The sequence below is a fragment of the Tsukamurella serpentis genome (genome assembly GCF_054780975.1).
In genome coordinates this window covers 115,343-172,182 of record NZ_BAAGVH010000002.1, presented here as the reverse complement: position 1 = coordinate 172,182, position 56,840 = coordinate 115,343, and the positions used below count along the sequence as shown (strand labels likewise).

The 56,840-nt window shown below is 69.9% G+C and carries 54 protein-coding genes and 1 riboswitch (2 of these 55 running past the window's edge); of the genes, 31 read left to right on the top strand and 23 right to left on the bottom strand.

Annotated features, from left to right (window positions below; all coding sequences use genetic code 11):
- On the top strand, nt 1–1,385 hold the 3' end of the coding sequence (locus tag ACYVHG_RS03210) for a bifunctional [glutamine synthetase] adenylyltransferase/[glutamine synthetase]-adenylyl-L-tyrosine phosphorylase (protein ID WP_461165998.1). 1,702 nt of this gene lie to the left of the window's left edge; 1,385 of the gene's 3,087 nt are visible here — the last part of the coding sequence; its start codon lies off the left edge, out of view; its stop codon occupies nt 1,383–1,385.
- Nucleotides 1,386–1,410: 25 nt separating this feature from the next.
- Nucleotides 1,411–2,349 carry an endonuclease/exonuclease/phosphatase family protein gene (locus ACYVHG_RS03205; protein WP_461165997.1) on the top strand — a complete coding sequence of 313 codons (939 nt, stop codon included), beginning with the start codon at nt 1,411–1,413 and terminating at the stop codon, nt 2,347–2,349.
- A gap of 81 nt (nt 2,350–2,430) precedes the next feature.
- Here ACYVHG_RS03205 and ACYVHG_RS03200 read toward each other — a convergent pair whose 3' ends face one another.
- The 3 genes from ACYVHG_RS03200 to glnA all read right to left on the bottom strand — a co-directional run bounded on the left by ACYVHG_RS03200 (nt 2,431) and on the right by glnA (nt 4,787).
- On the bottom strand, nt 2,431–2,979 hold the full coding sequence (locus tag ACYVHG_RS03200; RefSeq protein ID WP_461165996.1) for an FKBP-type peptidyl-prolyl cis-trans isomerase: 549 nt from the start codon (nt 2,977–2,979) through the stop codon (nt 2,431–2,433).
- Nucleotides 2,980–3,057: 78 nt separating this feature from the next.
- Entirely contained in the window at nt 3,058–3,246 is a 189-nt protein-coding gene (locus ACYVHG_RS03195; RefSeq protein ID WP_461165995.1) for a hypothetical protein, read from the bottom strand.
- A gap of 107 nt (nt 3,247–3,353) precedes the next feature.
- The gene (glnA, locus tag ACYVHG_RS03190; protein ID WP_461165994.1) at nt 3,354–4,787 is read right to left on the bottom strand and encodes a type I glutamate--ammonia ligase; all 1,434 of its coding nucleotides are present in this window, start codon (nt 4,785–4,787) and stop codon (nt 3,354–3,356) included.
- Between the two features lie 188 nt (nt 4,788–4,975).
- Between glnA and ACYVHG_RS03185 the strand changes: the two genes are divergently transcribed.
- Entirely contained in the window at nt 4,976–5,458 is a 483-nt protein-coding gene (locus tag ACYVHG_RS03185; protein WP_461165993.1) for an RDD family protein, read from the top strand.
- 12 nt (nt 5,459–5,470) lie between these two features.
- Here the strand turns inward: ACYVHG_RS03185 and ACYVHG_RS03180 are convergent, their stop codons facing one another.
- From ACYVHG_RS03180 to ACYVHG_RS03155, 6 genes are all read right to left on the bottom strand, one after another.
- The gene (locus ACYVHG_RS03180; protein WP_461165992.1) at nt 5,471–6,232 is read right to left on the bottom strand and encodes a DUF4191 domain-containing protein; all 762 of its coding nucleotides are present in this window, start codon (nt 6,230–6,232) and stop codon (nt 5,471–5,473) included.
- A 39-nt stretch (nt 6,233–6,271) separates the two neighbouring features.
- Complete coding sequence (gene lipA / locus ACYVHG_RS03175; RefSeq protein WP_461165991.1) at nt 6,272–7,300, bottom strand: lipoyl synthase; 1,029 nt, start codon at nt 7,298–7,300, stop codon at nt 6,272–6,274.
- A 21-nt stretch (nt 7,301–7,321) separates the two neighbouring features.
- The gene (gene lipB, locus ACYVHG_RS03170; RefSeq protein ID WP_461165990.1) at nt 7,322–8,020 is read right to left on the bottom strand and encodes a lipoyl(octanoyl) transferase LipB; all 699 of its coding nucleotides are present in this window, start codon (nt 8,018–8,020) and stop codon (nt 7,322–7,324) included.
- 10 nt (nt 8,021–8,030) lie between these two features.
- The gene (locus tag ACYVHG_RS03165; RefSeq protein ID WP_461165989.1) at nt 8,031–8,936 is read right to left on the bottom strand and encodes a TIGR01777 family oxidoreductase; all 906 of its coding nucleotides are present in this window, start codon (nt 8,934–8,936) and stop codon (nt 8,031–8,033) included.
- Nucleotides 8,937–8,954: 18 nt separating this feature from the next.
- Nucleotides 8,955–10,712, bottom strand: coding sequence for a 2-oxoglutarate dehydrogenase, E2 component, dihydrolipoamide succinyltransferase (gene sucB, locus ACYVHG_RS03160; protein WP_461165988.1), 1,758 nt, complete (start codon nt 10,710–10,712; stop codon nt 8,955–8,957).
- A 157-nt stretch (nt 10,713–10,869) separates the two neighbouring features.
- A complete protein-coding gene (locus tag ACYVHG_RS03155; RefSeq protein WP_461165987.1) occupies nt 10,870–12,384 on the bottom strand; it encodes a leucyl aminopeptidase in 1,515 nt (504 codons plus the stop codon).
- Between the two features lie 101 nt (nt 12,385–12,485).
- On the opposite strand from ACYVHG_RS03155, the gene ACYVHG_RS03150 reads away from it, so the two are divergent.
- The 7 genes from ACYVHG_RS03150 (at nt 12,486) to ACYVHG_RS03120 (ending at nt 21,611) form a co-directional block, all read left to right on the top strand.
- A complete protein-coding gene (locus ACYVHG_RS03150; protein WP_461165986.1) occupies nt 12,486–13,502 on the top strand; it encodes an AraC family transcriptional regulator in 1,017 nt (338 codons plus the stop codon).
- A gap of 79 nt (nt 13,503–13,581) precedes the next feature.
- Nucleotides 13,582–14,883, top strand: a complete 1,302-nt coding sequence (locus ACYVHG_RS03145) for an alanine racemase (protein WP_461165985.1) — start codon at nt 13,582–13,584, stop codon at nt 14,881–14,883.
- The gene (locus ACYVHG_RS03140; RefSeq protein WP_461165984.1) at nt 14,880–16,217 is read left to right on the top strand and encodes a D-arabinono-1,4-lactone oxidase; all 1,338 of its coding nucleotides are present in this window, start codon (nt 14,880–14,882) and stop codon (nt 16,215–16,217) included. The genes ACYVHG_RS03145 and ACYVHG_RS03140 overlap by 4 nt, the downstream gene beginning before the upstream one ends.
- Before the next feature lie 35 nt (nt 16,218–16,252).
- Nucleotides 16,253–17,959: a sphingomyelin phosphodiesterase gene (locus ACYVHG_RS03135; protein WP_461165983.1), complete on the top strand. Its 1,707-nt coding sequence runs from the start codon at nt 16,253–16,255 to the stop codon at nt 17,957–17,959.
- Between the two features lie 29 nt (nt 17,960–17,988).
- A complete protein-coding gene (locus tag ACYVHG_RS03130; protein ID WP_461165982.1) occupies nt 17,989–19,242 on the top strand; it encodes a uracil-xanthine permease family protein in 1,254 nt (417 codons plus the stop codon).
- A gap of 48 nt (nt 19,243–19,290) precedes the next feature.
- Nucleotides 19,291–20,400: a glycine cleavage system aminomethyltransferase GcvT gene (gene gcvT, locus ACYVHG_RS03125; protein ID WP_461165981.1), complete on the top strand. Its 1,110-nt coding sequence runs from the start codon at nt 19,291–19,293 to the stop codon at nt 20,398–20,400.
- Between the two features lie 107 nt (nt 20,401–20,507).
- Entirely contained in the window at nt 20,508–21,611 is a 1,104-nt protein-coding gene (locus ACYVHG_RS03120; protein WP_461165980.1) for a branched-chain amino acid aminotransferase, read from the top strand.
- Nucleotides 21,612–21,623: 12 nt separating this feature from the next.
- Here ACYVHG_RS03120 and ACYVHG_RS03115 read toward each other — a convergent pair whose 3' ends face one another.
- From ACYVHG_RS03115 to ACYVHG_RS03100, 4 genes are all read right to left on the bottom strand, one after another.
- Nucleotides 21,624–22,829, bottom strand: a complete 1,206-nt coding sequence (locus ACYVHG_RS03115; protein WP_461165979.1) for an oxygenase MpaB family protein — start codon at nt 22,827–22,829, stop codon at nt 21,624–21,626.
- Between the two features lie 82 nt (nt 22,830–22,911).
- On the bottom strand, nt 22,912–23,658 hold the full coding sequence (locus tag ACYVHG_RS03110; protein WP_461165978.1) for an adenosylcobinamide-GDP ribazoletransferase: 747 nt from the start codon (nt 23,656–23,658) through the stop codon (nt 22,912–22,914).
- On the bottom strand, nt 23,655–25,373 hold the full coding sequence (gene cobT / locus ACYVHG_RS03105) for a nicotinate-nucleotide--dimethylbenzimidazole phosphoribosyltransferase (RefSeq protein ID WP_461165977.1): 1,719 nt from the start codon (nt 25,371–25,373) through the stop codon (nt 23,655–23,657). The genes ACYVHG_RS03110 and cobT overlap by 4 nt, the downstream gene beginning before the upstream one ends.
- 3 nt (nt 25,374–25,376) lie before the next feature.
- A complete protein-coding gene (locus ACYVHG_RS03100) occupies nt 25,377–26,051 on the bottom strand; it encodes a DUF3043 domain-containing protein (protein WP_461165976.1) in 675 nt (224 codons plus the stop codon).
- Nucleotides 26,052–26,218: 167 nt separating this feature from the next.
- Between ACYVHG_RS03100 and ACYVHG_RS03095 the strand changes: the two genes are divergently transcribed.
- The 3 genes from ACYVHG_RS03095 (at nt 26,219) to trhA (ending at nt 28,349) form a co-directional block, all read left to right on the top strand.
- A complete protein-coding gene (locus ACYVHG_RS03095; protein WP_126197148.1) occupies nt 26,219–26,566 on the top strand; it encodes a HesB/IscA family protein in 348 nt (115 codons plus the stop codon).
- A 125-nt stretch (nt 26,567–26,691) separates the two neighbouring features.
- Complete coding sequence (locus tag ACYVHG_RS03090; RefSeq protein WP_461165975.1) at nt 26,692–27,681, top strand: carbohydrate kinase family protein; 990 nt, start codon at nt 26,692–26,694, stop codon at nt 27,679–27,681.
- 20 nt (nt 27,682–27,701) lie between these two features.
- Nucleotides 27,702–28,349, top strand: a complete 648-nt coding sequence (gene trhA, locus ACYVHG_RS03085) for a PAQR family membrane homeostasis protein TrhA (RefSeq protein WP_461165974.1) — start codon at nt 27,702–27,704, stop codon at nt 28,347–28,349.
- A gap of 1 nt (nt 28,350) precedes the next feature.
- Here the strand turns inward: trhA and asnB are convergent, their stop codons facing one another.
- Nucleotides 28,351–30,315 (bottom strand): asparagine synthase (glutamine-hydrolyzing), encoded by a 1,965-nt coding sequence (gene asnB, locus ACYVHG_RS03080; protein ID WP_461165973.1) that lies wholly within the window; start codon nt 30,313–30,315, stop codon nt 28,351–28,353.
- Nucleotides 30,316–30,559: 244 nt separating this feature from the next.
- Between asnB and ctaC the strand changes: the two genes are divergently transcribed.
- The 3 genes from ctaC (at nt 30,560) to ACYVHG_RS03065 (ending at nt 32,934) form a co-directional block, all read left to right on the top strand.
- Complete coding sequence (gene ctaC, locus ACYVHG_RS03075) at nt 30,560–31,654, top strand: aa3-type cytochrome oxidase subunit II (protein WP_461165972.1); 1,095 nt, start codon at nt 30,560–30,562, stop codon at nt 31,652–31,654.
- 3 nt (nt 31,655–31,657) lie between these two features.
- Nucleotides 31,658–32,089: a cytochrome c oxidase subunit 4 gene (locus tag ACYVHG_RS03070; protein ID WP_461165971.1), complete on the top strand. Its 432-nt coding sequence runs from the start codon at nt 31,658–31,660 to the stop codon at nt 32,087–32,089.
- Between the two features lie 119 nt (nt 32,090–32,208).
- Nucleotides 32,209–32,934, top strand: coding sequence for a hypothetical protein (locus ACYVHG_RS03065; RefSeq protein WP_461165970.1), 726 nt, complete (start codon nt 32,209–32,211; stop codon nt 32,932–32,934).
- A gap of 75 nt (nt 32,935–33,009) precedes the next feature.
- Here ACYVHG_RS03065 and qcrB read toward each other — a convergent pair whose 3' ends face one another.
- Genes qcrB through ctaE form a run of 4 tightly spaced genes read right to left on the bottom strand, consistent with a single transcriptional unit; the run spans nt 33,010 to nt 37,387 of the window.
- Nucleotides 33,010–34,635, bottom strand: coding sequence for a cytochrome bc1 complex cytochrome b subunit (gene qcrB, locus ACYVHG_RS03060; protein WP_461165969.1), 1,626 nt, complete (start codon nt 34,633–34,635; stop codon nt 33,010–33,012).
- On the bottom strand, nt 34,635–35,816 hold the full coding sequence (qcrA, locus tag ACYVHG_RS03055) for a cytochrome bc1 complex Rieske iron-sulfur subunit (protein ID WP_461165968.1): 1,182 nt from the start codon (nt 35,814–35,816) through the stop codon (nt 34,635–34,637). Before qcrA ends, qcrB begins: the two co-directional genes overlap by 1 nt.
- Nucleotides 35,813–36,733 carry a cytochrome bc1 complex diheme cytochrome c subunit gene (gene qcrC, locus ACYVHG_RS03050; protein ID WP_461165967.1) on the bottom strand — a complete coding sequence of 307 codons (921 nt, stop codon included), beginning with the start codon at nt 36,731–36,733 and terminating at the stop codon, nt 35,813–35,815. Before qcrC ends, qcrA begins: the two co-directional genes overlap by 4 nt.
- Nucleotides 36,734–36,772: 39 nt before the next feature.
- A complete protein-coding gene (gene ctaE, locus ACYVHG_RS03045) occupies nt 36,773–37,387 on the bottom strand; it encodes an aa3-type cytochrome oxidase subunit III (protein ID WP_461165966.1) in 615 nt (204 codons plus the stop codon).
- 147 nt (nt 37,388–37,534) lie between these two features.
- Here ctaE and ACYVHG_RS03040 point away from each other — a divergent pair, with 147 nt between their 5' ends.
- The 3 genes from ACYVHG_RS03040 to ACYVHG_RS03030 all read left to right on the top strand — a co-directional run bounded on the left by ACYVHG_RS03040 (nt 37,535) and on the right by ACYVHG_RS03030 (nt 40,023).
- Nucleotides 37,535–37,993, top strand: a complete 459-nt coding sequence (locus ACYVHG_RS03040; protein ID WP_461165965.1) for a hypothetical protein — start codon at nt 37,535–37,537, stop codon at nt 37,991–37,993.
- Between the two features lie 32 nt (nt 37,994–38,025).
- Entirely contained in the window at nt 38,026–39,072 is a 1,047-nt protein-coding gene (gene trpD / locus ACYVHG_RS03035) for an anthranilate phosphoribosyltransferase (RefSeq protein WP_461165964.1), read from the top strand.
- Nucleotides 39,073–39,171: 99 nt separating this feature from the next.
- Nucleotides 39,172–40,023, top strand: coding sequence for an HpcH/HpaI aldolase/citrate lyase family protein (locus ACYVHG_RS03030; protein WP_461165963.1), 852 nt, complete (start codon nt 39,172–39,174; stop codon nt 40,021–40,023).
- A gap of 41 nt (nt 40,024–40,064) precedes the next feature.
- On the opposite strand, the gene ACYVHG_RS03025 is transcribed toward ACYVHG_RS03030, so the two are convergent.
- Complete coding sequence (locus ACYVHG_RS03025; RefSeq protein ID WP_461165962.1) at nt 40,065–40,340, bottom strand: Lrp/AsnC family transcriptional regulator; 276 nt, start codon at nt 40,338–40,340, stop codon at nt 40,065–40,067.
- A gap of 32 nt (nt 40,341–40,372) precedes the next feature.
- Nucleotides 40,373–42,244 carry a DEDD exonuclease domain-containing protein gene (locus ACYVHG_RS03020; protein WP_461165961.1) on the bottom strand — a complete coding sequence of 624 codons (1,872 nt, stop codon included), beginning with the start codon at nt 42,242–42,244 and terminating at the stop codon, nt 40,373–40,375.
- Nucleotides 42,245–42,436: 192 nt separating this feature from the next.
- On the opposite strand from ACYVHG_RS03020, the gene ACYVHG_RS03015 reads away from it, so the two are divergent.
- The 4 genes from ACYVHG_RS03015 (at nt 42,437) to ACYVHG_RS03000 (ending at nt 45,978) form a co-directional block, all read left to right on the top strand.
- Entirely contained in the window at nt 42,437–42,712 is a 276-nt protein-coding gene (locus tag ACYVHG_RS03015) for a hypothetical protein (protein ID WP_461165960.1), read from the top strand.
- A gap of 120 nt (nt 42,713–42,832) precedes the next feature.
- Nucleotides 42,833–42,979, top strand: a riboswitch (cyclic di-AMP (ydaO/yuaA leader).
- Between the two features lie 15 nt (nt 42,980–42,994).
- Nucleotides 42,995–43,669, top strand: a complete 675-nt coding sequence (locus ACYVHG_RS03010) for a C40 family peptidase (protein ID WP_461165959.1) — start codon at nt 42,995–42,997, stop codon at nt 43,667–43,669.
- A 156-nt stretch (nt 43,670–43,825) separates the two neighbouring features.
- On the top strand, nt 43,826–44,803 hold the full coding sequence (locus tag ACYVHG_RS03005) for an NlpC/P60 family protein (protein ID WP_461165958.1): 978 nt from the start codon (nt 43,826–43,828) through the stop codon (nt 44,801–44,803).
- A 44-nt stretch (nt 44,804–44,847) separates the two neighbouring features.
- On the top strand, nt 44,848–45,978 hold the full coding sequence (locus ACYVHG_RS03000; RefSeq protein WP_461165957.1) for a glycosyltransferase family 4 protein: 1,131 nt from the start codon (nt 44,848–44,850) through the stop codon (nt 45,976–45,978).
- 25 nt (nt 45,979–46,003) lie between these two features.
- Here ACYVHG_RS03000 and ACYVHG_RS02995 read toward each other — a convergent pair whose 3' ends face one another.
- Nucleotides 46,004–47,806 carry an AMP-dependent synthetase/ligase gene (locus ACYVHG_RS02995; RefSeq protein WP_461165956.1) on the bottom strand — a complete coding sequence of 601 codons (1,803 nt, stop codon included), beginning with the start codon at nt 47,804–47,806 and terminating at the stop codon, nt 46,004–46,006.
- A 147-nt stretch (nt 47,807–47,953) separates the two neighbouring features.
- On the opposite strand from ACYVHG_RS02995, the gene ACYVHG_RS02990 reads away from it, so the two are divergent.
- Genes ACYVHG_RS02990 through ACYVHG_RS02955 form a run of 8 tightly spaced genes read left to right on the top strand, consistent with a single transcriptional unit; the run spans nt 47,954 to nt 54,120 of the window.
- Nucleotides 47,954–48,364 (top strand): hypothetical protein, encoded by a 411-nt coding sequence (locus tag ACYVHG_RS02990; protein ID WP_461165955.1) that lies wholly within the window; start codon nt 47,954–47,956, stop codon nt 48,362–48,364.
- Nucleotides 48,357–48,821, top strand: coding sequence for an SRPBCC family protein (locus tag ACYVHG_RS02985; protein ID WP_461165954.1), 465 nt, complete (start codon nt 48,357–48,359; stop codon nt 48,819–48,821). The genes ACYVHG_RS02990 and ACYVHG_RS02985 overlap by 8 nt, the downstream gene beginning before the upstream one ends.
- Entirely contained in the window at nt 48,821–50,050 is a 1,230-nt protein-coding gene (locus ACYVHG_RS02980) for an ArsA family ATPase (RefSeq protein WP_461165953.1), read from the top strand. The genes ACYVHG_RS02985 and ACYVHG_RS02980 overlap by 1 nt, the downstream gene beginning before the upstream one ends.
- Entirely contained in the window at nt 50,043–50,501 is a 459-nt protein-coding gene (locus ACYVHG_RS02975; RefSeq protein WP_461165952.1) for a hypothetical protein, read from the top strand. The genes ACYVHG_RS02980 and ACYVHG_RS02975 overlap by 8 nt, the downstream gene beginning before the upstream one ends.
- Nucleotides 50,498–51,457, top strand: a complete 960-nt coding sequence (locus ACYVHG_RS02970) for an ROK family protein (RefSeq protein WP_461165951.1) — start codon at nt 50,498–50,500, stop codon at nt 51,455–51,457. The genes ACYVHG_RS02975 and ACYVHG_RS02970 overlap by 4 nt, the downstream gene beginning before the upstream one ends.
- 39 nt (nt 51,458–51,496) lie before the next feature.
- Complete coding sequence (locus ACYVHG_RS02965; protein ID WP_461166900.1) at nt 51,497–52,207, top strand: lysophospholipid acyltransferase family protein; 711 nt, start codon at nt 51,497–51,499, stop codon at nt 52,205–52,207.
- Nucleotides 52,208–52,218: 11 nt separating this feature from the next.
- Nucleotides 52,219–52,692 (top strand): polyadenylate-specific 3'-exoribonuclease AS, encoded by a 474-nt coding sequence (locus tag ACYVHG_RS02960; RefSeq protein ID WP_461165950.1) that lies wholly within the window; start codon nt 52,219–52,221, stop codon nt 52,690–52,692.
- A gap of 30 nt (nt 52,693–52,722) precedes the next feature.
- On the top strand, nt 52,723–54,120 hold the full coding sequence (locus tag ACYVHG_RS02955; RefSeq protein WP_461166899.1) for a class II 3-deoxy-7-phosphoheptulonate synthase: 1,398 nt from the start codon (nt 52,723–52,725) through the stop codon (nt 54,118–54,120).
- A gap of 21 nt (nt 54,121–54,141) precedes the next feature.
- On the opposite strand, the gene ACYVHG_RS02950 is transcribed toward ACYVHG_RS02955, so the two are convergent.
- Complete coding sequence (locus ACYVHG_RS02950) at nt 54,142–55,002, bottom strand: PhzF family phenazine biosynthesis protein (protein WP_461166898.1); 861 nt, start codon at nt 55,000–55,002, stop codon at nt 54,142–54,144.
- A 53-nt stretch (nt 55,003–55,055) separates the two neighbouring features.
- Nucleotides 55,056–56,840, bottom strand: the 3' portion of a protein-coding gene (gene pknB / locus ACYVHG_RS02945) for a Stk1 family PASTA domain-containing Ser/Thr kinase (protein ID WP_461166897.1). 399 nt of this gene lie beyond the right edge of the window; 1,785 of the gene's 2,184 nt are visible here — the last part of the coding sequence; its start codon lies off the right edge, out of view; it ends in the stop codon at nt 55,056–55,058.

Sequence of the window (56,840 nt, the reverse complement as noted above, 5' to 3'; positions counted from 1 at the left end):
TCCTGCTGCCGACCCTGCTCGAATGGCTCAGCGAGACCCCGAATCCGGATGCCGGACTGCTGAACTACCGCAAGCTCTCCGAGGACCTGGGCGATGTCGACTGGTACCTGCGGATCCTGCGCGACGAATCGGTCGTCGCGCAGCGCCTGATGACGGTACTCGGTTCGTCGACCTTCGTGGCTGAGCTGCTGGGGCGGTCGCCGGAGGTGATCCGGCTGTTCTCCGACGGTGCCACCGGTCCCAAGCTGATCGAGACCTCCCCGCAGGAGGTGTACAACGGAATGCTCGCCGCGGTCAGTCGTGCCCACCACCGCGATCGAGCGATCGCGGTGGCGCGGGCGATGCGCCGCAGCGAGATCGCCCGCGTCGCCTCCGCGGACATCCTCGGCATGATGACGGTGCCGCAGGTCTGCGCGGCACTCTCCTCGGTGTGGGCGGCGGCGCTCGATGCAGCGCTGGTCTCGGAGGTCGCGACCTCGGTGGTCGAGCGGGAGTCCAGCACCAGTGCCTATCCGTCCGGTGTACCGGCCAGGATCGCGGTGATCGGTATGGGCAGGCTCGGCGGACACGAGATCGGTTACGGCTCGGACGCCGACGTGCTGTTCGTCTGCCAGCCGAACGACGGGTTCGACGAGACGGATGCGGTGCGTTGGGCGAACCAGGTGGCCGATGCGGTGCGCACCCGGCTGGGGGCGCCGTCGGTGGATCCGGGCTTGGAGGTGGACACGGGCCTGCGACCCGAGGGCCGTAACGGTCCCGTGGTGCGCACCCTGGCCGCGTACCGCGCCTACTACCGGCAGTGGGCACAGCCGTGGGAGGTACAGGCACTGCTGCGGGCCACCCACGTCGCCGGCGACGAATCGCTCGCCGTCGAGTTCCTGCATCTGGTGGACGAGATCCGCTACCCCGAGGGCGGCGTATCGCCGGACACCGTGAAGGAACTGCGGAGAGTCAAGGCCCGGGTCGATTCCGAGCGGCTGCCGCGCGGCGCGGACCCGGCCACGCACACCAAACTCGGCCGTGGCGGACTCTCCGATGTGGAGTGGACCGTGCAGCTCGAGCAGTTGCGCTACGCCAGTGAGGTTCCCGCGCTGCGCAATACCTCGACCTTGGAATCGTTGGACGCGATCGGGTCTCACGAGCTGTTGCCCGAGGCCGACGTCGAGCTGCTGCGTAACGCCTGGCTGACCGCCACCCGCGCCCGCAACGCCCTGTTCCTGGTGCGCGGCAAGCCCGTCGATCAGTTGCCGGGGCCGGGCGCGGTGCTCTCGAATGTGGCGTACGTGGCGGGCTGGCGCGGCGGCGCCCTCGACTACCTGGAGGACTACCTGCGCACCACCCGTCGGGCGCGGGCCGTCGTCGACCGCGTGTTCTGGGGGGAATGACGCACCACCGGGCACAATGACCGGTGTGAAGATCCTCGTGCGCCCGGTGGTGAGCATCCTCGGTACCGTGGCGCTGCTCGGTGCGGTACTGGTTCTGGCACTGCACTTCTGGCCCGGCGGGCAGGCCGTTCCCGTGGCCGCGGCCGCGTTCGTGCCGGTGCTGCTGGTGGCCGCACTGGCGCTGTCGGCGGTGTGCCTGCTGTACGTGCGGGCGCTGCTGCGCCTGGTCCTGGTCGTGGTGGTCGCCGCGGCCGGATTCTGGATGCAGTCGCCGTTGTGGCGCGGCGAAGCACCGCCCGCCGGGCCGACCCTGAATGTGCTCACCTCGAACCTGCAGATCGGTGAAGGTGATGCGGGGGAACTGGCGAAGCTGGTGCGGGAGAGCCGCATCGACGTGCTCGCGGTGCAGGAGATCACTCCGGAGGCCGCGCAGCAGGTGCGGCAGTCCACCATCGCCGCCGATCTGCCGTACGAGTTCGTCCGTGCGAAACCCGGCGCCGCGGGAACGGCGATCTACAGCCGGTTCCCGCTCTCGGGAACCGCCGCGGTGCCCGGGTTCGTGCTGGAGGGGCTCAGCGCCGTGGTCAGCGTTCCCGGCAGGGGAGAGGTGCAACTGTTCGCGCTGCACCCGCTGCCGCCGTTGGACGTCGACATCTGGGAACAGGAGTTGCGGCGGATCGAGGCGCTGCTGCAGGGGGTTCCGCAGGGCCGGCCGGTGATCGCGCTGGGTGACTACAACGCCACCTACGATCACGTCCAGTTCCGGCGCCTGTTGAGCGGCGGGTACCGCGACGCCGGCCAACTCGCGGGAGCCGGCTGGCTGCCCACCTACCCCACGGACAAGGCGTACCCGCCGCTGGTGGGTATCGATCACGTCCTGCTGCGCGGTCTGTCCGCCTCGTCGGTGTCCACCCACGAGATCCGTGGCGCCGACCATCTGGCGCTCGCGGCCGTCGTCGGCTGAGCGCCGAGTGCGCCGGCACCGACGAGGTGCGGGCCCGTTCGCCGCGCATCGGGGCGAACGGCGAATGCGCGGTTCTGCGGGCTACGAGACGGAGAGGATCTTGATCGCGAAGATCAGCGTGTCACCGGCCTGGATCCCGGCCGAGGGCTGTCCGGTGACGTAACCGTCCACCGGCGCGATCGCCACGCCCACCGACGTGCCGACCTTCTGCCCGGCGATCGCCTTCTTGAAGCCCGGGATCACACCGTTCAGCGAGAACGAAGCGGGCTTGCCGCGGTCGTACGTGCTGTCGAAGCGCTCGCCGGAGCGCCCGTTCACGCCCAGGTAGCAGACCGAGACCGTCGCCGTCTCGCCGACCACGGCACCTTCGCCGGGCGGGTTGAACGCCTGGACGTGGGTCTGCGCCACCGAGAAGGGCTTCTCGACGGTGATCTGCGGGGACGCCGCGTCAGTGGGGCCGGTGACCACGATCGACCCCGTCTGGCCCTGGTAGGTCCAGTCGGGGGAGTTCGCCGTGCCGGGCGCACCCGTCGGGCAGGCCGCGGAGGCCCCCGACGCGTTGCAGGCGGTGAGCGCCCCCGCCGCGAGGACGGCGGCGGCGACGGCGAGGGTCGAGCGGAAGACACGCATGGACTCGAACCTACCGCGTTGTCGGCGGTTCACAGCAAGATCCGGGCTCCGTCGGGTGAATACAGTGGTGGGTCAGCGCTACGACGGATCCGGGCGGGCGGAACTGCGGCCGAGGTTCTTGGCGTCGTGCTGCCGGCTCATGTCCGCGGTGGGAATGACGAGCACCTCGCCGTCGGGCAGCGTGGTGCTCACCTGAGGACGTGCCGGGCCCGAACCGGCGCCGGAACGGTCGACGACGTCGTTCCCCTTGAGTTTGGTCTCGAACATCTTCGCCTCCTGTTCCCCTCCGACGATAGCGCGTCGCGGTGGCCCCGGAACGGGCTCGGCCCCGCACCTGGAGCAGGTGCGGGGCCGAGCCGGTGCAACTCAGTCGATCACACGTCGTAGTAGAGCTGGAACTCGTACGGGTGCGGACGGAGGTTCACCGGAGCGATCTCGTTCTCACGCTTGTAGGCGATCCAGGTCTCGATCAGGTCCTCGGTGAACACGCCGCCGGCGGTGAGGTACTCGTGGTCCTCCTCCAGGCGGTCGATCACGGCGGCCAGCGAGGTGGGGGCCTGCGGGATTCCCTTGGCCTCCTCGGGCGGCAGCTCGTAGAGGTCCTTGTCGACCGGAGCGTGCGGCTCGATCTTGTTCTTGATGCCGTCCAGGCCGGCCATCATCATGGCCGCGAAGGCGAGGTACGGGTTGCCCGAGGAGTCGGGGCACCGGAACTCGATGCGCTTGGCCTTGGCGTTGTTGCCGGTGATCGGGATGCGCACGCAGGCACTGCGGTTGCGCTGGCTGTAGACCAGGTTGATCGGAGCCTCGTAGCCCGGCACCAGGCGCTTGTACGAGTTGATCGTCGGGTTGGTGAACGCCAGCAGCGACGGGGCGTGGTGCAGGATGCCGCCGATGTAGTACCGCGCCAGGTCCGACAGGCCACCGTAGCCGGCCTCGTCGTAGAACAGCGGCTTGCCGTCCTTCCACAGCGACTGGTGGGCGTGCATGCCCGAGCCGTTGTCACCGAACAGCGGCTTCGGCATGAAGGTGACCGACTTGCCCTCCTGCCACGCGGTGTTCTTGACGATGTACTTGAACAGCTGTACGTCGTCGGCCGCGTGCAGCAGCGTGTCGAACTTGTAGTTGATCTCGGCCTGTCCGGCGGTGCCGACCTCGTGGTGGCCGCGCTCGAGCGTGAAGCCGGCGCTCTGCAGGTTGGTGGAGATCTTGTCGCGCAGGTCCACGTAGTGGTCGTACGGTGCGACGGGGAAGTAGCCACCCTTGTTGCGCACCTTGTAGCCGAGGTTCGGCGAACCGTCCTCCTCGACCGCGCGACCGGTGTTCCAGGAACCGGAGATCGAGTCGATCTCGTAGAACGAGCCGTTGATCGTCGAGTCGTAGCTGATCGAGTCGAAGATGTAGAACTCGGCCTCGGCGCCGAAGAAGCAGGTGTCGGCGATGCCGGTGCTGGCCAGGTACTCCTCGGCCTTGCGCGCGATGTTGCGCGGGTCGCGGCTGTAGGCCTCACGGGTGAACGGATCGTGCACGAAGAACGAGACGTTCATGGTCTTCGCGGCGCGGAACGGATCGATGCGCGCGGTGGTGACGTCGGGGAGCAGCATCATGTCGGACTCGTCGATCGACTGGAAGCCACGGATCGACGAACCGTCGAAGGCCAGGCCCTCCTCGAAGACGCTCTCGTCGAACGCCGACGCCGGGATCGAGAAGTGCTGCATCGTGCCCGGCAGATCGCAGAAGCGGATGTCGACGTACTCGACGTTCTCGGTCTTGAGGTACTCGATCAGTTCCTCTTTGGTAGTGAACACCTGTTACTGACTCCTTCGTCGTCCGGCGCCGGCCGCGAGGTTGTACTCGCGCCCATCACCGAGGTTACGAGAACTGACGGTATGGACGCGGTGTTGCCCGTGAACTAACGGAATGTTTCAACGGTGTTACACATCCCTCGCGGCACGGCCCCGGGGTGCCCCACCGCCGTCCACGTATTCTTGGTGGCATGGGTCGAGAAACGGGATCATGGCTCTCCGGAGCATCGGCGGCGCTGCCCGAAGGGGCGCACGGCGACTACCGCGGGCAGGGCCTGGGCCTGCCGCGTGAGGGCGTCGGGTCGATCGCGCCGACGGGGCGCCGGGTCCTGGCACTCATGCTGGACTGGGTGCCGTCCGCGCTGATCGCCCTCGCCATCGCCGGACCGTCGAAGGTCTTCGGCGGTGAGCCGACCGCATTCGACACCACCGCACTGGGAATCTGGTTCGTGGTGGGCGTCCTCGCCGTGACCCTGTTCGGTTTCACGCCCGGCCAGTACTTCGCGGGCCTGCGGGTGGCGCGGATCGAGGATCCGGCGATGCGGGTGGGACTACTGCGGGCCCTGGGCCGCAGTGCGCTGATCGTCTTCCTGGTGCCGCCGCTCATCCAGGACGTGGACGGCCGCGGCATGCAGGACCGGGCCACCGGCACGATCGTGGTGCGGAGCCGGTAACCGGCGGCCGGGCTAGTTCGAGCCGCTCTTACGCCGGACGGTGCGCTGCACGCTGCGCATCTTGGCGCCTTGCGGCAGCGGGCCGCGGGGCATCTGAGCGCCGCCGGACCGGCTGGTCAGCGCGGCCAGGCGACCCTCGAGCTCATCGATCTTCTTACCGTTGATGTTCGTGGGCAGCTTGTTGAGGGTGCGTTGCAGCTTGCGCAGCGGCACCTGGCCCTCGTCGTTGCCGACCATGAACTCGTAGATCGGCGTCTGGCCGACCACGCGCGCCGTCTTCTTCTTCTCCTGCGCGAGCAGACCGCGGACGCGTCCCTCGTTGCCCTCGGCGACCAACACGATCCCGGGCCGGCCGATCACCCGGTGCACGGCATCGGCGTTGGTGGTGCGGGCGACCGCCTGGGTGACGCGCCAGGAGCCGCGCATGTTGTCCAGTGCCCAACCGGCGGCGCCGATCTGCCCCTCGTTCTTGGTGTACACGCTGCGCTCGAGGCGACGGGTGAACACGATGAACGCCACCAGCGCACCCAGCACCACGCCGAACAGCGCGAAGATCCACCAGCTGCCGACGAACAGGCCGATCACCACGGAGAGCGCGAGAACGCCCGCGAACACCGCGATCATGATCGGCAGCAGCGCCTTGTCCTCCTTGCGCTGCATCTGGAAGGCCTGCCACATCTGCTTGCGACGTTCCTTCGAGGCGGCCCTGCGGTTGCGCTTCGCCTCGGCCTTCGCCGCTTTGAGCTTGTCTGCGGCTGCCTTGTCCTTTGCCATGTCTCCCAGCTTAATCTGCGGTCTCGTCGACGATCGCGGCTACCGTGCGGCGGCGGCCATCCGGGTCAGCACCGAGGTGGCCTCCTGGGCGGCGTCACCTTCCGCCGTCAGGTGCGCCATCGCCTCCGGGATCGGGCGGCCGTGGTGCGCCATCGCCTTGGCGTAGAGCTTCCCGGCGCGGTACGACGAGCGCACCAACGGGCCGGCCATCACACCGGCGAAGCCCATCTCCTCCGCGGCGCGGGTGTGCTCGACGAACTCCTCGGGCTTGACCCACCGCTCGACCGGGTGGTGCCGCGGCGACGGACGCAGGTACTGGGTGATGGTGATGATGTCGCAGCCGGCCTCATGCAGGTCGCGCATGGCCTCGACGACCTCCTCGGGGGTCTCGCCCATACCGAGGATCAGGTTCGATTTGGTCACCAGCCCGAAATCACGGGCCTGCCGGATCACATCGAGTGAGCGCTCGTAGCGGAACGCCGGACGGATCCGCTTGAAGATGCGCGGCACCGTCTCCAGGTTGTGCGCGAGCACCTCGGGACGCGACTCGAAGACCTCGGCCAGCAGATCGGGTTTCGCGTGGAAGTCCGGGATCAGGTTCTCCACGCCGGTGTTCGGGTTCAGTGCGTGGATCTGACGCACCGTCTCGGCGTACAGCCACACTCCCTCGTCGGGCAGGTCGTCGCGGGCGACGCCGGTGATGGTGGAGTACCGCAGCCCCATCGCCTGGACCGACTCGGCCACCCGGCGCGGCTCGTCACGGTCGAGTTCGGCGGGCTTACCGGTGTCGATCTGGCAGAAGTCGCACCGGCGGGTGCACTGCTCACCGCCGATCAGGAACGTCGCCTCGCGGTCCTCCCAGCACTCGTAGATGTTGGGGCAGCCCGCCTCCTCGCACACCGTGTGCAGGCCCTCACGCTTGACCAGGCCCTTGAGCTCGGTGAATTCAGGGCCCATCTTCGCGCGCGTGCGGATCCAGTTCGGCTTGCGCTCGATCGGGGTCTGCGCGTTGCGGACCTCGAGGCGGAGTAGCTTTCGGGGGGTCTCCGGGGTACTCACCCCGTCCATGCTACGCGGCGGCGCCGGAGGTCAGTGCGCGGCGGCGGGCAGGGATTCGTCGGTCACCGGGAGCTCCCCGTCGATGGCGCGGGTGATCGCGTCCACCACGGCCTCCCGCACCTCACCGATGGTGACCGGCCGTCCCAGTTCGGCGCTGAGCGTGGTCACCCCGGCGTCGGGGATCCCGCACGGGATGATCGCGTCGAAACCGCCGAGCGTGTTGTCGCAGTTGAGTGCGAAACCGTGCAGTGTGACCCCGCGGGCCACTCGGATGCCGATCGCGGCGACCTTGCGTTCGGGGCGGGAACCGTCGGCGGGGAACCAGACCCCCGAGCGGCCCTCCACCCGCCCCGCGGTGAGGCCGAGCCCACGGCACACCTCGATCAGGGCCTGTTCGATCCGGCGCACGTAATCGACGACGTCCATCGCGGACCCGAGCTTGATGATCGGGTAGCCGACCAACTGGCCGGGGCCGTGCCACGTGATCTTGCCGCCTCGGTCCACGTCGATGACGGCGCTGCCGTCGGTGGGGCGGTCCTGTGGTTCGGTGCGCTTGCCCGCGGTGAACGTGGGCGGATGTTCCAGCAGCAGCAGACGGTCCTCGATGGTGCCGTCGGCGCGCCGGCCGGCCAGCTCGTGCTGCAGGTCGAAGGCCTCGGAGTAGTCGACGGTGCCGAGATCCTCGACGACGATCGGGGTGGAGTCGGCGCGGGCGGAACGGGCGGGCATGGTCTCGACGCTACGCCTCGTCGGTGGCCGCGACGGACAGAGCCGTGGTGACGGAGGTGTGGGCGAAGCGGAAGCCGCTGTCCCGGAGAGCCTGCGGAACCGCTCGCTGGGAGGCGAGCAGGCCTTCGTCGGCGATCTCGCCGACCGCCGCGCGCAGCGCCACCCGGGGCACGATCCAGCGGGCGGGCCGTCCCACCTCGCGGCCCAGGGCCTCGCTGAAGGCCTGCTGCCGGACCGGGGTGGGGGAACAGATGTTGACCGGCCCGTTGATCTCGCCGGCCAGAGCGCCGTCGAGGACGTGCAGCACGGCACGTGCTGCGTCCTCCCGGGTGATCCACGACATCCACTGGTGGCCGCTCCCGAGCCGCCCGCCCAGGCCGAACCGGTAGATCCGGCGCAGTACCGGCAGCATTCCGCCGGCCGCGGACAGGACGTGCCCGAACCGTAGGTTCGCGACGGTGACCCCGGCATCTCGGGCCGGATCGGCGGCGGCCTCCCACTCGGCGCACAGGTCCGCGAGGAAGCCCGATCCGGCGGGGGAGCCGTCGGCGCCGTCCCGGCACTCGGCCTCGCCCGCGTCCCCGTAGAAGCCGATCGCGCTCGCTCCGATGAAGACGGGTACCCCGCTACCGGCGGCGGCGCCGGCGAGCACGGCGGTGGGTTCGATCCGCGAGTCGCGCAACTGTTGTTTGACCGCGCCGCTCCACCGGTGATCGGCGATCGGGGCGCCGCCGAGCGTGAGAACAGCGTCGAAGCCGGTGAGATCGGGGACCTCACCGCGTCTCGGCGACCAGTGCAGGCCGTCGGACCGGTCCCGAACGAGCGGAACGACGGTGTCGCCCCGCCGGCGCAGGGCTCTCGACACCGCAGTGCCGATCAGCCCGGACGATCCGGCGATCGCGACCCGTCGTTCCATGTGCTCGGGCGCCGCTCGTTACAGGCCCAGATCGGCCTCGAACGCGCCCTCCTCGAGACGGTGCTTGACCGTGGTGAGGAAGCGGCCCGCGTCGGCACCGTCGATCAGGCGGTGATCGTAGGTGAGCGGCAGGAAGGCCATCGGGTGGATACCGATCGACTCGGTGCCCGCAGCGTCGGTCACCACGACCGGGCGCTTGACGATCGCACCGGTGCCGAGCATGCCCGCTTGCGGCGGGACCAGGATCGGGGTGTCGAACAGGGCGCCCTCGCTACCGATGTTGGTGATGGTGAAGGTGCCGCCGGAGAGCTCGTCGGGCTTGAGGCCGTTGCCCCGGGTGCGCTCGGCGAGGTCGGCGATCGCCCGGGCCAGGCCGGCCAGGGAGAGGTCGTCGGCGTTCTTGATCACCGGCGAGAGCAGACCCTGCGGGGTGTCGACCGCGATGCCCAGGTTCACCACACCGTGGTAGGTGATCTCCTTGGCGTCCTCGTTGATCGAGGCGTTGATGTTCGGGTGCACCTTGAGTGCCTCGATCACGGCCTTCGCGATGAACGGCAGGAAGGTGAGGTTGACGCCCTCGCTGGCCTGGAAGTCGGCCTTCGCCCGGGTGCGCAGTGCCACGATCTTACTGAAGTCGACCTCGAAGACCTGCGTGAGCTGCGCGGACTCCTGCAGCGATTCGCGGGTCTTCTTGGCCGTGATCTGCCGGATCCGGTTGACCTTCTGGGTGGTGCCGCGCAGCGCCGCCAGCTCGGGGCGTGCGGTCTGCGGGGCGGACGGTGCCGCGGGAGCGGCGGCGGCGGGAGCGGAATCCGCGGCGGGGGCCTTCGCGGCCTCGGCGGCGGCGAGCACGTCCTGCTTGCGGATGCGTCCGCCGACACCGGTGCCCTTGACGGTGTTCAGATCGACGTTGTTCTCGGTCGCCAGCTTGCGCACCAGCGGAGTGACGTAGGGCGTCGACTCCGACGTCGGAGCGGCGGCGGGCTCCGACGGCGCGGGCTCGGTGGTCTCGGCCTTCGGAGCGGCGGCAGCAGGTGCCGGCTCGGGCTTCGGGGTCTCGGCAGCCGGCGCGGCCTCGGGCTTCGGGGCCTCGGCCTCGGCAGCCGGCTCGGGCTCCGGGGTGGGAGCGGACGCCGCGGCGGGCGCACCGGAGCCGACGACGGCCAGCACGCCGCCGACCGCGACCACGTCGTCCTCGTTCGCCTTGATCTCCAGCAGGGTGCCGGCGACCGGCGACGGGATCTCGGTGTCGACCTTGTCGGTGGAGACCTCCAGCAGCGGCTCATCGACGGCGATCTCGTCGCCGACGCTCTTGAGCCAGCGGGTGACGGTGCCCTCGGTGACGGACTCGCCGAGCTCGGGCATCGTCACATCGGTGCCCGAGGCGCCGCCGGTGCTCGCCGGAGCGGACTGCGCTGCCGGAGCGGCCTGCTCGGCGGGTGCGGACTGCGTGGGTGCGGCCGGCTCGGCCGGTGCGGACTGCGCCGGTGCGGCCTGCTCGGCGGGAGCCGGGGCATCGGCGGCGGGAGCGGACTCACCGGCCTCGCCGATCGTGGCGAGCTCGCCGCCGACCTCGACGACGTCGTCCTCCTGGGCCAGGATCTTCAGCAGCACGCCCGATGCCGGTGCGGGGATCTCGGTGTCGACCTTGTCGGTCGAGACCTCGAGCAGCGGCTCATCGGCCGTGACGGTGTCACCCTCCTGCTTGAGCCACCGCGTGACGGTGCCCTCGGTGACGCTCTCGCCGAGCGCCGGCATCTGGACGGAGAAGGCCATGTCCTCTGACTCCTCAGTGTTGGTTCATCTGCTGTGATCTGTACTAGCTGAATGTGGGCATCGGCTGGTGGCCTCCGCCTAGTGGAAACCCTACCCTCAGCGCGGTTCCGTGCGCGGCGGTTGGGGGCTTACTGACCGGTAACCCACTGATCCGCGATCAGCCCTGCGCGGCGATGTCGCGGAGCACGGCCAGCAGGGTGCGCACCGGTACCCCCGTGCCGCCCTTGCCGGTGTAGCCCCACGGCGCGCCGGAGTTGAACGCGGGCCCGGCGACGTCGATGTGCGCCCACTGGACGCCATCGGCGACGAACTCCTTGAGGTACACACCCGCGGTGAGCATGCCGCCCCAGCGATGCGGGCCGACGTTCGCCAGGTCCGCGACCCGGGAGTCGATCTCGGCGCGCAGTTCCTCGGGGAAGGGCATCGCCCAGCCGTTCTCGCCGGCCGCCTGCGAGAGCGCCGCCACCCGGTCACGGAAGGCGTCGGTGCCCATGACCCCCGGCGTGCGGGTGCCCAGCGCCACCATCTGCGCTCCGGTCAGGGTGGCGGTGTCGATCAGGTAGTCCGGCCGGTCCTGGCAGGCGCGCACGAGGGCATCGGCCAGGATCAGCCGGCCCTCGGCGTCGGTGTTGATCACCTCGACCGTCGTACCGCCGAGCTGGGTGATCACATCACCCGGGCGCTGCGCGGTGGACGAGGGCATGTTCTCGGCCATCGGGACGGTCGCCGTCACGTCCACCGGAAGACCCAGTTGCGCCGCGAGGATCACGGTGGCGATCACCGCGGCGGCGCCGCCCATGTCCGAGGTCATGTTCTCCATGCCCGCCGCCGGCTTGATGGAGATGCCGCCGGTGTCGAAGGTGATGCCCTTGCCCACCAGGGCCACGTGCTTGGCGCCGTCGACCCCGCTGACGTGCTTGAGCCGCACCAGCCGAGGCGGGCGGGAGCTGCCCTGCCCGACCCCGACGATCCCGCCGTAACCGTTCTCGGCCAGGTACCGCTCGTCGAAGACCTCCACCTGCAGCCCCGCCTCGCTACCGATCCGCTGCGCCCGCTCGGCGAACTCCGCCGGGTACAACGCGTTCGGCGGGGTGTTGACCAGGTCGCGGGCCAGCGCCACCGCCGCGGCGGTCAGTCGCGCCTGCTCGACGGTGTCCCGGGCCTGCGCTTCGGTGCCCGCGTTCGCCGTGGGCGCGAGCAGTGCCATCGATCCCAGCGGCGGCTGCTTCGGAGCGGAACTGTTGCGGAACTCCGCGAACCGGTACCCACCGAGGAACGTGCCCTCCACGGTGGCAGCCAGGTCTTCCTCGGACAACGTGGTGGCCGCGGCGGCGACACCGTCCAGAGCCCGGGCCGCGACACCCGCGGCGCGGCGCACCGTCTCCGCCGGAACGCGGCCGTCGGCGGGCGCTGCGCCCAGTCCCACGCCCAGCACCGTCGCCGCACCGAGGCCGCTGAGCGACGGCGCCGGCACGCGCACCGCCTCGCCCGCCTTGCCGGTGGCTCCGACCAGGGTCAGCGCGTCGATCACTGGCCCCCGCGCACCGTCCGGGACACCGGCGTCGACGGTGATCGCGTCGTCACCGGAGAACACACCCACGACGAGGACGTCCACCGCCGCCGAGGTGTCCGGGATCAACGTGAATTCGGGGCCGGTGAACGCGGTGCTCAAAGGGGTGTCCTCTCGTGGGCGGGCGGGAACGGTCTTCTGCGGATGGTACGCCCGGGCGAGGGCTGCGGCGCTGAACGGACACAGGTGGCTACCGTGTGAAGGTGTCCTCCGCACCGGTGCCCGCGTCCGTCGTCGCGCATCTGATCGAATCCCTCGGCCGCGAGGGATATCCGGTTGCGGACTGGGCTTCCCGCGCCGGACTGGTGCCGCCCCGCGGCTCCGACGCCACCGTCGCGTTCGCCGCCGCCACCGCGTTCATCGCGCAGGTGGTGACGGCGATGCCGGACCGGCCGATCGGGCTCGAAGTGGGTGGGCGCCCGCTGCTCCAGTCGTTCGGGATGCTGGGTGTGGCCATGCAGACCGCGGACGACGTGGCCTCCGCGATCGACGCCGGACTGCACCTGCAGACGGCCGCCGGGAGCCTCGTCGACTTCCGTCTGGTGAGCGGCGAGGACACGGTCGTTCTGACGGTGACTCCCCGCACCGATGACCGGCAGATCCTGCCCTTCCTCTGTGAGGAGGCGTTGCTGAGCTGCGTGACCCTGCTGCGGTCGGCGCTGCACGACGAGGACGTGGCCCCGGTCGCGGTGGAACTGGCATACCCGGCCCCGTCGTACGCCGACCAGTACGCACCGCTACTGGGCTGCCCGGTGCGGTTCGGAGCGGACCGCTCGGCGCTGATCGTCCCGCGGTCGCTGCTCCGGCGCCGCCTGCCGCGCCGCGAGCCTGCGGTGCACGCCGCGGCGCTGGCGGTGTGCCGCAAGATCGCGGGGTCGGCACCGGATCAGCGGGAAGTGGATTTCAGGTGGTCGGTGGAGCAGCTGCTGCGCGCGGACCTGCGCCGGACGGTGACCATGGCGGGCCTGGCGCGCCAGCTCGGCACCACCGAGCGGACCTTGCGCCGGCGGCTGGCCGAGCAGGGGGAGACCTTCCGGCGACTGCACGCACGCGTCCGCCGGGAGCAGGCCGAGGACCTGCTCCAGCACACCGACCTCCCGGTCCGCGCGGTCGCCGCGGAGGTCGGGTTCGCCGACGTCCGGGACTTCCGGCGGGCCTTCGTACAGTGGACCGGCCGCAGCCCCGGCACCGCTCGCACCCGGGACGAACCCGGCCGTTGACGGTGGCGCGGCCGACCGAGGGGGGATCTTCGGCCACATCCCGGTACGCGCACCCCATCCGCACGTACCATCTGAGCCCATGAGTACGAACGGTTCCGACACCGTCGACCTGGACCTGAGTGCGCCGGACAGCCCTGCCGATCGGAGGTGGGACAACGACCCCGCCGGATACTGGGGAACCATCGACGCCGCCACCAACGGCCTCGACGCCCCGGTGCTGGCAGCCGATCTGGACGCACTCCGGCACAACACCGCCGACATGCTGCGCCGTGCCGCCGGCAAGCCGATCCGGGTGGCCTCGAAGTCACTGCGTTCGCGCCCGCTGCTGGACGCCCTGCTGCGGGTCCCGGGCTACGCGGGTGTGCTCGCCTACGACGTGGCCGAGGCGCACTGGCTGGCATCGGACGGTCCGGACCACCGTGGCGCGGACCGGACCGGCTGCCCCGACGTCCTGGTGGCCTACCCGAGCGCCGATCTGGGCGCGATCGCGGCGCTCGCCGCCGACGAGACCGCCGCGGCCCGGGTCACCCTGATGATCGACGACCCGGCCCAACTGGACCTGATCGACGTGGCCGCCCCACCGAGCCGGCGCTGCGAGTTGCGGGTGTGCCTGGACATCGACGCCTCGTTCCACGCCCCCGGCCTGGGGGTGATCGGTGCGCGCCGCTCCCCGGTGCGCGAGCGTGCCGAGGCCGCGGTCCTGGCGGCGACGGTGGCCGGGCGCAAGGGATTCCGTCTCGTCGGAGTGATGACCTACGACGCGCAGATCGCCGGAGTCGGCGACCTCAGCATCAACCGGCCCGGTGCCGGAACGCTGCTGCGCACCATGCAGCGCGCGTCCTGGGAGGAGTTGTCGGCCCGGCGCAGCGAGATCCTCACCGACCTGCGGCGGATCGCCGACCTGGAGTTCGTCAACGGTGGAGGCACCGGGTCGCTCGAACGTAATGCGCAGGACCCGAACATCACCGACATCGCGGCCGGGAGCGGTCTGTACGGCCCGCATCTGTTCGACGGTTACTCGCACTTCCGGCCCGCTCCCGCAGTGGGATTCGGGCTCGCGGTGGTTCGGCGGCCCGGCCCGGACACGGTGACCGTACACGGTGGCGGCTGGATCGCCTCCGGTCCCGCCGGGGCGGACAGGTCACCGGTGCCGGTGTGGCCGGCCGGGCTCTCACTGTTGGGCCGGGAGGGTGCCGGTGAGGTGCAGACACCGCTGCGCGGCGCCCGTACCGGACGGATCCTGCTGGGCGACCGGGTGTGGTTCCGGCACACCAAGGCCGGTGAACCGGCCGAGCACGTCGAAGAATTGGCGATCGTGGAGGACGGTGCCGTGCTGTGCACGGTGCCCACCTACCGTGGCGAGGGGAAGTGCTTTCTGTGAACAAGTGGATACCCGGACTGGACGAACTGACCGGCCGGCCCGGGCAGTGGCGGAACTGGGGGCGCACCGCGTCCGCGTTCCCGTCGTACGTCTCGCGGCCGGCGTCGATCGAGGCCGTGGTGCGCACCATCGAGCGGGCACGGGAGCGCGGCGGCACGGTCAAGGCCCTCGGTGCCGGACACTCGTTCACCGCGATCTCGCAGCCGCGCGACGTGGCGCTCGCCCCCGACCACCAGAGCGGTCTGGTCTCCGTGGACGTCGAGCGCAAACGGGTCACCCTGCGTGCGGGAACCCGGCTGCACGAACTGCCCGCCATCCTCGAACCCTACGGACTGGCGATGGAGAACCTCGGCGACATCGACCGCCAGACCATCGCCGGAGCCGTCTCCACCGGCACCCACGGCACCGGCCTGCGGTTCGGCGGAATCGCCACCCAGGTGGTCGGCGCGACCGTGGTGACGGGCACCGGCGCGGTGCTCACCGTCGACGAGCACGACCCGCGGTTGCAGGCCCTCGCACTGGGTCTCGGCGCGCTCGGTGTCCTGGTGGAGGTGACGCTGCAGTGCGTGGACCGGTTCGTTCTGGAACTCGTCGAGCGGCCGGTGCCGCTGGCGCGGACCCTCGACGAGTTCGGCGACACCGTGCGGGTACAGGACCACTACGAGTTCTTCTGGTTCCCCGGCACCGAGGTGACACTGACCAAGACCACCACCCGGCACCCGGGCGATCACCCGAGGAAGCCGCTCGGTGGTGCGCGCAGGTTCTTCGAGGACCGGCTGATCGGCAACGGAGCGCTGCTGGCGATGTGCGAGGTGAACCGGATCGCGCCCCCGCTGGCCGCGCGGATGGTGGACCTCGCCACCTCGTTGACAGGTGAGCGCACCGTGGTCGACTACTCCACCAACGTCTACACCACCGAGCGGTCGGTCCGATTCCGGGAGACCGAATGGGCTGTGCCGCTGGAGAACACGATGGCGGCTTTCGGTGAGGTCCGGGCTGCGATCGCGGCCTCCGACTGGGACGTGGCCTTCCCGGTGGAGGTTCGCACCGCCCGCGCCGACGACTTGATGGTCTCCACCGCGAGTGGCCGGGAGGTCGGGTACATCGCCGCGCACCAGTACGTGCGTGACGCCCCCTGTGATTACTTCGCCGAGTTCGAGCGGATCATGATCGATCACGGCGGACGACCGCACTGGGGGAAGATGCACACCCGCACCGCCGACTTCTTCGCCGCCGCCTATCCCAGGTTCGGTGAATTCCGGGCCCTGCGGGATGTGCTGGATCCGGATCGGGTGTTCGCCAACGACTATCTGGATGCCGTTCTGGGAAGGTGATATCCGAGCTTCGCCCGGATCGCTATGCTCTGCGCATGCGAGCACGAGTGACAGGCGCCGTCGCGGTCGCAGCGATGGCGGCGACGATGGCCATGGTCTCACCCACCGGATCCGGTTCGGCCGCCGCGGCGGCCCCCGGTCCCAAGCCGGAGGCGGTCACCGCGACCGCCCTCCCGAGGAATCAGGTGAAGGTCGAGGCGTGGAACCTCTACCAGCTACCGGACGTGCTCAACATCCTCGCCGGCGACCGCGCCGGGCCCGAGGCCCGCGCAGCCGCTGCGCTGGAGCGGCTCAAGAGCAGCGACGCCGACATCCTCACCCTCAGTGAGGTCAACGGCAGCAACGGCAAGAAGATCCTCGAGGAACTGCGCGAGAAGTACCCGTACCAGACGGTGCGCCTGGCCGACAGCTGCGTCGGCGTGTACGGCGCCTGCAGCGATGCCCCGTGGAGTGTGAACGGCGGCGTGGCGATCGTCAGCAAGTACCCGATCGTGGACACCCAGCAGTACGTGTATCGCAACTACAGCTCCCTCGCCCCGGATGCCTTCGCCAACAAGGGCGCCGTGCTGGCCCGGATCGACAAGGACGGCGAGCAGTTCTGGGTGGTCTCCACCCATACCCAGGCCGACGACACCATCGACGATGCCGCCGCCCGCACGCACGAACTGCGGAGGCGTCAAGCGCAGGAATTGCGGGCCTTCGTGGAGACCTTCGTCGCTCCGGGTGCGCCGGTGATCTACGGCGGCGACTTCAACGTCGAGTACTTCCGCGGCCAGGACAAGCGTGATGCCCAGGGCCGCAGTGAGTTCGAGCAGATCAAAGCCCTCTCCGGGATCAACCTGTTCGACCCGGGAAAGCTGCCGTTCACCTTCGACAGCGCGTTCAACCCGCTGGTGCGGCCGATCGGATACCGCGACACGCTCGACTACGTGGGCACCTCCGGTGCGGCGCAGATGGGCGGGGTCCGCGTGCCCGGCCTGGGCGCCGACCCGGCCTCCGACCACAACCCGGTCACCGGGACCGCGGTCCTGACCGGCTTCGACGGCAGCATCGTTCGTACCGGTGCCGACCCCAACCGTCTCAACGCCACCCCGCTCGAACGCGTCACCTACTTCGTCTACGACGCGGTGACCACCACCTACCGGATGGTGGTCATGGCGGTCGAGAAGGCGGTCGCCAAGGTGGGCTCCCTGTTCGACCGCGGAGTGGGACCGCATCCGGTGGCCGCGGACTCCGCGGGCGCGGCTCTCGCCTCCGCGGTGCTGCGGAGTGCGGCCGGCGACGTCGACCGTAACGGGTCCGTGCCCGAGCCGGCGGGCCGTGCCCGTACCGCGCGGTCCGTCGCGGACCGGCCGGAGGCGGAGTCCGTCACGGCGGTGGGCGGTTCCAGGGCCGATTCCGCGGCCGACTCGGCGACGGAATCCGTGACCGCTACCGGGTCGGAGGCGACGTCCGCGACCTCATCGGAGGTGCGGGCGACACCGGCGCCGAAGGAGACGGCGCAGCCCGCGCAGCCGGCGCGGACGACCCCGGACCGCACCGCCGCCCCCGCCTCGGAGGCCGCTTCGGAGGCCTCGACGGGGGCTGTGACGGAGACGGTGAAGGAGACCGCGAAGCAGGCCGCTCCGCCGGTGGCGTCGGTCGAGGAGACCGCCGCTACGGCATCGAAGGGCCGCTCGGAGGGCGCGTCGCAGAGCGCTGGGACGGCCGACGGGCCGGTGACCACCGACGCGGCCGAGTAGGTCCGCAACACACCTGCCAAGATCTCCGCATGGCGATTGCGCGTTTCGGATGGACTGAGGTCGACGGCACCGAGGTGGTGGGACCCGCGCAGCGGCTGACCTGGCCCAAGACGCTGGGCATCGGCGTGCAGCACGTGGTGGCCATGTTCGGATCCACCTTCCTGGTTCCGGTGCTCACCGGCTTCCCGCCGGCCACCACGCTGCTGTTCTCCGGTATCGGGACGCTGCTGTTCCTCGTCATCACCGGCAACCGGCTGCCCAGCTACCTCGGATCCAGCTTCGCGGTGATCGCCCCGATCACCGCGGCCGCCGCCGCCCAGGGCACCGGCAGCGCCCTGGGCGGCATCGTCGCCGTCGGCGCCCTGCTGATGCTGGTCGGCGCAGTCGTGCACCTGGTCGGCACCACCTGGATCGAGCGGCTGATGCCGCCGGTGGTGACCGGAGCCATCGTCGCGCTGATCGGACTGAACCTGGCGCCGGCGGCGAAGGCGAACTTCGAGAAGGCCGCCGTGACCGCCACCATCACGCTGGTGTGCCTGATCGCCTCGCTGGCACTGTTCAAGGGCATGCTGGGGCGGCTGGCGATCTTCACCTCGGTGCTGATCGGGTACGCGGTCGCATCGGTGCGCGGCGAAGTGGACACCTCGAAGGTCGCCGAGGCCGCGTGGGTCGGATTGCCTCAGCTGCAGGCACCGTCGTTCTCCTGGGCGGTGCTGCCGATGTTCCTGCCGGTGGTGCTGGTGCTGGTGGCCGAGAACGTCGGTCACGTGCGGTCGGTGGCACAGATGACCGGCACCGACTACGACCCGGTGATGGGACGGGCGCTCGCCGCGGACGGACTGGCCACGGTGCTCGCCGGTGCCGGCGGCGGCTCCGCCACCACCACCTACGCGGAGAACATCGGCGTGATGGCAGCGACCCGGGTGTACTCCACCGCCGCCTACTGGGTGGCCGGGATCTCGGCGATCCTGCTCGGCCTCTCCCCGAAGGTGGGTGCGGTGATCGCCTCGATCCCCGCGGGCGTCCTCGGCGGGGTCACCACCGCGCTGTACGGACTGGTCGGCATTCTGGGCGTGCGGATCTGGGTGCAGGCCCGGGTCGATTTCAGCCGGCCGATCAACCAGCTCACCGCCGCGGTACCGCTGATCATCGGTATCGCCGACTTCACCTGGTCGCTCGGCCAGGTGGTGTTCACCGGCATCGCCCTGGGGTCGGTGGCGGCGATCGTGATCTACCAGGGGATGCGGCTGCTGGGCCGCCGCGGGGGAGCGGTGCTGGGCTGAGTGCCCGGCCGGCCCGGCGTGAGTGCGTGCTGGGTTAGAGTTCCGGACATGAGTGACTCGCTGATCGAAGGCCCCCTGAACTCCGTGCACACCGAGCTGGGAGCGGCCTTCGCTCCGTTCGGCGGTTGGTCGATGCCGGTCAAGTACGCGGGCACCGTCGGCGAGCACACCGCGGTCCGCGAGGCCGTCGGCATCTTCGACGTCAGCCACCTCGGCAAGGCCACCGTCGCCGGACCGGGCGCCGCCGACTTCGTCAACCGCGTCCTCACTGCCGACCTCGGCAGGATCCGGCCCGGCAAGGCTCAATACACCCTGTGCACCAACGAATCCGGCGGTGTCGTCGACGACCTGATCGTCTACTACGTCTCCGACGACGAACTGTTCCTGGTGCCGAACGCCGCGAACACCGCCGCCGTGGTCGCGCATCTGCGCGAGCGTGCTCCCGAAGGAGTCACGGTGACCGATCAGCACCGCGACTACGCGGTGCTCGCGGTGCAGGGACCCAAGTCCGCGGAGGTGCTCGAAGCCGTGGGACTGCCGACGGACATGGAGTACATGGCTTACGCCGACGCCGTGCTCGCCGGCCCGGACGCGGTCGCCGTGCGCGTGTGCCGCACCGGCTACACCGGCGAGCACGGCTACGAACTGATCCCCGCGTGGGGTGACGCCGAGACCGTCTTCCGGGCGCTGCTGCCCGAGATCACCTCCCGCGGCGGCCAGCCGGCCGGGCTCGGTGCCCGCGACACCCTGCGCACCGAGATGGGCTACCCGCTGCACGGGCACGAGCTCACCGTCGACATCACCCCGGTGCAGGCGAGGGCCGGCTGGGCGGTGGGCTGGCGCAAGCCGGAGTTCGTCGGCCGCGAGGCTCTGCTCGCGGAGAAGGAGAACGGACCGGCCCGCCGGCTCTGGGGCCTCAAGGCCACCGGTAAGGGCGTGCTCCGTGCGGACCTCACGGTGCTCGACGCCGACGGTGCTCCGATCGGTACCACCACCTCGGGCACCTTCAGCCCCACGCTGAAGGTGGGTATCGCACTGGCGCTGATCGACTCCGGTGCCGGCGTGGAGAAGGGCACCGCGGTCAGCGTCGACGTGCGTGGCCGTGCCATCGAGTGCGAGGTGACCCTGCCGCCGTTCGTCGAGGCGAACACCAAGTAGCGCCTCCGATCGACGGGTGGCCGGGCAGTGGACTCCGGGAATACTCGGGGTTCCTACCGATTGGTACGGCCGTGGAGCACACGCCGAGGGTCGTAGAATCTCTACCCATGACGACTGGCACGACCTTCGCCCTCACCCGCAACGACCACCCACGCTCTGCGGCTGAGCGCTCCGAGATCCTGGCGAACCCGGGGTTCGGTAGGCACTTCACCGACCACATGGTCTCGCTCCGCTGGAGCGAGGACTCGGGCTGGCACGACGCCGAGGTGCTCCCGTACGGGCCGATCACCCTGCAGCCGTCGGCCTCGGTGCTGCACTACGCACAGGAGATCTTCGAGGGACTCAAGGCCTACCGCCAGCCCGACGGCACCGTCGCCACCTTCCGGCCGGAGGCGAACGCGGCCCGGTTCCAGCGCTCGGCCGAGCGGCTGGCGATCCCGCCGCTGCCCGAGGACGTCTTCGTCGAGGCGCTCGAGCAGTTGGTCGCTGTGGACGGCGAATGGGTGCCCGCGGCGGGCGGCGAGGAGGCTCTGTACTTCCGGCCGTTCATCTTCGCCGACGAGCAGACCCTGGGGGTCAAGCCCGCCAACAGTTACCGGTTCCTGGTGATCGCCTCGCCCGCCGGTGCCTACTTCGCCGGCGGGGTCAAGCCGGTGTCGGTGTGGCTCTCCCGGGAGTACGTGCGCGCGGTGCCCGGCGGCACCGGATTCGCCAAGTGCGGTGGGAATTACGCGGCCTCGCTGGTCGCTCAGGCCCAGGCGGCGCAGCAGGGCTGCGATCAGGTGGTCTGGTTGGACGCGATCGACCACGAGGCGATCGAGGAGATGGGCGGGATGAACCTGTTCTTCGTCCTCGGTTCCGGCTCGAACGCGACGATCGTCACCCCCGAGCTCACCGGCTCGCTCCTGCCGGGCGTGACCCGCGATTCGCTGCTCCAGCTGGCCCGGGATGCCGGGCTGGCGACCGAGGAGCGGCGGATCACCGTCACCGAACTCACCGAGGGCGTGGCCTCCGGAGCCATCACCGAGGTCTTCGCCTGCGGTACCGCCGCGGTGATCACTCCGGTCGGCCGGGTTCAGGGCGCGAAGGAGGACTTCCTCATCGGCGACGGCGAGCCGGGTGCGATCACCCTCGCGCTGCGCGAGAAGCTCACCGGTATCCAGCGCGGCACCGTGCCGGACACCCACGGCTGGATGCACACCCTGGGTTGACTCGGAGGCCGGCTACCCGGTTACGTGGTGGGCCGAGTGGCCGAGTGTGGCGTCCTCCCCGAGGATCCGCATGAACTTCGCCTGGCTGCGGTCGCCGCGCACGGCGGCCCGCTCGCGGCCGCCCGGTAGCTGATCGAACGCGGATTCCACCAGGTGCCACGGGATCCGGAGTGCGGGGTACCAGGGGAGCACGGCCGGCAGGCCCAGCTTCCGCACCGCCGAACGGCCCAGGAACGCGGTGGCGATCGACAGGTGCTGTGAGCGCGCGATCCGGCGCCGCACACCGGCGAAACGGGTGTAGTCCCAGTGCAGCGGATCGTCGGCCATCGGCTGGGCGAGGGCACGGCTGGTCTCGTCGGGTGTGGAGAGCGCGCGCGAGGTCTGCAGCAGGATCCGCAGACTGTCGCGGAAGCCGCGCGGCAGGAAGTCGTCGTGTACGCCCATGAGCGTGCCCACGTACCGGGTGAGGTGCGCGGCGGCCCGGTACTCGTCCGGCGCGGCGAGCATCCCGAGTCCGATGCCGCTGGTGACCGGGGCGATGAGAGCACCCACCAGGGTGGCGGCCATATCGGTCTGGTTGATCGGCAGCCCGAAACGCCGGTAGTCCCAGTCGGGCATCGCCATCACGTGGCGGCGGACCATCGCGTGGATGTACCGCACGTGCAGGGTGGAACGGTATCCCGCGCCCCCGGGGCGCAGTCCGTCGGGCGCGATGACGTCGAGCGCCCATTGCGAGGTCTCCGCGAAGCGCTTGTTCGATCCCTTCTCGAGTGCTCCGGTGCGCAGCAGCGTCTGGTTGAAGCCGGAGAACAGGTAGCCGCCCAGCAGGGACACGTCGCGAGCCACGGCGAAACCGTCGGCGCCGCCGCTGCGCAGCAGCCGGCCGCCCAGGAGGATCTGTTCCCAGTCCACCCACTCGGGTACCGTCTCGACGCTCTCGAAGAATGCGCGCAGCTCGTCCGGAGCATCGGGCACCGCCGCGATGCCATCGGTGAGGGCGCGATCGAACTGCGGCTTGCGCGCCGCCTTGTCCTGGTCGATCCACTCCACCAGGGAGTCCATCGGCTCGTCACCCACGGTGAGGTGTTCACCGAACCGCCGGAACTCCTCGTCGGTGGGCTCGCGCAGCAGGAGCAACCGGGCGACCAGCCTGATCCCGGGCGGCACCGGGCGCGGGCTCTGCGGGTGCCGGGTGGGAATCGGCGCCGTTGCCGTCATGTCCACCTCACCGCTCGACAACGTATGTTGTCAGGATATTCCTGCTGGTGCTCACCGTCAACCGCCGGGCGTAATGGGCTCCTCAGCCGACGCAGAGGCCGACGAGGGCGGCGGCCGTGGCGATCTCGATCCCCAAACCCAGCACGTCACCACTCATCCCGGCGAACCGGCGCACACAGTGCCGCATCGTCACCGCGGCGATCCCCAGCGCCAGCGCCACCGCCAGCGGTCCCTGCCAGGGCGCGGGCGCCGCCGGGGCCGCGGCCACGAGGGCGAGTACGCACCAGGCCAGTTGCACCGGAACCGCCTGGGTACCGGCCGTGAGCGATCCGAAGCCGGTCGGGTTCGACGGTGCCCACCCCCGCCGGCAGCCGATCACCGCGGCCACCCGGGCACCGCCCACCGCGACCGCGATGGCGAGCCACTGCCCGCGCGCGGCCAGCGCACCCACCGCCGCGGCCTCACAGACCAACAGCAGCACCAGCGCCGCCGCGCCGAACGGTCCGACCGTTCCCTGTCGCATGATCTCCCGAGCGCGCTCGGGTGAGCCGTAACTGCCGAGTCCGTCGATGCAGTCGGCGAAGCCGTCCAGATGCATGCCCCGGGTGAGCAGCGCGGCCGCGCCGATGGCCAGTGCTCCCACCAGCATCGCCGGCAGTCCGCCGGCGTGCGCCAGCCACGCGACCGTGGCCACCGCCGTACCCGCGATCGCACCGGTGAGCGGGACCAGAGCGATGATGCGGGCACCGTCGGCCCGGGTGAACGGGGCCGGACCGGTGGGAACCGGCAGCACCGTCATCCACGCGACCGCGGCGGCGAGTGGCCTCACACCTGCGAGACCCCGGCCGATGCGAAGGTCGCCATCTCCCCGAGAGTCGCGACCGCCGAGCGCACCAGCGGTAGCGCCAGAGCGGCGCCGCTGCCCTCTCCGAGCCGCAGACCCAGATCCAGCAGCGGTTCGAGGTCGAGACGCCGCAGCGCGAGCGCGTGCGAGGGTTCCGGGCTAAGGTGCCCGGCGACCCACCAGGCGGCCGCGCCGGGCGCCAGGTCGTTGGCCACCAGTGCCGCGGCGGTGACCACCGCGCCGTCGAGGATCACCGGTGTGCGGCGCACCGCGGCCTGCGCGAGGAATCCGGCCATGGCAGCGAGGTCGGCGCCGGCGACGCTGCGCAACAGCGCCTTCGGATTACCGGTGTGCGGGCGCGCGCGGTACATGGCGTCGCGGATCGCCGAGGCCTTGCGCATCCAGGCGTTGTCGTCGATGCCGGTGCCGCGTCCGATCACCAGGACCGGCTCGGTCTCGGTGAGCGCACCCACCAGCACCGCCGCGGGGGTGGTGTTGCCGATCCCCATATCGCCGAGGATCAGTAGATCCGCACCGGAATCGACCTCCTCGTCGGCGATCCGCCGGCCGGCCGCGATCGCCGCCACGGTCTGCTCGTCGGACATCGAGTCGGTGACCGCGATGTCACCGGAGGAACGCCGGATCTTGTTCCGGCTCAACTCCTCCCGGGTGTCCCCGGCCACTGCGATGTCTTCAACGCGCACCGTCGCGCCGGCCTGGCGCGCGAGTACGTTGATCGCCGCACCGCCGTCGGCGAAATTCGCCACCATCTGCGCGGTGACCTCCGGCGGGTACGCCGAGACGCCCCCGGCGGCCACACCGTGATCGCCGGCGAAGACCACGATCCTGGCCCGCTCGAACTGCTTCGGCGGACACACGCCCTGGCACGCGGAGATCCACTCTCCGAGCTGCTCGAGCCGGCCCAGCGAGCCCGCCGGTTTGGTCAACTCCAGGTGCCGGTCCCGCGCCTCGCGCCCGACGAACGGGTCCGGCGGAGTGAGCTGGGGGAAGGACAGCGGATCGGTGCCCGGCTCGAAGGGCGGCAGTTCGACGGGGGCCAGCGCCGCCGTGACCGCCGCCGGGACGGTCGCAACCGCGGACGCGGCGGGGGTGACCGGTGCGGTGGCCGGGGTGCCGGAAGCGGCCGGAGCGGCCGGAGAGGCCGAAGCAGCACCGTCGAGCACTACCGGAATCCCCGCGACGACCAGCTCCACCCGATCGGCGATCGCCGCGATCCGGCTGTTGAGTGCGCCCAGCAGGTCCTGGAAGATCCGTCCGGCTCGGGTGGCCGGCACCACGGACAAGCCGACCTCGGGACTGACGATCACCAACTCACCCGAGTACGCCGCGACCGCCGCGACCAGTGCGTCCAGATCGGCGGCGGTGGCGTCTCCGGATTGCCAGCCCGCGGCGTCGAGCCGGGCCGTGAGCCAGGCACCCAGGTCGTCGACCAGCGTCGGCGCAGAACCCTCGGCGAGCAGCGAGCGCAGATCCTGGGTCTCGACGGTGGTCCAGGTCGCCGGACGGCGATCGCGGTGTGCCGCGATCCGGGCCGCGTGCTCGGCGTCGTCGCCGGGGGACGGTGCCGTGGCCACGTACCGCACCAACGACCCGAAGGACTCGGAGGACTCGGTGATCAGCCGCTCGGCACGCGCCGACTTGCCCGACCGGACACCGCCGAGAACCAGGGTGAGCGCCACGGGCTAGACCGCGTCGCCGGGCTTGACCTGCGGGCGCGGGATCCGCATGCGGCGCAGCTGCGTGGTCCGCATGAAGGCGTACCAACCAAGGCGGAAGCCGGTCTCGGTGGTGTCGGGCCAGCGCTCGCGGACCCGGTTGTTGATCCGGCGACCGGTGAGGGTGCCCTCGACCGCCATCACCGCGATCATCACCATCAGGATCAGCATGGGGATCCCGGCCAGCTGCGGGTTGTTCACCGTGATGAACATGAACACCATCACCGCCACCGCGATCGGGATGAACATGGTGGCCACGTGCCGCTTGGAATCGACCAGATCCCGCACGTAGGCCTTCACCGGGCCCTTGTCCCGCATCGGCAGGTACCGCTCGTCGCCCTGCATCATCAACTCGCGGCGCTCGTTGGCCAGAGTGCGACGCTCGGCGGCGGCCGCCTTGCGCTCCTCCTTGCTCATCGAGTTCTTGAGCTCCTTGCGGCGTGCCCGGGCCTCGGCGCGGGTGGTCGGTGCCGGTGCGACCGGGCCCCGCTTGCGGCCCTGAGCCTCACGACGGCTCGGGGTGGGGCGACCCTTGCCCGGGGTCTGCGCGGGCTTGGCGGCCGGAGCGTCGACCTCGGTGGTCTCCTCGCTCTCGGACTCCGCGGAGGTCGAATCGTCGGCCTTCTGCCAGGGAAGTTTCACGTCGTCCAGCTTATTCGATCCCGGCCGGTGCCCCGTGACGCGGGTGACGGGCCGAACGCCGGACGTCGCGAGCCGGTCGCCGGGACGGCACGCGGCTGGGTTCGGGAATGTGTGCCGCAGGAGTACCGTTGAACACAGACACCGATGTGCCTGTGTGAGGAGAACCAATGACGACTGCTGAGAGCGAGACCACCGGTGTGGTCCTGACGGAGGCCGCTGCTTCGAAGGCGAAGGCACTGCTGGATCAGGAGGGTCGTGACGACCTGTCCCTGCGCATCGAGGTGCAGCCCGGCGGCTGTGCCGGCTTGCGCTACCAGCTGTACTTCGACGACCGCACCCTCGACGGCGACGTCGTCTCGGAGTTCGGCGGAGTCAACCTGTCGGTCGACCGGATGAGCGTGCCGTTCCTGATCGGCGCCAAGATCGACTTCGTCGACACCATCGAGAAGCAGGGCTTCACCATCGACAACCCGAATGCGACCGGGTCCTGCGCCTGCGGCGACTCCTTCAACTGATCGACGTCCGACGCCTGCATGGCTGATCGGCGTTCGACGCCGGTGCGGCGTCCGAAACCACTCCTCTGCGTCCAGGGTTTAGGCTGACCGGATCAATTCGCTCGTGAACAGGGGAGGGTTTCGTCGTGTCGATCGCCGTTTCGGGTTCCATCGCCACCGATCATCTGATGCGATTCGAGGGGAAGTTCTCCGAGCAACTGCTCGCCGAGCACCTCTCGCACGTCTCGCTGAGTTTCCTGGTGGAGGAGCTCGTTCTGCAGCGCGGCGGGGTCGGCGCGAACATCTGCTTCGGAATGGCCCGGCTGGGCCGCCGTCCGGTCCTGGTCGGCGCCGTCGGAGCCGACTTCGACGAGGGCTACCGCGCGTGGCTCGAGGACGCCGGCGTGGACACCCGGGCGGTCCGGGTCTCCGCCACCGCGCACACCGCCCGCTTCATGTGCACCACCGACTCGGACATGGCGCAGCTCGCCTCGTTCTACTCCGGCGCGATGGCCGAATCCCGCGATATCGCGATCGCCGATGTGGCGGCCACCGTCGGCGGCCTGGACCTGGTGGTGGTGGGCGCCAACGACCCCGCCGCGATGCTCCGGCACAGCGCGCAGTGCCGCGAAGCGGGTATCGCCTTCGCCGCCGATCCGTCGCAGCAACTGGCCCGGCTCAACGGTGAGGAGGCGCGCGAGCTGGTCGAAGGCGCGGAGTTCCTGTTCACCAACGAGTACGAGTGGGGACTGTTGCAGCAGAAGACCGGCATGAGTGCCGAGCGCCTGACCGAGATGGTCCAGGTCCGGGTGACCACGCTCGCCGAGAAGGGCGCCGAGATCGTGCTCAGCGGCGGCGACCGCGAACAGTGGATCCATGTGGACGTGGTGCCCGACCGCGGACGTGTAGACCCGACCGGTGTGGGCGACGCCTTCCGAGCCGGTTTCCTGGTCGGACTGGACGCCAAGCTGTCGTACGAGCGTTCGGCGCAGCTCGGCTCCTACGTCGCGGTCAAAGTGCTCGAGACCGTCGGTCCGCAGGCCTGGGACTACGACGCCGACGATGCCCGCGAACGTCTCACCGACGCCTACGGCGACGATGTCGCCGCGGAGATCCTGGCCGCCCTGGAGAGCTAACCTACGGTACCGTAGGTTATGTGACGGAGACCGAGCTCAAACCGCGACTACGCGGAGTGATCCACCAGTTCGGCGCCGTCGGAGCCGTCCTGCTGGCGCTGCCGCTGGTGGCCGCCGGATTCCTGCGTTCGGTGGCAGCCGGGTCGGCACTGCTGGTGTACGCGGTCACCGTGTTCGGGGTCTTCGCGGTGAGCGCCGGCTATCACCGCGGCCGGTGGACGCCCGAGCAGCGGATCTGGATGAAACGCGCCGATCACAGCATGATCTTCGGGTTCATCGCCGGCAGCTACACACCGATCGCGGTGCTCGCCCTGCCGGCGGTGGTGGCCGCGGTCGTGCTCGCGGTGGTGTGGACCGGAGCCCTTGCAGGCGTGGCGCTGAAACTGCTGTGGCCGCACGCTCCGCGCCGGCTCGGCGTGCCGATCTACATCGCGCTCGGATGGGTGGTGGTCGCGGTCGCCGGGGATCTGGTCCGCGGAGCCGGATGGCCCGCGGCGATCCTGCTCGCCCTGGGCGGCCTGCTCTACAGCGGGGGAGCGGTGCTCTACGCGACCCGTTGGCCGAACCCGTGGCCCGAGGTGTTCGGGCACCACGAGTTCTTCCACGCCGCCACAGTGGTCGCGGCGCTGTGTCACTACGCCGCGATGTGGCTGGTCGTGCTGCGCTGAGCTACAGCCGCACCGGGTACACCGGCTCCTCGATCACCGGACGGATCCGGTTCTCGACGAAGATCCCGTGCCAGACCATGAACATCAGCACCGTCCAGATCCGTCGGGAATGATCGGTGCCACCCGGCCAGCCCTCCGGTGCCTTGGCCCGGTGCTCGTCGAGCATGGCCAACACAGCGGCCCGGTCGATCCACTCGTCGGTCTGCGACTGCTCGATGATCTCGCGCGCCCACTCGAACAGCTCCGGCCCGGCCAGCCAGTGCCGCAGCGGCACCGGGAAGCCCAACTTCTTCCGGTGCAGCACATGCGGCGGGATGATCTCCTCCAGCGCACGGCGCAGTGCGTACTTCGAGGTGCCACCCGCCAGCTTCAGATCGGCCGGCAACTGCTCGGCGACCCGGAAGACCTCCTTGTCCAGGAACGGCACCCGCAGCTCCAGCGAGTTGGCCATCGTCATCTTGTCGGCCTTGACCAGGATGTCGCCCCGCAACCAGGTGAACTGGTCCAGGTGCTGCATCCGCTCCACCGGACCCCAGCCGCGGGTCTTGGCGTACACATCGGCGGTCACATCGGTGTGCGTCCAGTCCTCCCGGAAGCCGGGGAGCACCGACCGCAACTGGGCGTCGCTGAACGAGCGGGCGTTGCCGTAGTAGCGCTGCTCCAGCGGCAGCGAGCCCCGCTGCAGCAGGCTCTTGCCGCGCCGCCCCTCGGGCAACCGGTCACCGATCCGCCCCGCGGTCCGGCGCGCCCACGCCGGCAGCCGGTCGAAGGGTGCCAGCGAGAGCGGCTCCTTGTAGATGGTGTACCCGCCGAAGAGCTCGTCGGCGCCCTCGCCGGAGAGCACCACCTTCACGTGCTTACGTGCCTCACGGGCCAGGTAGTACAGCGGTACCAGCGAGGGATCGGCCACCGGATCGTCGAGATACCAGACGATGGCCGGGATCGCCTCACGGAACTCCGCGGGGGAGACCACCTTGACCACGTGCCGCGCGCCGATCGCCTCCGCCGACTCCGCGGCCACGTCGATCTCGCTGTAACCCTCCCGCTCGAAACCGGTCGTGAAGGTGATGAGGTCCGGGTTGTGCCCGATCGCCAGCGCTGCGACCGCGGTCGAGTCGATGCCGCCCGAGAGGAACGAGCCGACGGTGACGTCGGCGCGCATGTGCACCTTGACCGAGTCGCGCAGCGCGTCGGCGATGTCGCGGTAGCGGGCCTTCGCCTCCGCCGACTCGAGTCCGCCGGTGACCGGCTTGACCGGGAACCGTGGCTCGAAGTACCGCTCACCCTCGACGGTGCCACCGGGGGTGACGGTGGCGTAGCAGCCGGACTCCAGGCGACGGATGCCCAGGTGCAGGGCTTCCGGTTCGGGCACGTACTGCAGCACCGTGTAGTGCTGCACCGCCCGTGCGTCCAGGCCGGGCTGCAGGCCCGCCTCGTCGGCGAGTGCCAGCACCGACTTCTTCTCGCTGGAGAAGACGGTGCCCCGGGGGCCGGTCGCGATGTACAGCGGCTTGATGCCGAACGGATCGCGCGCCAGGGTCAGCTCGCGCCGCTCGGTGTCCCAGACGGCGAAGGCGAACATGCCACGCAGGCGCTCGAGGATCCCGCTCACGCCCCAGTGGTGCAGGCCCGCGACGATCGGCTCACCGTCGCCCTCGGTGCGGAACTGCACGCCGAACTCCTCCACCAGGCGTTCGCGCAGCTCCAGATAGTTGTAGATCTCGCCGTTGAAGGTCAGCGCGTACCGCTGGGGATTCTCCGGCGGGCCCCAGCGCAGCGGCTGATGGGCGTGCTCGATGTCGATGAACGCCAGCCGGTTGAAGCTCAACGCCAGATCGTCGTCGTGCCAGGAACGACCGAACTCGTCCGGACCGCGGTGCCGCATGCACCGGCCGGCGGCGGTCACCGCATCGACGACATCGCCGGCGCGCTGGTCGGCGGACAGGAATCCCAGGAGGCCACACACGATCAACAAGTATGCCGCAGCGGTGGGGCGGCGCCGCAGTGGCGCAGGTCAGACAGCGGGGAACGAAACAGCGGCGGGCACCGACGCGCCATATCCAGACCCCGCATCGTGGTCGGTGTCCGGTTGGTCTACGCTGCGTAGTACAAGGGGAACGTACAGCCCCGGCTCCGAGTTCCCGAGTGGAATCTCACACGCCGGAACGGGCCCCGAGCACTTACCGTGTTTCAGCAGGAAGGCGCGAACATTGGCACCCGGTAGTAACGCCCCCGGCGGGGCCGCGTCCTGGCGTAAGCGCCTGGTTCTGGCCGCTTCCCTGGTGGTGGGCATGTTCGCTCTGGCGGGCTGCTCCGCCGACGAGGCGATGCGTTTCGGCTGGCCCGAGGGAGTGACCCCCGAGGCCCGCTCGATGACCGAGCTCTGGAGCTGGTCCGTGGTGGCCGCCCTGATCATGGGTGTGCTGGTGTGGGGTCTGACCTTCTGGACCATCACCTTCCACCGCCGCAAGGCCGACTCGCCCGACTTCCCCCGGCAGACCGCGTACAACGTGCCGCTGGAGCTGCTCTACACGGCGGTGCCGTTCCTGATCATCGCGGTGCTGTTCTACTTCACCGTGATCGTGCAGACCAAGGTCGAGAAGCTCGAGGACAACCCGGGCGTCACCATCGACGTGACCGCCTTCCAGTGGAACTGGCGCTTCGCCTACCGCGAGGTCACCATCGACGGCCAGAAGGTCAGCCTGGAGCGGGAGAACCCGTACGGCAAGCAGCCCGATCTCGCCAAGCTCAACGAGGAGGTCGCGAAGGAGAAGGCCGAGTCGGGTGAGGTGCACGTGCAGCCCGAGCGCGGCCCGAACCACGGCCGCTTCCAGGAGATCCGCGACTACCTGAAGTTCAGCACCGTCGAGGTGCAGGGCTCGTCCGCGGAGATCCCGGTGCTGGTGCTGCCCACCGACACCCGCGTCCAGTTCGACCTCGCCTCGGCCGACGTGGTGCACTCGTTCTACGTTCCGCAGTTCGCGTTCAAGCGCGACGTGATGCCGAACCCGGAGCAGAACCACTCGCAGAACAAGTTCCAGATCAGCGAGATCGAGCGCGCCGGTGCCTTCGTCGGCCGTTGCGCCGAGATGTGCGGTGACTACCATTCGATGATGAACTTCGAGATCCGCGCCGTGTCGCCGGACAACTTCAAGAAGTACATCGCGGCCCGCAAGAGCGGCAAGGACAACGCGGCGGCGCTGGAAGCGATCGGCGAGTCGAGCCTGTCCACCAGCACCTTCCCGTTCGACACCCGCCGCACCGGGCGCACCGCGTCGCCGGTCAACGCAGAAGGAGCGAACTGATCCATGAAGGTCGAAGCGAAACTCTTCGAGTTCCTCACCGCGTTCTTCTTCCTCGCCGGCGTCATCTACACCGTCGTCACCTACTTCTGGGGCACGGGTTACGGCTACGGCGCCGTCGAGTGGGTCGGTTCGGTCGCGATGTTCCTCTCGGCCGGCCTGACGCTGATCGTCGGTACGTACTTCCGGTTCGTCTCCAACCGAGTGGACACCCGCCCCGAGGACTACGAGGACGCCGAGGTCTCCGACGGTGCCGGTGAGCTGGGCTTCTTCAGCCCGCACTCGTGGTGGCCGATCCTGCTCTCCGCCGCCGTCGCGGTGGTGGCGATCGCCGTGGCGCTGCAGCTGTACTGGCTGTGGGCGTTCGGCGGCTTCCTGGTGGTCGCGGCCGCCTGGGGCCTGGTCTTCGAGTACCACAAGGGTCCCGAGAAGCACTGACCCGCACAGATCCGTCCAGCGGCGCCCGCCCGGTGAGTTCACCGAGGCGGGCGCCGCTATTCCGGCATCGTTCATCGCTGCGCCGCCGGGGCGTTGCACCGGCCTGATTGCATGACGGCATGACGCAGGCACGAGCCGGGCTGTCCGTTCGCAAACTCAGCGCCGACGAGATGCGGGGCCGGGGCGCACCGGCCGTCGCCGCGAAGGCCAAGTTCGACTTCGCCGCCGCGGAACCACTGGCCTACGGCGGGGGAGAGTACGGGACGGTCGGGCACATCGGCGTGATCGAAGCCCCCCAGCGTGCCTACCTGGCGGTGGACACCGTCGGTAGCCCTCGCACCTCCGACGACTTCCGCGTGGCCGCTGAGGCCCTCTACGCGGCCGCTTACGGGGTGAAGGTGCGCAACAAGGCCCTGGCCCGGCGCGGTACCCCGGGCGCGGACGAGCAGACCCGCAGCGACTTCACCGTGCCGCCGCTCGAACGCCTGCGCGGCGACCTGACCGCACACACCACCGCCGACGCCCGCTGGACCCTGTTGTTACGGCGACCGGACTGGATCGACGAGGCGGAGGTCGGCGACGTCCTCGAACAGCTCGAGGTGTCCAAGGGCCTGAAGAACCTCTCCCGGGTGCACTGCCTGGACCTGCGGGCATCGTCGTACCTGCAGACCCGGGTGGACGGGCGCTGGTCGGCGGCGGTCACGCCGACGGCGAAGGCCTTCGCCGTGCAACTGCGCGAGCGCGGACTGCGCTGTGTCGACGGCGGATGGCACGAGGTGTGCCTCGGCGAGCCCGGCGCACCGGTGGGGCAGAGCAGCTACCTGATGCGCCTGCGCCTGGCCTGAACGGCCTTCCCGCCACAGAGACGACTGCGGCCCCTCCCCGGGTAGGGGAGGGGCCGCAGCGCGTCGTGCGAGGATCTAGTCGACGTCGATCTTGCCGCCGTGATCCTGGACCTTCTTGATCGCCTCGAGGGCCTTGAGCTCGTTCGCGTGATCGCGCTCGGCGTTCGCGCGCTGCTCGTCGGCCGGATCGGCCCGCAGGAACGAACCGGTACCGGGCTGGCCGGCGGCACCGAGCTGGTTCGCCTTGGTCGGGACGACAGCACCCTCGTAGGGCAGCGGCACGGGGTGACCGTGCTCGTCGACCGGGCCCAGCGGCTGGTGCAGCTCGATGAACTCACCGTTGGGGCGGCGGACGATGATGCCCGTCTCGATGCCGTGCTCGAGCACCGCCCGGTCGGCGCGCTGCAGACCGATGCAGAAGCGGTACGTGACCCAGTACGCCACCGGAGGCAGGATGACCAGGCCCATACGGCCGATCCAGGTCATCGCGTTGAGCGAGATGTGGAACTTCAGCGCGATGATGTCGTTCACGCAGGAGAGCGTGAGGATGATGTAGAACGACAGGGCCATGGCGCCGATCGCGGTCCGCACCGGCACGTCCCGCGGACGCTGCAGGATGTTGTGGTGCGCATCGTCGCCGGTGAGCTTCTTCTCGATCCACGGGTACGCGAACATCAGGCCGAAGATCACACCGACGATGATCGCCACGAACGCCGCACCCGGAACCGTGTGGCCCCAGAAGTACAGCTCCCAGGCCGGCCACAGACGAGCCAGGCCGTCGGTCCACATCAGGTAGATGTCGGGCTGCACGCCCGCGGAGACCTTCGCCGCGTCGTACGGGCCGAGGTTCCAGATCGGGTTGATCGTGAAGATGCCCGCCATCACCGCGAGGATGCCGAAGGTGGCGGCGAAGTAGGCGCCGGTCTTGACCGCGAAGACGGGGAGGATGCGCACACCCACCACGTTCTCCTCGGTGCGGCCCGGGCCGGCGAACTGGGTGTGCTTCTGGTACCAGACCAGGGCCAGGTGGCCGGCGATCAGCGCCAGGATGATGCCGGGGAACAGGAGCACGTGCGCCACGTACAGGCGGCTGATGAAGATGTCGCCCGGGAAGTCACCGCCGAAGATCAGCCAGTGCATCCAGGTACCGATGATCGGCAGGCCGATCACGATGCCCGACATGGCGGCGCGAACGCCGGTGCCCGAGAGCAGGTCGTCCGGGATCGAGTAGCCGAAGAAGCCCTCGAACATCGCCAGCGCCAGCAGCGCGCAGCCGATCAGCCAGTTGGCCTCACGGGGGCGGCGGAAAGCGCCGGTGAAGAACACACGGGCCATGTGGATGATGATCGACGCGGCGAACATCAGCGCGGCCCAGTGGTGGATCTGCCGGACGAACAGGCCACCGCGCACCTCGAACGAGATGTCCAGGGTGGTGGCGTAGGCGCGGGACATGGTCACACCGTTGAGGGGCTCGTAGGCACCCTCGTAATGGATCTCGGCCAGCGACGGATCGAAGAACAGGGTGAGGTACACGCCCGACAGCAGCAGGATCACGAAGCTGTACAGCGCGATCTCGCCCAGCATGAACGACCAGTGCGTGGGGAAGACCTTGTTGATCTGACGCCGGATGCCCGACGCGAGGTGGTAGCGCGAATCGACCTCGTTGGCCTGATGCGCGACGCGCTCTCCGAGTGTGGTCATCAGTGCGTCGCCTCCCAGAAGGCCGGTCCGACCTGTTCGATGAAGTCGCCGTTGGCGACCATGTAGCCCTGCTCGTTCACCGACAGCGGCAGCTGCGCCAGAGCACGCGCGGCCGGACCGAAGACCGGCTTGCCGTACTCGAGGGCGTTGAACTGCGACTGGTGGCACGGGCACAGGATCCGGTTGGTCTGCTGCTCGTACAGCGAGGTCGGGCAACCGAAGTGGCTGCAGACCTTGGTGTAGGCCCAGTAGTCGCCGTAGTTGAAGCTCTCCTGCCCCTGACGCTTGATCGCACGTGCACCGTCCTCCGGGCGCAGACGGATCAGCATGACGGGGTTACGGATGCCCTTGAGGCCGTGCAGCAGCTTCTTGCGGGACTCCTCGGTCTCACCGAAGCCGTCCGAGGCGCGCCACGGGAAGACCGTCATCATGCCACCGGCGTCGAGATCCTCGGCCTTGACCAGCTTCACCTTGTACGGATCACCGACATCGTTGCGCAGGAACACCGGCTCGTGATTGAGCTCGTCGCTGAAATCGTTCTTCAGCGAATCCCAGTAGGGGGACCAACCGGTGTGCCACAGGGGAGATGCCTCACGCTTGGCCCACGGGTTCTTGATCAGTCCGCCCAGGAAGCCGGCCGCGGCACCGAGGCCGAGAACGCCGACACCGAAGCCCGCCGACGCCAGCAGCATCTTGCGACGCGGCAGGGTCGAGGTCTCCAGCGCGTCCTTGAACAGCGCCGCAGTGGTGACCTTGTCGATCTTGGCCGAGCCGCCGGCGTCGTGCCGCTGCTGGACCGCGATCTCCTCCGGGATGAACTTCTTGGTGAACTGCACAGTGCCGGCGAAGACGCACAGCAGCGACAGACCGAAGGTGATGCCGAGCATCGGGGTGTACAGGGTGTACCACCAGTACTTGGCATCGTCGATGCCCTGGTACTTCCACGGCCAGAACAGGAACACACCCAGCAGGCCCAGGGCGAACAGTCCGGCGAAGACGAACCACAGTGCCACCGTGCGCTCGGCGCGCTTCTCGGCACGGGTTCCGGGGACGGGCCAGCGCGGCTCGCGGTAGACCAACTCGACACCGTCGAGGTTGGTACCGAGCTTCACCAGCTCGTCGTGGGACAGGTTGTCCAGTTCGTCGTCCGAGGGGACGTTCTTCAACGGCTTCGCGGTCAATTCCTGCTCCCAACCCACATCGCGGCACCGACGACGGCGATCATGCCGGTGAACCACATGACCATTCCCTCGGAGGCGGTACCGAAACCGCCGAGCGCAGAGCCGCCGGGGGACTGTGTCTCACCGGCCATCTTGATGAAGCCGATGATGTTCTTCTTCTCCTCGGGCGAGAGTGCGCGGTCCGAGAACTTGGGCATGTTCTGCGGGCCGGTCAGCATCGCCGCGTAGATCTCCTGCTCGTTCGCCGGGTCCAGGACCGGTGCGAACTTGCCGCCGGACAGCGCGCCGCCACGGCCGGTGAAGTTGTGGCACGAGGCGCAGTTGAGCCGGAACAGCTCGGCGCCGGCGCCCAGGTTGGTGCCGCGCAGCGACTTCTGGGCGATGACCCGGTTGCCGTTCTCATCGCGCTTGATCGAACCGTCCGGGTTGTACTCCCAGACGATCGACGGTCCGCCGCCGATGGACTGGATGTACGCGCCCATGGCGTCGATCTGCTTGGCATCGAACTTGGCGGGCTTGCGCACGATCTGCGCCGAGTTCACGGTCGCCGGCATACGGCCGGAGTGCACCTGGAAGTACACGGCGGCGTCGCCCACGCCCACCAGGCTCGGGCCGCGGTCCTTGACGCCCTCGAGTGCCGCACCGTGGCAGCTGATGCACGAGGTCTCGTACAGGCGCTTACCTTCGGTGACCTGCGTCGAGTCGTAGTTGTCCGCGACAGCGACCTGCGGGGTCGGGCTGGCGACGGTGGCCACGCCACCGGCGGCCAGCAGACCACCGAGCAGCAGGGCCGCGCTGACCATCTTGCGACGCAGCTTGTGCCGCTTCCTGGCCTTCTGCGCCGCGGCGACCGAAGCCGGCCCGGCACCGTCGGACTCGCCTCCCCCGCCCGCGGGGTCGAACTTGGCTGAACTCATCTGCTATCCCTCTGTGATGGCGACTGAGAAAGAAAGTCTTTAGCGAATGATGTAAATGACGGCGAACAGGCCGATCCAGACCACGTCGACGAAATGCCAGTAGTAGCTGACGACGATCGCCGAGGTGGCCTGAGCGGGCGTGAACTTCGAGGCCCGGCTGCGGGCCAAGATGAAGATGAAGGCGACCAGACCGCCCAGCACGTGCAGGCCGTGGAAGCCGGTTGCCATGTAGAACACCGAGCCGTAGACCGAGGAGCTGAGGGTCAGGCCCTCGCTGATCAGCGTCGCGTACTCGGAGATCTGGCCGGCGATGAACGCGGCGCCCATCACGAAGGTGATGAAGTACCAGACACGGAACTTGAAGACGTCGCCCTTCTCAGCGGCGAAGACGCCGAGCTGGCAGGTCACCGACGAGGCGATCAGCACGATGGTCGGCGGCAGGGCCGCGGCCAGGCTGATGTTGGTGTCGGCGGGGGGCCAGCCGTTCTCCCCAGCACCGGCTCGTGCCACGAAGTACATGGCGAAGAGCCCGGCGAAGAACATGAGCTCGCTCGACAGCCAGACGATGGTCCCGACGCTGACCATGTTGGGCCGGTTGAGTGAGTGCACGCGCTGAGTGATGGCTGTAGCTGAGGTGGGTGCGGCGCTAGTCACCTCGCAAGTATGACCGGTCGTAGTATCGGATGACTACCCGGGTCGCAGATTGGGCGCGTCGAGTTCCACGGGCAGGCGAATTGCCTCCCGTGCGCTCTGGAAAAACGCCACCTCAGCGCCCCGATCGCACTCGCAGACGGGGGAACCGTGCGCTACGACCTCAACGGCCGGCCCGAGCAGCGGACCCGTCTGGGCCGGCTGAAGGACCGGTTGTCGAAGCGCACCGTCGAAGGTCTAACGCCCGGGCACCCCGATTTGGTTCCCGTGGCCCGGTCGGACGACGACACCGCCGCTTCGTCGGCCGTCCTCGACTCCTCGCCCGGCTTCGATCCGGCCGCTCAGAGTGTGCTGCGGCATGTGCTGGAGCTGCCGCCCGACCGCATCGACGAGGTGCTGCGTCTCGTCGCCCAGGACAATTACGAGCGCGTCGTCGCGGATGAGGCGCCGGCCGAGAACCGGTCGCCCGGTGCTGCGACCGTCGCCGTGGCCCGGGTGCAGGCGGTCGATGCGTTGCACGTCTCGCAGGAGCGCTCCCGGATGGCCGGGGTGACCGCCCGGCACGGTGGGCGGGCCCTGTCGTGGCAGGTGCTGCAGATTCCCGGATGAACCACCGAACCACCCCCCACTACGCTGTGCTCATGGATTGGCCGACGGTTCTCACCGAACTCACCTCATCGCGCGACCTGAGTGCGGAGCAGGCGCAGTGGGCGATGTCCGAGATCATGAGCGACGGCGCCACCTCGGCGCAGATCTCGGCGTTCGGTGTGGCCATGAAGATGAAGGGCCCGTCGCCGATCGAGGTGCGGGCGCTGGCCGACGTGATGCTCGCGCTCACCACCGCGGTCCCCTTCGACGACCGCGCCGTCGACATCGTCGGTACCGGTGGAGACCGCTCGCACTCGGTGAACATCTCCACCATGAGCTCGATCGTGGTGGCTGCGTCCGGGGTGCCCGTGCTCAAGCACGGCAACCGGGCGGCGTCGTCGAAATCCGGCGGCGCCGACTGCCTGGAGGCTCTCGGGGTGGCGATCGGACTCGATGCCACCGGTGTCGCCCGCACCACGTCCGAACTGGGGATCGGCTTCTGTCTGGCGTCGGTGTTCCACTCCGGCCTGCGATTCGCCGGCGCCACCCGCAAGGAGATCGGTGTCCCGACGGTCTTCAACGTGCTCGGTCCGCTCACCAACCCGGGGCGGCCCAGCGCGGGCCTGATCGGCTGCGCCTTCGCCGACCTGGCGCCGGTGGTGGCGCAGGCCTTCGCCGATCGCGGCGGCCGGGACCACGTGATCGTGGTGCGCGGCGACGACGGCCTGGATGAGCTGACCACCACGTCCACCTCGACGGTGTGGCGGGTGCAGGGCGACGGTGTCGGTGTGGAATCGGTGGATCCGCGCGAACTCGGCCTTCCGCGAGTGACGATGGCGGACCTGCGAGGCGGTGACGCCTCGGTCAACGCTGCGATCGCGCGTGCCTTCCTCGCCGGGGAGACCGGACCGGTGCGTGATGCCGTGCTGCTCAACTCCGCGGGGGCGGTCGCCGCCTACGAGGGGCTCGAGCCCGGGCGGTCGGTGCAGGAGGCGCTGGCCGCGTACCTGCCACGGGTCGCCGAGGCCGTCGATTCCGGTGCCGCCGCGACGCTGCTGGACCGGTGGGTGGCATTGTCCCAGGAGATCGCCGGCGCCTGACGGTGTCGCGTCCCCATCCGGGCCGGGCGCGGGCCACCGAGTTTCAGCGATCATTCCGTTTGGTGGAATTTTGACGGCGTGAGGCCTACGCTTGTGCGCGTGAGTAAGCGCACCGTCTCTCCTCAGATCGCCCGTTCCTGGCTCCTCGTCCCGGCCTCGCAGCCCGAGCTGTTCGCCATCGCTCAGGAGAGCGAGGCGGACGCGATCATCATCGACGTCGAGGACGCGGTCGCGGCCAAGGACAAGCGGCAGGCGCGCCTGGACACCGTCGAATGGCTCTCCACCGGGCACCGCGCCTGGGTCCGGATCAACGACGCATCCAGTGACTTCTGGAGCGAGGACTGCGCGGCGCTGAAGACCTGCGCGGGACTCGAGGGCGTGATGCTGGCCAAGTCCGAATCGGCGAGCCACGTCGACGACACCGCCGACCGCCTGCCCGACGGTACCCGGATCCTCGCGCTGGTCGAGACCGCCCGCGGTATGCAGAACGTCGCACAGATCGCATCGGCACCGTCGACCTTCCGGATCGCCTTCGGCACCGGCGACTTCAAACGTGACACCGCCGCCGGCGACGATCCGATCGCCCTGGTCTACGCGCGCTCGCAGCTGGTGATCGCCTCCCGGGCGGCGCGGCTACCGGCACCGATCGACGGCCCGACGCTCAACATCGCGCACCTGCCCACCGGGACCGCCCACGCCAAGGAGATGGGGATGTCCGGCAAGCTCTGCCTCACGCACGAGCACGCCGGGATCATCAACGCGGGGCTGAGCCCCACCGATGCCGATGTCTCCTGGGCCCACGGCTTCATCGAGGCCTTCGAGAAGTCCGGCGGCAAGATCACCGACGGTTCGGACCTTCCTCGCCTGGCCCGGGCGCAGAAGATCGTGCAGCAGGCCGACGACTTCGGTATCGAGGTCGAGGCCGCCGAGGTCAGCCACAGCGGCTACTGACCGGCGCGCGTCGCGCCGGCCGGCCCGCCCGAACCGCGCCCTCAGTTCCCGATGTCGAAGCCCGCGTCGACATCCGCGGAGGCGTACTCGCGGAAGGCGATGTGCGTCGACGTGGTGACCACACCGTCGATCCGGTTGATCTTCTCGGTGACCACCTCGGCGATCTCGTCGTGCTCACGCACCCGCACCTTGGCGATCAGGTCGATGTCCCCGGCGCACGAGTAGACCTCGCTCACGCCCTCGACGTTCGCCACGGCCTGGGCGGTCTCGGGGATGCGGTGTACGTCGGCGTTGATGAGGACGATCGCGGTGATCACTGCGGGGCCTTCCGGTCGATCTGGCGCTGGGCTCACGCGGCGTGCGTGGCCTCCCCACTGTATTGCCTTCCGGAGGCGCGCGGATGCGCCGTCGCAGAGCGGGCGTCACGGCCGGCCTCGGCGGCGCGCGCGGCCCACGCCGTCCACGCACCGGCGCCCCTGCGGGGCTCCGCCCAGATTCCGCGGACGTCGACGATGCGGGTGCCCGGCCGCAGTGCCCACCGGCGCAGGAGTAGCGCCTCCTCGGGGCTGGCACCGTGCAGTGCATCGGTGGGGAACAGGGTGTCCGGCACGTGCGGCGCGGCGCCGGGTCCTGGGGCGAACGCACCGCCCGGACCGGATGCGGACATGTCGCCGGACTCCGGCTGGTAGACCGATTCGGCGCCGGCCCGCAGCCGATCGAAGACCGGCATCGGATGCACCCCGCGTGGCGCGAGACCGGCCGCGGCGAGCCGGCCGTGCCGCACGATCGAGAGCTCCCAGCCACCGTGGCCGTCGGGGTGCGCGATCGACAGCTCCGGGACGTCGGCGAAGGCCACCAGTGCGTGCGAGCGGGAGACCACATCGACCAGACGCGCGGTGCGGTCACGGAGGCGGGCCGCGGATTCGAAGAACTCCCGTTCCGCCAGCGCGGCGAGGCGACGCTCCAGAGCGGTGAAGACCTCCGGGGAACGGCCCGTGAGCGCGTCCTCGGCCCGGAGCGCCCGAACCCGGTACTCGGCCGCGGTCTCGGGGGCAGCGGTACAGGCGTGGCAGCCGCCGGGGGCACGGGCGCCATCCGGGCCGGGCGGACAGGTGTGCACGGCACCGGGCCGCAACCGGGTGGTGCAGGTGCGCAACGAGCAGGTCTCGGCGAGCAACTCGGCCAGCTCCGCCGCCTCGGCGCGGGATCCGACCGGGCCGAGGCACGGTGATCCCGGCGGGGCGGACCGCTTGACCGCCAGCCGGGGGAAGGCCTCGGCGGTCAGGCAGATCCACCAACCGCGCCGCGGGTACTTCGAACGGCGGTTGTACGGGGGAGTGTGAGCGGCGATCAGCCGCAACTCCCGCGCCGCCGCCTCGAGCGCGTGCGCGCACTCGACGTGGTCGACGCGCTCGGCCAGGCCCACCATCTCCTTGATCCGCCCGCGGGTCTCGCCGGAGGTGAAGTAGTTGCGCACCCGGCGCCTGAGGTTGACCGAGGTGCCCACGTACAGCACCTCATCGCCCGGGCCCCGGAACAGGTACACCCCCGGCCGCTCGGGGAGCGGATCGGCCAGCGAACGTTTCGCCCGCTGTTGCGGCGTGACCGAAGGCAGATGCCCCCGGAGCTCACCGAGGGTTCTGATCCCGAGATTGCCGACCCGTCCGATCAATCCGTGCAGCACCTCGACGGTGGCGCGGGCGTCGTCGAGCGCGCGGTGGTTCGGAGTGGTCTCGGTGCGGAACAGCCGCGCGAGCTCACTGAGCTTGACCGACGGCGCCTCGTCCCGGGTGAGCACTCGGCGGGCCAGCTGCACCGTGCACAGGGTCTGCGGTTTCGGCCACGGCGTACCGGTGCCGGCCGCGGCCGCCTTGAGGAAACCCACGTCGAATCGGGCGTTGTGCGCCACCAGCACCGCACCGTGTGCGAACTCCAGGAACGCCGGCAGGACGGAATCGATTCTCGGCGCGCCGGTGACCATCGCGGTGGTGATACCGGTGAGGTGGGTGATGTGCGGCGAGATGCCGCACCCCGGATCGACCAGAGTGGCGAACTCACCGAGAACCTCGCCACCACGGACCTTCACGGCCCCGATCTCGGTGATCGCGTCACCGGCCTTCGCGGAGCCGCCCGTGGTCTCCAGGTCGACCACCACGAAAGTGACGTCCCGCAGGTCAGGATCCCCTTCAGTGGCGGCGGTGTGATCCAGGGTCAACTGCATGCGGCGAGCCTAGGCCGGGGCTCTGACAGATCCGCGCTGTCGGCGAACGCATGTACGAACTTGTCGGAGGGGGCGCCTAGCGTCGGCGACGAACCGTGATCGGAAACCAGATCTGAGAGGGAGGCGGTCATGCCGCTGCACGTCGATTGCTCCACCTGCCCCGGCCGGCCCCGCGCCTGTGACGGATGCGCAGTGGGATTTCTGCTCGGCCCGGTGGTGGTGGCCGCCGGACCGGTGCCCGCCTCCATGGACTCCCTGGACTCCCTGGCCTCGCTGGCCCCGCCGGCGGATCCCGCTGAACCCGATGCACCTGAACTCGATGCAGCTGAACCCGCCGCGCACAACGCCGTCGAGGAGGGTGGGCGGCGGTCGGGTCTCGGTCTCGATGAGGCCGTCGCGGCCTTTGCGAGCGCGGGAATGCTGCCCCGACTCAGGGTGCTGGGAGACCGCTACGAACAGGCCGGATGAGACGTGGTGACGCTCACGTGGAGTGTGATCTCGGCGCGTCCGGCTAGACAGGCGCGTTTCCATTTCGTAATCTTTCCGAGACCTTGTCGGAGATGCCCAGGACGAAAGCCGTCCCGTCTCCCGAGGTCACCGCCTAAGGAGCCGCAGGCTCCACCGGGGACCCACTCGCGTTACCGGGGTGAATCGCTGGAGGTCACAGCCTCCGCGTAGGGCATCTTCCTCGCCCGAACCCGTCAGCTAACTCGGTCGGCGGTCGGGAAGAGACTTTAGGAGAAGTTCCTCGTGGCGAAACACCGTCTTCAGCCGCAGCCCAGCCGGGGTGCCACCGCTGCTCGCGGAGCCCTCGCAGCCGGCGCAGTGACCATCGGTACCCTCGCGGCCCCGGCAGCGACCGCACTCGCCGCCCCCGCTCCCGCGCCGGCGCCCGCGCCGTTCGCGCCCAACGCCAACCCCGCACCGATCGCTCCGAACGGTGCGCCCGCGGTGGCCCCGAACGCCAAGCCCGGCGCCAAGCCGGTCACCACCCGCAACACCGCCGCGCGGCCCGATGTGTTCACCGCCGCAGTGCCCGGTCCGAAGCCGGGTGCGGCCACCGTCGCCGGTGCGCAGCCCGGTGGCGCGAAGGCCAAGGCCGTGCAGGCCGCGCTCTCGCGTACCGGCCTGCCGTACTCGTACGGCGCCGCCGGCCCCAACGCCTTCGACTGCTCCGGCCTGATCTACTGGTCGATGAAGCAGGCGGGCATCTCCGTCCCGCGTGACAGCTACGGGCAGCTCGGTGGCGGCCGTTCGGTGCCGATCAGCGATCTGCAGCCGGGCGACATCGTGATCTACAACGGTGGCAGCCACGCCGCGCTGTACATCGGCGGCGGCAAGGTCGTCCACTCGCTGAACTACGGCATCCCGGTCAAGGTGAGCCCGCTCAAGGAGATGTCCGTCTACTCGGCTCGTCGCTACTGACGTACCCTGGTCGGGTTGCAACAGCAAGCCCGACGGTAGAGCGGTCGCCCGAGCCGCACGACGTCAGCTTTGGAAGGACCGTCTCGACCCGTGCCATCGATCCACCGACCCCGCACCCTCGTGCAGCGCGGTTTCGCTGCCTCCACCGTTCTCGTCATGGCCGCGGGCCTGACCGTCACGGGGAGCGCGTCAGCCGATCCGGACACCGCGGATGCGGCCCTCAAGCAGTACGAGGCATTGTCGGAGAAGGCTTCCGGGACGAACGAGGCGGCCAAGGCGGCGCAGGAGGAGGCCGACAAGGCCACCGCGGCCAAGCGTGCGGCCGATGCCACCCTGAAGGCGGCCAAGGGTGAGGTCAGCGCGGTGCAGGCCCGTCAGGCCGCGATGCAGCCGCAGATCGACGCCGTGGTGCGCGCGAACTACAAGGGGTCGCGCACCAACCGCACCTACGCGTTGCTGGTCAGTGATTCGCCGCAGCAGATGCTCGACCAGATGTCCACGCTGGACTTCATCAACCGCGACGTCGTGGCCACCGTCGATGCCTTCAAGAAGTCGCGCAGCGCTGCCGCCGCGGCGGCCAAGCGTGCCGACGACGCGGCCGCCAGCGCCGGTACCGCGAAGGACGACGCGGACCGCAAGGCCGCCGATATGCGCGAGAAGAAGTCGCGGCTGGCCCAGGAGATCGTGCGGATCAAGGCGATCTACGATCGGCTCTCCGGTTCGCAGCGCGCATCGCTGATCGGCCCGCCGACCCCGTTCGATCCCAGCAAGGTGCCGGCCGGCGGCACCCCCGAGCTCGGCGCGGTCCGTGCGGCGCTGACCCGTGTGGGCATGCCCTACGCCTGGGGCGGCACCGGCCCCGGCCAGTTCGACTGCTCGGGCCTGATGGTGTGGGCCTACCAGCAGTCCGGCAAATCGCTGCCGCGCACCTCACAGGCACAGCTCAACGGCGGAAAGTCGGTCTCCCGCGACCAGCTGCAGCCCGGAGACATCATCGTCTACTACCCCGGGGCGACCCACGTGGGCATGTACATCGGCGACGGCAAGGTGGTGCACGCCTCCACCTTCGGCGTCCCGGTCCAGGTGGTGCCGATCGACAAGGCCGGACCGTTCAACTCGGCCGTCCGGTTCTAGTGGGGCCCTCCGGGCACGGCCGCACCGGCCACTACGGTTGACCCATGCCGCGCACGCTGCTGGTCACCAATGACTTCCCACCCCGCCCCGGCGGAATCCAGACCTACCTCCAGGCCTTCGTACGCCAACTCCCCGCGGACGAGCTCGTCGTCTACGCCTCCCGGTGGCGCGGTAGCGAGGAGTACGACGCCGCACAGCCCTTCGAGGTGGTCCGGCACCCCACGACTCTGCTGTTGCCCACCCCGGATGCACTGACCCGCGCGCGCGAACTGGTCCGCGACCGTGACATCGAGACCGTGTGGTTCGGTGCCGCAGCTCCACTGGCACTGCTCGGCGAGCCGCTTCTGCGAGCCGGGGCGCTGCGCACCGTCGCCTCGACCCACGGCCACGAGGTCGGCTGGTCGATGCTCCCGCCGTCGCGGGCCTGCCTGCGCCGGATCGGCGACACCACCGACGTCACGACCTTCGTCAGCAAGTACACCCGCGGCCGGTTCGCCGCCGCTTTCGGCCCCCGCGCGGCGCTCGAACACCTGCCTCCCGGCGTGGACACCGACGTCTTCAAGCCCGACGCCGCCGCCCGCACCGAACTCCGCCGGCGCTACGGACTCGGTGACGACGAGCCGGTGGTGCTGTGCCTGTCCCGCCTGGTACCCCGCAAGGGCCAGGACATGCTGGTGCGCGCCCTACCCAGGATCCGGTCGACGGTGCCCGGCACCCGACTGGTCATCGTCGGCGGCGGACCGTACGCCGACGATCTGCACCGGCTGGTACGCCGGGTCGGGGTCGAGGACCACGTGGTGTTCACCGGCGGGGTCGGAGCCGACGAGCTCGCCGCACACCACAACCTCGGCGATGTCTTCGCCATGCCCTGCCGCACCCGCGGCGCCGGTCTCGACGTCGAGGGGCTGGGGATCGTCTTCCTGGAGGCATCCGCGAGCGGTAAACCGGTGGTGGCCGGTGACTCCGGCGGCGCCCCCGAGACCGTGTGGGAGGGCGAGTCCGGCCACGTGGTGCCCGGACGGGACGTGTCGGCCATCGCGGATGCGATCTCCGGTCTGCTCGCCGACCCGGACCGGGCCGCGGCGATGGGAGCGCGTGGTCGCGAGTTGGTCGGTGAGCACTTCGACTGGCGCCGGCTCGGGCACCGCCTGCAGACGCTGCTCAACCCGTTCTGAACGGTACCTGCCGGGTCGCCGGTCGTCAGTGCGCGTAGATCTCGGCGATGTCCTCGGCGTACTTCTGCGAGACCACGTTCCGCTTCACCTTCAAGGTGGGCGTCATCTCGCCGGTCTCCTCGGAGAAGTCCTCGGGCAGGATCCGGACCTTCTTGATCGCCTCGGCCTTGGAGACGGTGTCGTTCGCCGCGGCCACCGCCTTGTCGATCTCGGCGACCAGAGCGGGATCGTCCCGCAACTCGGCGACCGTCGCGGACTCGGGCTTGCCGTTGGCCGCCTTCCACTTCGGGAAGGCCTCCGGGTCGATGGTCACCAGCGCCGCGATGAACGGTTGCGCGTCGCCGACCACCATGGCCTGCGAGATCAACGGATTGCTGCGCAGCGCGTCCTCCAGCCCGGCGGGCGAGACGTTCTTGCCGCCCGCGGTGACGATCAGCTCCTTCTTCCGGCCGGTGATCGTCAGGAAGCCGTCCTCGTCGATCGAACCGAGATCACCGGTGTGGAACCAGCCGTCCTCCAGGGCCGCCGCGGTGGCCTCCTCGTTGCGCCAGTAGCCGCGGAAGACCACCGAACCCTTGAGCAGGATCTCGCCGTCCTCGGCGATCTTCGCGGCCTGACCGCCCAGCGGCCGTCCGACGCTGCCGATCTTCTGCGCCCCCTCGGTGTTGACGGTGATCGCCGCGGTCGACTCGGTGAGGCCGTAGCCCTCCATCACCGTGATCCCCACGCCGCGGAAGAAGTGGCCGAGCCGGGCTCCGAGCGGTGCTCCGCCGGAGATCGCGACCTTGCAGTTGCCGCCGAGCGCCGCCCGGAGCTTGCCGTAGACCAGCTTGTCGAACAGCGCGTGCTTGGCGCGCAGCACCAGACCCGGGCCGCCCGCGTCGAGAGCCTCGCTGTATTCGATCGCGGTCTGCGCCGCGGCGTCGAAGATCTTGCCCTTGCCCGCGTCGACGGCGTTCTGCTGCGCCGAGGCGAAGACCTTCTCGAAGACCCGCGGTACCGACAGGATGATCGTCGGCCGGAAGACCGAGAACTGCGGCACCAGGTTCTGGGTGTCGTTGAAGTGGCCGACCAGGGTGCCGCCCTTGAAGCAGGCCAGATTCACCGCGCGGGCCAGCACGTGCGCGAGCGGCAGGAACATCACCGTCGACCCGCCGCGGATCGCCTCCCCGAAGGGGGAGTGGAGGATCGACTCGGCCTCACTCATCAGATTCGAGTGGGTCAACTCGCAGCCCTTGGGCCGGCCGGTGGTCCCGGAGGTGTAGATCAGCGTGGCCAGGTCCTGTGCGGAGACCTCAGCGCGGGCGGCGTGCACCTGATCCTCGGTGACCGTCTCGCCCTCGGCGGTGAGTACCGCGACGGCCCCCTGCTCACCGTCGGCGGGGTCGATCCGCAGTACTCGGGTGACCGCGTGCAGGTCGGTGAGTTCGGCCACCTCAGCGGCCTGCTTGGAACCCTCGATCACCAACAGCACCGCCTCGGAGTCCTGCAGGATCCAGTCGATCTGGCCGGACGAACTGGTCTCGTAGACCGGTACCGTCACCGCGCCCACCGCCCAGATCGCGAAATCGATCAGCGGCCACTCGTACCGGGTCGAGCAGATCAGGGCCACTCGGTCACCCGGACGCACACCCTGCGCGATCAGGCCCTTGGCGACCCCGAGCACCTCCTCCGCGTACCGGCCGGAGGTCACCGGCTCCCAGCCGCCGTCGACCAGTCGTTTGATCCGCACGCTGTCCGGTGCGGTGCGGGCGACGTCGAAGACCACATCGACCGCGGAGGCCTCGGGATCGACGGTGTAGTTGGCGGGAACACTGATCTCGCGCACGAATCCTCCGGGTCGTTATCGGTGGTATGTGGGGAACCTTACACCGGTGAAGAATCAGGTTTCCCGTCCTCGTGGATCCGCGACGGCGGTGGCCGCGCGCGCCGGTGAGCGCCCGAACCGACCCGGCGCCGTCCGCCGGGACACCGGATGTGTAAGGCTGGTGGGGTGAGCACCATCCAAGTGGCCGACGTCGCGTTCGTCGCCGCGCACCCGAGTGCCGTGGCCGCTGCGATGGCGGGCGCGCAGCGGTGGCGCGGTTGGTTCCCCGACCTGCGCCTGTCGGTGACCGAGGACCGCGGCGAACTGGGCATCCGGTGGAAGGTCGGCGGGGCCCTCACTGGCACTTCGGAGTTTTGGATCGAGCCCCACCTGGACGGCAGCCTGCTGCACTACTTCCTGCACGCCGAACCGGTGCGGCCGATGACCGGTGAGCAGATCGTCGCCGATGTGCGCGAGCGCCGGGTCCGCGGCCACGACGTGATGTTCGATGTGAAGTTCCTGGCCGAGGACGGCCGGGTACTGGGCGGCCCGGCGGTGCGGGAGGCCGGCCTTGTCTGACACCGACCGCACCCGCGAATCTATCGTCATCGCCGCGCCGCCCGAGCGGATCATGGCGGCGATCTCGGACTTCGACCGCTATCCGGAGTGGGTCGCGGCGGCGCGGGAGGTCACCGTCGAGGAGACCACCGAGAGCGGCCGGCCCAAGCGGGTGCGGTTCGTGCTCGAGGAGGGATTCCTGCGCGACACCTACGAACTGGAGTACACCTGGGAGCCGGGTGGCCGCTCGGTGTCCTGGGACCTGGCTGCCAGCACCCTGCAGAGCACTCAGGCCGGCCGGTACGACCTGACGCCCACCGCCGACGGCGGCGGGACCACCGTCACCTACACGCTGGAGGTGACGCTGCAGATCCCGATCCTGGGGATGCTGCGCCGCAAGGCGGAGAAGGCGATCACCGATACCGCGCTCAAGGAGCTCAAGCGCCACGTCGAGGGCGAGCCGGCGGCCGGCACCTGATGGCCGCGACTGTCGCCGCGACCAAGGTGCTCCTGGTCGCGGGAGCCGGGGGATGCGGGAGGACGACGGTCGCCACTGCGCTCGCGGCCCGCGCCGCCACCGGCGGTCCCACCCTGCTGGTCACCATCGGCCGCGTCGTCGACCCGCTGCTCGCCGCTGGAGCCGCCGGTTTCGACCACGTCCACCTCAACCCCGTCGAACTGCTCGCGCAGTGGTGGGAGGGGCTGTCGAGCACCGTCAAAGCCGGTCGCGGGCTGGGCAACGGTGCCGTCAAGGGCGCCACCGCGGGATTCGATCCGTTCGCGCTCGAACCGCCGGAACTGACCGGACTCGCCGACGCGGAGCACGTGCTCGTGCTCCGCGCGATCCGCGGGCACGCGCAGTCCGGCCGCTACCGCACCGTCGTCATCGACGGTCCGGCCTTCGACGGGCTGGTCTCGCTGTTGGCGGCGCCGGCCGCACTGGCCGCGTACCTGGAACGGGTCTGGCCGCGGCACGTCCGGCTGTCCGGCCCCGGCGCGGGCGCGGTCACCGGGTCCCTCGCCGCGCTCCTGCTGGCCGAGCCGGTCGCCGGACTGGCCGATCAGCTCGCCGGATTCGTCGCCGACCGCTCCGCACTGGAGATCGTCTACCTGCTCACCGGCGACGGCGGCCGGCCCGACCGCGCCCGTGGCGAACTCGCCGCGCTGGAGGTGCTGGGCCTGCGACCGATCGCGCTGGTGCTGAACCGGGTGTTCGCGCTCGACGACCGGTTCGCGCTCGATCTGCCGCACCCCGCGGTCCGGGTGGTCGGAGCGCGGGTGGCCGCGCAGGACGACGCCCGCGAAGCCCTCGCGGAGCTGTCGACGGTGCTGCGCCGTCCGGTGCTCGAAGTGAACGAGGCGGACGAGCCGATCACCGATCTCAGCGCGGCGTGCGCGGTGCACGTCGATGCCGGGGCGCTGCTCGATGCCGAGCCGCTACCCACCCCCGAACCGCAGGTGCGTCCGATCGGCGGTGAGGGCCTCGACGTGCGGTACGAATGGGTGTTGGAACTGCCGCTGGTGGACGCCGCGACGATCGGGCTGGGCCGGGTCGAGGAGGATCTGCTCATCGATGCGCACGGTGTCCGGCGCCGGATGCGGCTACCGTCGGTGTTGCGCCGCTGCGTCGTGGCCGGAGCAACGTACACGGAAGGGGAGTTGCGCGTGACATTCGCCCCCGATCCTCAGGTCTGGCCCCGTGGCTGACCCGGCTGGTGACAGCGCCGAGGAGTTCCTCACCGCTGCCACCAGACTGTTCGAGACCGCGCGTCCGTGGCTGTCCGCAGGGCTCGCGGAGCATTCCGCGCACCCGGACGGTGTCCCGGGTGCGTGCCGGTTGTGCGCCCTCAACGGGGCCGTCGCCCGGCACCTCGAACCCTTCGCCAGCGAGGCCACGAAATCCCTCGGGCAGTTCGCCGACGAACTCCTGGCGGATCTGCTGGCGCTCGCCGAGGAACTGCTCGGCAGCGCCAGGGTGGCCTTCGCCGCGATGGCCGCCGACTACTTCGCCACGGTCGGCGAGCAGGGGCGGACGGATACCGGGCAGCGGTCCCCGGCGCCGCACGTGCCGCGGCAGGAGCAGCCCGACGGCTCGCAGGCCACCGGCTACGAGCGGATCGACATCCGGGTGCAGGACGGGGTGCAGGACGGCCTATGACGCTCACCATCGGGATCGACATCGGCGGAACGTCCGTGCGTGCGGGCGTGATCGACGACCACGGCACCGTCATCGACACCGCACGAGCACAGACCCCGCGCAGCGCTCGCGCACTGGAGCGCTGCCTGGACCGGGTGGTGCAGGAACTGTGCGTCGAGCACGAGGTCCGGGCGGTCGGGCTGGCGGTCGCGGGATTCCTCGACCCGTCCCGCGAGATCGTCTCGTTCGCACCGCACCTGCCCTGGCGTGATGCAGCCGTGCCCGCCGAGATGTCGGCCCGGGTGGGGCTGCCCGTGGTGATGGAGCACGACGCCAATGCAGCGGCCTGGGCCGAATGGGTGCACGGCGCCGCCAAACGCAGCGAGGTGACCTGCGTGGTGGCGCTCGGGACCGGGATCGGTGCGGGCCTGTTGATCGGTGGGCGGCTCTACCGCGGCGCCTTCGGGGTGGCACCGGAACTGGGGCACCTGCAGGTGGTTCCCGACGGCCGGGCGTGCGACTGCGGCAAATCCGGGTGCTGGGAGCGCTACTGCAGCGGTACCGCGCTGGTGGAGACCGCGATCGACCTGATGGGGCCGCAGGGCTCGCGGGGCGTGCTCCTGGCCCGTGAACTGGCCGACGATCCCGGTTCGCTGACCGGGCGCAAGGTGGCCGCCGCCGCGGAGGCGGGCGATCCGGTGGCCCAGGAGGCGGTGGCGGATCTGGCCCGCTGGCTGGGGGTGGGACTGGCGATGGTCAGTGATGTCTTCGACCCGGACCTGATCGTGCTGTCGGGGGGAGTGGGGGCGTCGTCACGGCTGTTCCTCGACGATGCCCGCGATCACTACGCGCGCCTGCTCACCGGGGCGAAGTACCGGCGTAAGGCTCGGATCAGGGCCACGGAGCTCGGTGAGCGCGCCGGAATGCTCGGCGCTGCGGCACTGGCCCGCGAGGCGCTCGCGGCGAAGGTACAGTGAGCTGCAACACGTCGTGTGGTGGATCGGGAGCTGGGCGAGATGTGGTGGATGGTCTTCAAGTGGGTGCTGATCGGCCCGGTGCTGCGGCTGTTGGGCCGCCCCCGTGTGGTCGGTCTGGAGAACCTGCCCAAGGACGGTCCCGCGATCATCGCCAGTAATCACCTGGCGGTGATCGACTCGTTCTTCCTGCCGCTGATGGTGCCGCGGCGGATCAAGTTCCTCGCCAAGAGCGAGTACTTCACCGGGACGGGGCTCAAGGGCGGCTTCAAGAAGTGGTTCTTCTCCTCCGTCGGTTGCATCCCGATCGTGCGGGGGAGCGCGAACGCCGCCCAGGACGCACTCGATGCCGGTGTCGGAGCGCTCAACGAGGGCCAGATCCTCGGCCTCTACCCGGAGGGCACCCGTAGCCCGGACGGGCGGCTCTACAAGGGCAAGACCGGCATGGCCCGGATGGCACTGGAGACCGGGGTGCCGATCATCCCCGTCGCCATGGTCGACACCGAGAAGTTCAACCCGCCCGGGTCCACCCTGCCGCGGCCCACCCGGGTGCAGGTGCGGATCGGTGAGCCGCTGGACTTCTCCCGGTTCGAAGGGATGTCCGGTAACCGGTTCATCGAACGCGCCATCACCGACGAGGTGATGTACGAGCTGATGAAGCTCTCCGGGCAGCCCTACGTGGACGTCTACGCACAGGACGTCAAAGACGGGGTGGTCGTCCCGGTCGATGAACGCCCGGTGGACGCCGCGTAGCGTCGTGCCCCATGCGGTACTTCTATGACCTGGAATTCATTGAGGACGGAAAGGTCATCGAGCTGATCTCGATCGGCATCGTCGGCGAGGACGGGCGCGAGTACTACGCCGTCTCCACCGAATTCGACCCGGACAGTGCCGGACCGTGGGTGCGGGCCAACGTGCTGCCCAAGCTCCCGCCGCCGGCCAGCAAGGTCAACAAGTCCCGCGCCGCGATCCGCGACGAGGTGCTCGAGTTCCTCTCCGCCGCCCCGGGGGAGATCGAACTGTGGGCGTGGGTGGCCGCGTACGACCACGTCGCACTGTGCCAGCTGTGGGGTCCGATGACGGCGCTGCCGCGGGCGATGCCGCGGTTCACCCGCGAACTCAAGCAGCTGTGGGACGAGCGGGGACGGCCCGCGTTGCCGCCGGCACCGTCGGACGCGCACGATGCGCTCGCCGACGCCCGGCACAACCTCGCCAAGTACCGGGCGATCATGCGATGACCGAACCCGCGTAATCTTGCCCACGTGGCTGTGAACTGGACCGTCGACGTACCCATCGATACCCTCCCGAAGCTCCCCGACCTTCCGGGCGATCTGCGTGAGCGGCTCGACGATGCGCTGGCCAAGCCCGCGCTGCAGCAGCCGAGCTGGCCCCGGCCGCAGGCGGACGCCATGCGGACCGTCCTGGAGTCGGTGCCCCCGATCACCGTGCCCCCGGAGATCCAGTCCCTGCAGAGTCAGCTCGCGGAGGTGGCACAGGGCCGCGCCTTCCTGTTGCAGGGCGGTGACTGCGCGGAGACCTTCGTCGACAACACCGAGCCGCACATCGCCGCGAACATCCGCACCCTGCTGCAGATGGCCGTCGCGCTGACCTATGGAGCGTCGATGCCGGTGGTCAAGGTGGCGAGGATCGCCGGCCAGTACGCCAAGCCGCGCTCGTCGGACACCGACGCCCTGGGTCTGACCAGCTACCGCGGGGACATGGTCAACGGATTCCCGCCGGAGGAGGCCGTGCGCAAGCACGACCCGTCGCGCCTGATCCGCGCCTACGCGAACGCCTCCGCGGCGATGAACCTGGTGCGCGCGGTCACCGGATCCGGGATGGCCGACCTGCACAAGGTGCACGAGTGGAACCGCGAGTTCGTCGCGAACTCGCCCGCCGGCGCCCGGTACGAGGCGTTGGCCTCCGAGATCGACGGTGGCCTGCGGTTCATGGCGGCGTGCGGGGTCGAGGACCAGGGCCTCAAGACCGCCACCATCTTCTCCAGCCATGAGGCCCTGGTGCTCGACTACGAGCGCGGGCTGCTGCGGCTGGCGGACGATCCGGACGACCCGCAGGCCCAGCAGGTCCTCTACGACCTGTCCGCGCACTTCCTGTGGATCGGTGAGCGCACCCGGCAGCTCGACGGTGCGCACATCGCGCTGATGGAACTGATCGAGAATCCGATCGGAGTGAAGATCGGCCCGACGACCACGCCCGAGCAGGCCGTCGAGTACGTCCGGCGACTGGACCCGCACAACAGGCCGGGCCGGTTGACGCTGATCTCCCGGATGGGCAATGCGAACGTCCGCTCCGCGCTGCCGCCGATCGTGGAAGCGGTCGAGGCCACCGGCCACAAGGTGATCTGGCAGTGCGATCCGATGCACGGCAACACCCACGAATCGTCCACCGGGTACAAGACCCGTCACTTCGATCGCATCGTCGACGAGGTGCAGGGGTTCTTCGAGGTGCACCGCGCGATCGGCTCGCATCCCGGCGGCGTGCACGTGGAGCTGACCGGCGAGAACGTCACCGAGTGCCTCGGCGGCGCGCAGGACATCTCCGATGCCGATCTCGCCGGTCGCTACGAGACCGCCTGCGATCCGCGCCTGAACACCCAGCAGTCGCTGGAACTGGCCTTCCTGGTCGCGGAGATGCTCCGGGGCTGAGCGGACACCTCTGCGGGTGGATCAGTCGCCGCTGATCTCGGTGGCCGTCCCGGTGACGGTGATCCCGCCGGACGGCGGGATGTCCACCTCCAGACGGCTGGGCCGCCCGACGCGAGTGCCCTGGGCGATGCGGACGTGCCGGCCCTCGGGGACCTTCCCGATCTCCCGCAGGTAGGCCCCGGTGGACGCGGCCGCCGAGCCGGTGGCGGGGTCCTCGGTGATCCGGCCCGCCGGGAACAGGTTGCGCGCCTCGTACTCCTGCTCGGACCGCCGGTGCAGAACGGTCACCGTCCCGGTCCAGACGTCGCCCATCAGCTCTGCGAGCGGCGCGGGCGCGAACGAGAACTGGCGGAACAGCTCGCGATCGGCGAGCACCAGGATCGGGTGCCAGGATCCGGCGAAGACCTCCAGTGGTGGGTAGCCGTCGGCGATGTCGTCGTCCGTGAGCCCGAGCAGCCCGAGCAGGTGCGACCATCGATCGGCGGGGATGCTCCGGGCCCGGGGTTCGACACTGGTGAACGCCACCTGGATCGGTCCGGGGCCGGTGCGGCCGGTGGTGACCAGGACGTCACCGGACGCGGTCTCGAAGACGAGGTCTCCGGTCCCGCCGCGTTCGGCCAGTGCCGAGGCCAGTGCGACGGTGGCGTGACCGCAGAACGGAACCTCCGCCGACGGTGAGAAGTACCGCACCCGCACCCGACGGACCCCGTCGGGCTGCGACCGCTGCCCGATCACGAACGCGGTCTCCGGATACCCCACCTCGCCGGCGACCCGGAGCATCCGCTCCTCGGACAGGTGCGCGGCGTCCAGGACCAGGCCCGCGGGGTTGCCACCCTCCGGGCCGTCGGCGAAAGCCACGTAGCGGAGCACATCGACGTCCATACGCACGTCAACGCCGCCCCGGTCCCGGTGATTCCGGCCGGGGCACGGCCGGACTAGGGCAGGGCGGTCACGGTCACCGTGGAACCGGCCTTGACCCGGGAACCGCCGCTCGGGTCCTGCCAGATCACCTGGGAGCCGTCCGAGGCGAAGAAGCCGTTCACCTTCACCTGCAGGCCCGCGTCCTGCAGGATCGAACGGGCCTGAGCGACGTTCATCCCGGTCACCGAAGGCACCGTCACCCGGGCCGCGAGGGTCACCGTGACCCGGTTGTTCGACGGGGTGACCCGTGCGCCCGCCGCCGGGCTGGTGGAGGTGACCACCGCGCCGGAACCGCTCTCGCCGGTGATCTCGGCCTGTAGGCCGGCCCGCGCGAGCATGTCCTGCGCCTCCGCCGCGGTCCGGCCGGTCACGTCCGGCACCGTCAGCGCGTTCGAGACCAGCAGCGTCACGCTGCCGCCCTTGTTCACCTGTCCCGACGGGTCGGTTCCGAAGACCTTGCCCGCCTCGGTCGAGGCGTCGAACTGCTGCTTGGTCTCCTTGACCGACAGACCCGCCGACCGCAGGATGGCAGTCGCCTCATCGGTACTGCGGCCACGCACGTCGGGGATGGTCACCGGCTCGTTGCCGGCCGAGGCGACCACCGTCACCGTCGATCCGAGGGCCACCCGGGTACCCGGCGTCGGTGACAGGCCGACCACGCCGCCCTGGGCGATGTCGCGGCTGAACTGTGCCGGTCCGCGTTTGGGGACCAGCCCGTTGTCGCGCAGCAGTTGATCGACCCTCTCCGGACTGTCGCCCGCGGTGAACTGCGGCACGATCGGCCGGCCGCGGGAGAACTGCACGGTGACGGTGCCGAACCGGCTGATCCGGCTGCCCGCCGCCGGTTCGATACCGGTGACGGTGTTCTCGGTGATGTCGTTGCTGAACCTGCCGTCCAGTGTCACGTCGAGCCCGGCGTCCTTGATGGTGCGCTCGGCGGCGATGCGGTCCAGCCCGGTGACCGACGGGACGGTCGTGTACTGCCCCGACGCCAGCCACCAGCCGCCGAACCCCAGCAGCAGCGCCACCAGCGCGATCAATGCGACCACGATCCACGACCGGGTCCTCCCGGTGCGGGCCGGTCCGATCCGCTGCGGATGAGCCGCCTCCTCGGGCAGTGGCTGGTGCATGGTCTCCGCGCGGGTGTGCTGCACCGGATTCGGCGGCAGTGCGGCGGTCGGCGGTCCGGGGGTCCCGGCGGGCGGGAACGGGGGAACCGGTGCGCCCGAGCCGAGGGCGGAGGTCGGCTCGGCGGCAGCCGGGATCAGCGGCCGTCCCTGCCGGGCGTCGTACATCGCCGCCGCGGCCCGCTGTTCGGCGCTCGAATCCGGCGCCGGCACGGTGAACGGCGGCAGATCCAGATCGTCGGCGATCTCGGTGAGCGCCTGCGCCATGGCGAAGCCGTCGGCGTACCGGCGCGACGGATCCCGGTCGGTGGCGCGGGCGACGAACTCGTCGAACTCCGGGGGTACCCCGGCGATCTTCGTGCTGGGTGCGGGGACGTCGTTGTGCAGTCGCTGGTAGGCCAGCGAGATCGCGGTATCGCCGGTGAACGGGACCTGCCCGGTGAGCAGCTCGTAGACCAGTACGCCGCTGGAGTAGACGTCCGAACGGGCGTCGGCGTTGCCGGATTCGACCTGCTCCGGAGACAGGTACGCGGCTGTGCCCAGGATCACGGACGAACTGGTCACCGACGCGGCGGCGATCGCGCGCACCAGGCCGAAATCGGCGACCTTGACCTCACCGGCGTCGGAGATGAGCACGTTCTCGGGTTTGACGTCGCGGTGCACCAGACCGGC

Excerpts from the sequence above, each read along its gene's own strand:
- ACYVHG_RS03120 (WP_461165980.1), top strand. The coding sequence starts at position 20,508 with ATGACGACTGGCACGACCTTCGCCCTCACCCGCAACGACCACCCACGC.
- ACYVHG_RS03005 (WP_461165958.1), top strand. The coding sequence starts at position 43,826 with ATGGCCGCGGGCCTGACCGTCACGGGGAGCGCGTCAGCCGATCCGGAC.
- ACYVHG_RS03095 (WP_126197148.1), top strand. The coding sequence starts at position 26,219 with ATGACGACTGCTGAGAGCGAGACCACCGGTGTGGTCCTGACGGAGGCC.
- ACYVHG_RS02980 (WP_461165953.1), top strand. The coding sequence starts at position 48,821 with ATGGCCGCGACTGTCGCCGCGACCAAGGTGCTCCTGGTCGCGGGAGCC.
- ACYVHG_RS03000 (WP_461165957.1), top strand. The coding sequence starts at position 44,848 with ATGCCGCGCACGCTGCTGGTCACCAATGACTTCCCACCCCGCCCCGGC.
- lipB (WP_461165990.1), bottom strand. The coding sequence starts at position 8,020 with ATGCCCGCCCGTTCCGCCCGCGCCGACTCCACCCCGATCGTCGTCGAG.
- ACYVHG_RS02960 (WP_461165950.1), top strand. The coding sequence starts at position 52,219 with ATGCGGTACTTCTATGACCTGGAATTCATTGAGGACGGAAAGGTCATC.
- ACYVHG_RS03020 (WP_461165961.1), bottom strand. The coding sequence starts at position 42,244 with ATGCAGTTGACCCTGGATCACACCGCCGCCACTGAAGGGGATCCTGAC.
- gcvT (WP_461165981.1), top strand. The coding sequence starts at position 19,291 with ATGAGTGACTCGCTGATCGAAGGCCCCCTGAACTCCGTGCACACCGAG.
- ACYVHG_RS03065 (WP_461165970.1), top strand. The coding sequence starts at position 32,209 with ATGACGCAGGCACGAGCCGGGCTGTCCGTTCGCAAACTCAGCGCCGAC.
- ACYVHG_RS02965 (WP_461166900.1), top strand. The coding sequence starts at position 51,497 with ATGTGGTGGATGGTCTTCAAGTGGGTGCTGATCGGCCCGGTGCTGCGG.
- ACYVHG_RS03200 (WP_461165996.1), bottom strand. The coding sequence starts at position 2,979 with ATGCGTGTCTTCCGCTCGACCCTCGCCGTCGCCGCCGCCGTCCTCGCG.
- ACYVHG_RS03185 (WP_461165993.1), top strand. The coding sequence starts at position 4,976 with ATGGGTCGAGAAACGGGATCATGGCTCTCCGGAGCATCGGCGGCGCTG.
- ACYVHG_RS03115 (WP_461165979.1), bottom strand. The coding sequence starts at position 22,829 with ATGACGGCAACGGCGCCGATTCCCACCCGGCACCCGCAGAGCCCGCGC.
- ACYVHG_RS03130 (WP_461165982.1), top strand. The coding sequence starts at position 17,989 with ATGGCGATTGCGCGTTTCGGATGGACTGAGGTCGACGGCACCGAGGTG.
- ACYVHG_RS03195 (WP_461165995.1), bottom strand. The coding sequence starts at position 3,246 with ATGTTCGAGACCAAACTCAAGGGGAACGACGTCGTCGACCGTTCCGGC.
- ACYVHG_RS02990 (WP_461165955.1), top strand. The coding sequence starts at position 47,954 with ATGTGTAAGGCTGGTGGGGTGAGCACCATCCAAGTGGCCGACGTCGCG.
- ACYVHG_RS03070 (WP_461165971.1), top strand. The coding sequence starts at position 31,658 with ATGAAGGTCGAAGCGAAACTCTTCGAGTTCCTCACCGCGTTCTTCTTC.
- ACYVHG_RS03145 (WP_461165985.1), top strand. The coding sequence starts at position 13,582 with ATGAGTACGAACGGTTCCGACACCGTCGACCTGGACCTGAGTGCGCCG.
- trpD (WP_461165964.1), top strand. The coding sequence starts at position 38,026 with ATGGATTGGCCGACGGTTCTCACCGAACTCACCTCATCGCGCGACCTG.
- sucB (WP_461165988.1), bottom strand. The coding sequence starts at position 10,712 with ATGGCCTTCTCCGTCCAGATGCCGGCGCTCGGCGAGAGCGTCACCGAG.
- ACYVHG_RS02950 (WP_461166898.1), bottom strand. The coding sequence starts at position 55,002 with ATGGACGTCGATGTGCTCCGCTACGTGGCTTTCGCCGACGGCCCGGAG.
- qcrC (WP_461165967.1), bottom strand. The coding sequence starts at position 36,733 with ATGAGTTCAGCCAAGTTCGACCCCGCGGGCGGGGGAGGCGAGTCCGAC.
- ACYVHG_RS02970 (WP_461165951.1), top strand. The coding sequence starts at position 50,498 with ATGACGCTCACCATCGGGATCGACATCGGCGGAACGTCCGTGCGTGCG.
- qcrB (WP_461165969.1), bottom strand. The coding sequence starts at position 34,635 with ATGACCACACTCGGAGAGCGCGTCGCGCATCAGGCCAACGAGGTCGAT.
- ACYVHG_RS03180 (WP_461165992.1), bottom strand. The coding sequence starts at position 6,232 with ATGGCAAAGGACAAGGCAGCCGCAGACAAGCTCAAAGCGGCGAAGGCC.
- ACYVHG_RS03135 (WP_461165983.1), top strand. The coding sequence starts at position 16,253 with ATGCGAGCACGAGTGACAGGCGCCGTCGCGGTCGCAGCGATGGCGGCG.
- ACYVHG_RS03165 (WP_461165989.1), bottom strand. The coding sequence starts at position 8,936 with ATGGAACGACGGGTCGCGATCGCCGGATCGTCCGGGCTGATCGGCACT.
- lipA (WP_461165991.1), bottom strand. The coding sequence starts at position 7,300 with ATGGACGGGGTGAGTACCCCGGAGACCCCCCGAAAGCTACTCCGCCTC.